Here is a 56359-nt window from a genome sequence, read left to right as displayed (position 1 = left end):
CGGGGTGCCATTGCACACCTAAAGCAAAAGCCTTGCCTTCTGGCACCGAAATAGCCTCGATCAGGCCATCGGGGGCCACCGCTTCGGCCCGCAACCCAGGTGCCAGGCGCTCGATGCCCTGGCTGTGGATCGAGTTGACCTCTATTAGCTGGGGCAGCCCCAGCCCTGCCAGTACACCGCCAGGCTGGATATGCACGGCGTGGGCAGGGCCGTATTGAACATCCACCGCTTGAGTATCGTCTTCACGATGATCAATGAACGTTCCGACTTCATGAACTTTCTGATGCAGGCTGCCGCCAAAGGCTACGTTCATCTCCTGGAAACCACGGCAAATGCCCAGCACCGGGATGCCCGCCTCGACAGCGGCGCGGATCAGCGGCAAGGTGGTGGCGTCCCGTGCAGGATCATGAGCAGTGCCTGGCGCACTGGGCGGGCCCTGGTAATGAAAAGGTTCTACATTGGAAGGAGAGCCGGTAAAGAGAATGCCGTCCAGAGCGTCCAGAATATCGGACGGTGGGAGCAGATCCGCCAGGGACGGGAGCAGCACGGGCAGGCCCTTGGCGGCTGTCGCGACAGCCCGGGAATATTTATCGCCACTGATGTGATAAGCATGCAGACCAATCTGCCTGGAGCAGGTGGTGACGCCGATTAACGGCAGGCGAGACATGAAGCACCCCGGTATTATTGCTGTTATGGGTTTGAATCGAGCTTAGCCTTGTTCATTTTTTTACACAACACCCCCGTAAAAAATACAACACGGCCCGCTCAAGCCCGCGGGCGCCAAGACCCTTAAAGGGAAAAAAACGCCCTAAATTGCCTCAAAAAAGCCCTGAAGGTGCTTTTTTAGGGCAAAAAAGGCCCTGCTTGACTTCGGCATGCCGTTCGGGTTGACTGGCTTTCGAAGAGATCAATGATTGATATTTTTAACAACAAAGGTGTTGCATCATGTCGGTACCCCCGCGTGCCGTTCAGCTTAACGAAGCGAACGCGTTCCTTAAGGAACATCCTGAGGTTCTGTACGTTGACCTTCTGATTGCGGATATGAATGGTGTGGTGCGCGGCAAGCGCATAGAACGCACCAGCCTCCACAAGGTTTACGAGAAAGGCATCAACCTGCCGGCCTCTTTATTTGCCCTGGATATCAACGGCTCTACGGTGGAAAGCACCGGCCTGGGTCTGGACATCGGCGATGCCGACCGGATCTGCTATCCAATCCCTGACACCCTGTGCAACGAACCTTGGCAGAAGCGCCCCACTGCGCAACTGTTGATGACCATGCACGAACTCGAAGGCGAGCCTTTCTTCGCCGACCCGCGTGAAGTCCTGCGCCAAGTCGTGACCAAGTTCGATGAACTGGGCCTGACCATCTGCGCCGCATTCGAGCTGGAGTTCTACCTGATCGACCAGGAGAACGTGAATGGACGCCCACAACCGCCCCGCTCGCCGATCTCCGGCAAACGCCCGCACTCGACCCAGGTCTACCTGATCGATGACCTCGACGAATACGTCGATTGCCTCCAGGACATTCTGGAAGGGGCCAAGGAGCAAGGCATTCCCGCCGACGCCATCGTCAAGGAAAGTGCCCCGGCGCAGTTCGAAGTGAACCTGCACCACGTGGCCGACCCGATCAAGGCCTGCGACTATGCGGTCCTGCTCAAGCGTCTGATCAAGAACATCGCCTACGACCATGAAATGGACACCACCTTCATGGCCAAGCCTTATCCGGGCCAGGCGGGTAATGGTCTGCACGTCCACATCTCGATTCTTGATAAAGATGGCAAGAATATTTTTGCCAGCGAGGATCCCGAGCAGAACGCCGCACTGCGTCACGCGATCGGCGGTGTGCTCGAGACCCTGCCCGCGCAGATGGCTTTCCTCTGCCCGAACGTCAACTCCTACCGTCGTTTCGGCGCACAGTTCTACGTGCCGAACTCGCCGACCTGGGGCCTGGACAACCGCACAGTGGCTTTGCGCGTCCCTACCGGTTCGGCCGATGCCGTGCGCCTGGAACACCGCGTCGCCGGCGCCGATGCCAACCCCTATCTGCTGATGGCCGCCGTGCTGGCGGGCGTACACCATGGCCTGACCAACAAGATCGAGCCCGGTGCGCCGGTGGAAGGCAACAGCTACGAGCAGAACGAGCAAAGCCTGCCGAACAACTTGCGCGATGCCCTGCGCGAGCTGGACGACAGCGAAGTCATGGCCAAGTACATCGACCCGAAATACATCGATATCTTCGTAGCCTGCAAGGAGAGCGAGCTGGAAGAGTTCGAACACTCCATCTCCGACCTCGAGTACAACTGGTACCTGCATACCGTGTAAGCGGGTTGCAGTAAAAAAATAACGCCGCGGCCCTTAAAGGGGTGCGGCGTTTTTTATGGATGCTGGTTGGATGGCCGCCTTCGGCGGATCGCGAGCAAGCTCAGCTCCCACATTGGATCTGTGGTAACCACCTGAGCCAGGTTCATCACAGTTCCCTGTGGGAGCAAGGCTTGCCCGCGATGACGACCTGGCAGACAACACAGGACCCGACTCGTACAATGCCCGGCAGCCCCGCAGGAGACGTCCATGACGCGCATCGCCACCCCCCGCAAACCCCGCGCACGCAGCCAGGCCCGGATCGACACCATTCTTGATGCCGCCCGTACACTGCTTGCCGCCGAAGGCGTGGCCAGCCTGTCGATCTACAGCGTCGCCGAACGTGCCGGGATCCCGCCTTCTTCCGTGTACCACTTCTTCGCCAGTGTCCCGGCCCTGCTCGAAGCCCTGACCGCCGACGTCCACGCCGCCTTTCGCGCCTGCCTGCAAGCACCGATCGATCATGCGGCGTTGAACCACTGGCACGATCTGTCACGGCTGGTGGAACAGCGCATGCTCACCATCTATAGCCAGGACGCCGCCGCCCGCCAACTGATCCTGGCCCAGCACGGCCTGACCGAAGTCACCCAGGCCGACCGCCAGCACGACCTCGAGCTGGGCGACCTGATGCATAAGGTGTTCAACCACCATTTCGAACTGCCGACCTTGCCCAGCGACGTCGACGTGTTCGCCCTGGCCATGGAACTGGGCGACCGCGTCTACGCCCGCTCGGTACAACAACACGGCCAGATCACCCCGCGCATGGCCGAGGAAGGCATGCGGGTGTTCGATGCGTACCTGGGGCTGTATCTGCCACCGTATCTGCCCAAGCGCTCCGCTTGATCGTTCCCACGCCTAGTGTTGATCGTTCCCACGCTCTGCGTGGGCATGCAGCCAGGGACGCTCCGCGTCCCCAAGAGCCGAACGCGGTGTGTCCGTAGAGGCATTCCCACGCAGAGCGTGGGAACGATAAGCCCCGAAGGGCTCACGCCGTCCGGGGCTGTGGGTCAAGCATCGCTCACAACTTGGCGATAGACACCTCGGTGGATTTGACGAAGGCGATCACTTCGCTGCCGATCGCCAGTTCCAGCTCCTTGACCGAGCGGGTGGTGATGACCGAAGTGACGATGCCCGACGCGGTCTGCACGTCGATTTCCGACAACACGTCGCCTTCGACGATTTCCTTGATGGTGCCTTTGAACTGGTTGCGTACGTTGATGGCTTTGATAGTCATGGTGTCGATTCCTGTCTGGATGAGGTTATTGCGCCCAACGCAATTGCGTGGGCAAGGGTGAAACGGGTTCCGGTTCCGGCGGTTGGCCGGGCAAGGACAGCACACGGTTGAGGACTTCGGTTTCCAGGCTCGCCAGGCGATGAGAGCCGCGAGCCCGTGGGCGTGGCAGGTCGATGGACAGGTCAAGGCCGATCTGGCCGTCCTCGATCAGGATCACCCGATCGGCAATCGCTACCGCCTCGCTGACGTCGTGGGTCACCAGCAACACCGTGAAGCCGTGCTGCTGCCAGAGGTTTTCGATCAGTTGCTGCATCTCGATGCGGGTCAGTGCGTCCAGCGCCCCCAAGGGTTCGTCGAGCAGCAGCAGGCGTGGCTGATGAATCAGCGCGCGGGCCAGGGCCACTCGTTGTTTCTGCCCGCCGGACAACGCCGCCGGCCACTCCTGGGCGCGGTCGGCCAAGCCGACGGCTTCCAGTGCCTGCAACGCCTGCGAGCGCCAGTTGCCTTTTAGTCCAAGGCCGACGTTGTCGATGACTTTTTTCCAGGGCAGCAAACGCGCTTCCTGGAACATCAACCGCGTGTCCTGTTGCGCGGCACTCAACGCTGCCGAGCCCGCCAACAGTTGCCCATCGGTAGGCTGATCGAGACCGGCCAGCAACCGCAGCAACGTACTTTTTCCACAGCCACTGCGACCGACCACGGCTACGAACTGCCCGGCCGGGATATGCAGGTCGATGTCGCGCAACACCTGGCGCGTGCCGAAGGTTTTTTGCAGCTTGCGCACTGCCAGCGGGATGCCACGCAGCAGGCGCGGAGGTTGTTGGGCGGTCATGCGGCACCTCCCTTGTTCACTTGGTAGGCCGGGTGCCAGCGCAGCCAGACCCGCTCAAGCCCACGGGCGGCAAGGTCGGCCAATTTGCCCAGCACGGCGTACAGGAGAATCGCCAGCACCACCACATCGGTCTGCAGGAACTCCCGGGCATTCATTGCCAGATAACCGATGCCGGAGCTGGCCGAGATAGTTTCCGCCACGATCAGCGTCAGCCACATGAACCCCAGGGCAAAGCGCACGCCCACCAGGATCGAAGGCAAGGCGCCCGGCAGGATCACCTGGCGAAACAGGCGCAAGCCAGACAAACCGTAGCTGCGGGACATTTCCACCAGCGCCGGATCGACGTTGCGAATGCCGTGGTAGGTGTTGAGGTAGATCGGGAACAACGTGCCCAGCGCCACCAGGAAAATCTTCGCCGACTCATCGATGCCAAACCACAGGATCACCAACGGAATCAGCGCCAGGTGCGGGATGTTCCGGAGCATTTGCACGGAACTGTCCAACAGGCGTTCGCCCCACTTCGACAAGCCGGTGATGAAGCCCAGGGCCAGGCCGATGCCACCGCCGATCAGAAAGCCCACCGCTGCGCGCCAACCGCTGATCGCCAGGTGCGTCCAGATCTCGCCGCTGCGCACCAGATTGACCCCGGCCTCGATCACGGCCACGGGTGCCGGCAGGATCCGCGTGGATAACCAACCGGCCGATACCGACAGTTGCCATACCGCCAGCAACAGCAGCGGCACCGCCCAGGGCGTGAGGTTGTGGATGATTTTCTTCATGGCCGCCTCAACTCTGGGACGCGGCTTTGGGAAGAATATCGTTGGCGACCATTTCACCGAACGGGCTCACATAGCCCTGGCTCCTGGGCAACTCCGGACGCTCCACGTCCAGGTGGGGGAACAACAGTTCCGCCACGCGATAGGACTCTTCCAGGTGTGGATAACCGGAGAAGATAAAGGTGTCGATGCCAAGATCGGCGTACTCCTTGACCCGCGCCGCCACGGTCGGGCCATCGCCCACCAGCGCCGTACCGGCACCGCCGCGAACCAGGCCGACGCCGGCCCAGAGGTTGGGGCTGACTTCCAGCTTGTCGCGACGGCCACCGTGCAGGGCGGCCATGCGTTGCTGACCCACCGAGTCGAAGCGCGCCAGGGACGCCTGGGCACGGGCAATGGTGTCGTCGTCCAGGTGGGAAATTAGCCGGTCGGCCGCTTGCCAGGCTTCGGCGTTGGTTTCCCGCACGATCACATGCAGGCGGATGCCGAAACGTACCGTGCGCCCCAATTTCGCAGCCTTGGCCCGTACTTGTTCGATCTTTTCCGCCACGGCTGCGGGCGGCTCGCCCCAGGTCAGCACCATTTCCACCTGCTCGGCTGCCAAGTCCTGGGCGGCTTGCGACGAGCCACCGAAATACAGCGGCGGACGCGGTTGCTGGATCGGTGGATAGAGCAGCTTGGCGCCCTTCACACTGATGTGCTCACCATCGTAATCCACGGTTTCGCCTTCCAGCACCCGGCGCCAGATGCGGGTGAATTCCACCGACGCCTGGTAGCGTTGCTCGTGGTCGAGGAACAGGCCATCGCCGGCCAACTCATCCGGGTCGCCACCGGTCACCAGGTTGAACAACGCACGTCCGCCGGACAACCGGTCGAGGGTCGCAGCCTGGCGCGCCGCCACCGTCGGAGAAATGATCCCGGGGCGCAGGGCAACGAGGAATTTCAGGCGCTGGGTCACCGGAATCAACGAAGCGGCCACCAGCCAGGAGTCTTCGCAGGAACGCCCGGTGGGGATAAGCACACCGCCGAAACCCAGTCGATCCGCCGCCTGGGCGACTTGTTGCAGGTAACCGTGATCGACGGCGCGGGCGCCTTCGGCAGTGCCAAGGTAATGGCCGTCGCCGTGGGTAGGCAGGAACCAGAAAATATTGAGGCTCATGGAGTGGTCTCCTAAGGAATCGAATTACTGCGCTTTCGCAACGGCCGCCGGCGGCGTCCAGATCACGTCCTTGATGCTCAAGGGTTTGGGAATCAATTTGAGCTGATAGAAGCTGTCGGCGATTTTCTGCTGCGCCGCCACCACCTCCGGCGTGAGGAACAACGCCCCATAGCCTTGGCGTTTCACCGACGTCAGGGTGATGTCCGCCGGCAGGCCGAGCAGCGGCGATACCTGCTTGGTCACGTCGTCAGGATTGGCCCTGGACCACTCCCCCACTGCGCGCACCTCTTCCACCAGCGTCGTGATGACCTGGGGATTTTTTTGCGCATAGGGTTTGGTGGCCAGGTAGAACTGGTGGTTGTCGACGATGCCTTTGCCGTCACGCAGGGTGCGTGCCTGCAACTGCTGTTCGGCGGCAGCCTGGTACGGATCCCAGATCACCCAGGCGTCGACGCTGCCACGCTCGAACGCGGCGCGGGCGTCGGCCGGTGGCAGGAAAACGGTCTGGATGTCGGAATACTTCAGGCCGGCATCTTCCAGCGCTCGCACCAGCAGGTAGTGAACGTTGGAGCCTTTGTTCAGCGCGACTTTCTTGCCCTTGAGGTCTTGCACCGATTGGATGGCCGAGCCTTTGGGCACCAGGATCGCCTCGCTGGTGGGCGCCGGTGGCTCGTAAGCGACGTAGAGCAGATCGGCGCCTGCGGCCTGGGCAAACACCGGCGGGGTTTCACCGGTCACGCCAAAGTCGATGGAACCGACGTTCAAGCCCTCAAGCAGCTGCGGGCCACCGGGGAACTCGGTCCATTGCACGTCCACGCCTTGGGCGGCGAGACGTTTTTCCAATGTTCCCTTGGCTTTGAGCAGCACCAGGGTGCCGTATTTCTGGTAACCGATCCGCAAGGTCTCGGCTTGAGCTTGAGTAATGACGCCGAGGGACACAGCCGCAGCAAACAGAGCGACCAGCCCGCGACGCAAAATGACAGTGCGCATGGCGCCTCTCCTTTTTGCTGTGGGGTTTTGGCTGCACCTGCTGGGCCGTTGACGGCTGAGTAAGGTGAGTTGAATCAGGGTGTTCGGGGTTCAAATGCTCCAGCGAGCACTCAACAAACGTTCGTTCAATACATTTGGGTCCAACGGCCTGGGCCGACGGGCCATGGCGCTGAAAAACTGTTCCAGCGCCTCGTCCAGGCGCTGTTGCAGGGCCGGTACCAATTGCGCCTGGGCGCTGCCTTCGCCATAAGCGATCTGGCTATCTTCAGCAAAGATCCCATGGAGCATTTCCTGGGCCTTGAGCGCAGACAACACCGGCTTGAGGGCGTAGTCCACTGCCAGCATGTGGGCGATGCTGCCGCCGGTTGCCATCGGCAACACCACTTTATGAGCCAGGGCCCGTTCAGGCAGCAGGTCCAGCACGGTCTTCAGCGCACCGGAAAAAGACGCCTTGTACACCGGCGTGGCAATCAACAGGCCGTCGGCATTTTCGATCTGCTGGAGCAGGTCGATCACCTTCGGGCTGTCGAAACGGGCATGGAGCAGATCTTCGGCCGGAAAATCGCGCACCTGATAGCTCACCACTTCCACACCTTGCTGCTGCAACCAGCGTTGCGACCGCTCCAGCAGCACCCCGGAGCGGGAGCGTTGGCTGGGACTGCCACCGAGTGAGACGACCAACATGCCTGCTATTCCTTAACTGTCACGTGCGATTCGCGGTGGGCGATCTCGCTGTATGGGTCAAACCATAACAGGGGATCAATATATCTTTAAATCATATTTATTCATTTGGTTATGCAATTAAGATATATGTAATTCGCTTTCCTTAAGCAATAAAAAAAGGCCGTCGAAACGGCCAAAACCCTTGGTGCACAGAAATCCCCTGTGGGAGCGAGCTTGCTCGCGATAGCGGTGTATCAGTCGACATCGACGTTGGCAGATCCGACGCCATCGCGAGCAAGCTCGCTCCCACAGCTTCAGAGTCAGGTTCAGGGGTTGCGTCAGCGGTTGGGCTGCGGGGTCAGGCGCAGGTAAGGCTTCACGGCGCGGTAACCCTTGGGAAAACGCTGCTTGAGTTCCTCTTCATCCTTGAGCGACGGCACGATCACCACTTCATCGCCGTCCTGCCAGTTGGCCGGGGTGGCGACTTTGTAGTTGTCGGTCAATTGGAGCGAGTCGATCACCCGCAGGATCTCATTGAAATTGCGCCCGGTACTGGCCGGGTAGGTAATGGTCAGGCGGATCTTCTTGTTCGGGTCGATCACGAACAAGGAACGCACAGTCAAAGTGTCGCTGGCGTTGGGATGGATCAGGTCGTACAGGTCCGAGACCTTGCGGTCGGCATCGGCCAGGATCGGAAAATTGACCACGGCGTTCTGGGTCTCGTTGATGTCCTCGATCCACTTGTGGTGCGAGTCCACCGGGTCGACCGAAAGGGCAATGGCCTTGACCCCGCGCTGGGCGAATTCGTCCTTGAGCTTGGCGGTCAGGCCCAACTCGGTGGTGCACACCGGGGTGAAGTCCGCCGGGTGGGAAAACAGCACGCCCCAGCTGTCGCCGAGCCATTCGTGGAAGCGAATCTTGCCGGCGCTGGAATCCTGTTCGAAGTCGGGGGCGATGTCGCCGAGTCTGAGGCTCATGGTGCGGCTCCTGGATGAGGTTGTTGTGAGCCCAACTTTGCACCGGTTTCGTTTGCTTTAAAAAGAATAAATATCCATTTATCTAGATCGATAGTGAATATAAAAAACTGTTCACTGGCGCCATCCCGCATACCGGCACAAGATCGCCAGCGAGGTTCGAGAAGGCCTCGAGTTGCTGAAAAGAGGAGAAGTTTCGAGGAGGGCTACAGGGGTGGGCCTGACTCGAAAACGCAAAAGCCCCACCCGGCGTGTAGCCGGGTGGGGCTTTTTTTGTTTTGTGTTCACATTACGGAAATTATTGACGCGATTTCAGGACGAGCGGCTAGGATAGGCAACATGAACACTCAAGCCTTGTTGACTCATCTGCAAAACCACCTCCCTGGACTGCTGGCGGTTTACCTGTTCGGTAGCCATGCACAGGGAACCGCCGGGCCTGGCAGTGATGTCGATATAGCTGTGCTCTGGACCGGTCAGGTCGACCCCGTGTTGTTATGGCAGCTTTCCGGGGACTTGGCGGATATAGCCGGATGCCCAGTGGATCTGCTTGATTTACGTGCGGCAACGACGGTGATGCAGTATCAGATCCTGACCCGTGGTCAGAGGCTCTGGGCTAGAGACGTACAGGCGGGGTTGTTCGAATGTTTTATCCTCAGCGAAAAAACCGCTCTCGACGAAGCTCGGGCAGGCCTGTTCAAGGACATTCACGAAAAAGGCATCGTGTACGGTCGATGATGTACTGATTCAATAAAGCGGCGTGTATTGAGCGTTGCATCCCCCGGATACGGGAGGAATACAAGACGGATCCCACTACCTGACCCAAAACGCAAAAGCCCCGCCCGGCGTGCTGCCGGGCGGGGCTTTTTTTACTTCGCTACGTCTTACATGAAGTTGTAAGTGTAGTTGAAGATCAGGCGGGTCTGATCCTGGCTGGCGATACCAGTGCCGCTGCCACGGTAGGTACCGTGACGCAGGGTGGTGCCGAAGCCCTTCAGAGGACCTTGCTGGACAACGTAGTCCAGGCGCATGTCACGTTCCCACTCGGACGAGTCGCTGCCGCCGGTAGCCGACTTGATGTCGTCACCGTGCAGGTAGGCAACCGCAGCCTTCAGGCCTGGAGCACCCAAGGCCGTGAAATCATAGGAGTATTGGCCGAAGGTGGTGTTTTCACCGGCACGGACAAACGGGTTGATCATGCTGTCGGTGAACAGATAGAAGCTCGAGCCACCCGCGCCTTCGTTACGACCGGCGTCATTGAGCAGGCTGCCCTGGTTAAGGTAGACAAAGCCGCCATCATCACCGACTTGCTGGTGACCCAACAGGAATGCGCTGCCGCCCAAGGTGTAAGTGAACATGGCGCTCCAGGTCTTGTTGTCGACCTCGCCCGCGTTCTTGGCATAGCCACCGTTGTTGTTGAAGCGATAGCCCGCATCACCGTTGCGGCCATCCGAACTGCTGTCGAAGTAACGCAGGTCTGTCTTGAACGACTGGCCTTCGCTGATCGGGAAAACGTGTACTGCGCCCAGGAAGTGCTGCTTGTAGTAATCCTGCAGGTTGGCGTAGTAGTACTGCAGCGTCAGGTCCTTAGTGACCTTCCAGTCGGCGCCGCCGTAACGGAACTGGTTGCTGTCTTCAGTACCGCCGTTTACCGACATGCCAGTGCTGTTGGTGCCGGCACGACCCACAACGTGTTCCAGCTGACCGGCGTTGAACGTCACATTGTCGATTTCCTTGGAGGTGATGGTGCCACCTTCAAAGGTTTGCGGCAGCAGACGACCGTCGCTGGCGACCAGGATCGGCAGGTTAGGCGCCAGGGCGCCACCCAGGTGGGCCTCGGTCTTGGAGAACAGCGCCTTGACGTTACCAGACAGACGGCTCCAATCGTGTACGGCGGAGCCATCGGTATCGCTTGGAACGAAGGAGTTGTTATCCGGGTGATGGCCTCTGCCGCCATCGAGGTGGATACCGACCAGTGCCTGGGCATCGATACCGAAACCAACGACGCCTTGAGTGAAGCCGGACTTGTAGTCGAACTTCAGGCCAGTGGCCGTCTCACGCTGGTCATTGCCGCCTTCGCGGTTATCGTTATCAAAGTACAGCGTACGAGAACTTACAGACGCCTTGCTGTCCTCGATAAAACCAGCGGCGCCTGCCTGCTGCGCCAGAACCCCAACAGCCACGGCCAGGGCCAAGGTGGATTTGTTCATGCTTCGCTCCTCTCGTTTTCTAATTCTTGTGTGTCTTTGGTTCCGGATCGAACGCCCGGATCCCGCGGATGCGCGATTAGCGCCAGACCGTGACTGACAAGTCAATCGTAACCATTTATGACTACGACTATGGTCTAACCCCTCTGCACCGGCCCGCAGGATAATGGATTCTTTATAATTCCAAAAAGAATTGTTTCAACAGTTTTCAGCTCGTTTCGACATATGAGTGCCATCACAGCACCATCAGGCCGTGACATGACTTATCGGCGACGCAGGAAATTACTGAACGATGATTCGTCGGGGATTTACGAGACCCGCGAATTCTTGGCGACGAGCTATGTTTGCGCGCCTCCTGCGCCTTCGATTCCTGTTCTCGACCGCTCGCGCATGCCGCGATCTTGACGCGTTCCAGACTAGCTGCTCATTGTCTGAAATCAAGAAGATCGCGGCAGGGCAAGTTTTCCGACGGACGCTTACAAGGATTTTTCGAAGATCTTCGAATTGCGCTGGTAGTTGTAGAGCGAAGCCCGCGCCGCCGGCAGGCGCTCGACACTGCTGGGTTCAAAGCCACGTTCACGGAACCAGTGGGCAGTCCGGGTCGTCAGCACGAACAGCGTCTTGAGCCCCTGGGCGCGGGCCCGGGTTTCGATCCGCTCCAGCAGTTCATCGCCACGGCCACCGTGGCGGTACTCCGGGTTCACGGCCAGGCAGGCCAGCTCCCCGGCGTCCGAATCGGCAATCTGGTACAACGCCGCGCAGGCGATGATCATGCCCTCGCGCTCGACCACGCTGAACTGCTCGATCTCGCGCTCCAGCACTTCGCGGGAGCGACGCACCAGGATCCCCTGCTCTTCCAGCGGACTGATCAGGTCCAGCAGGCCGCCAACATCCTCAATGGCCGCTTCGCGTACCACCTCGAATTGCTCCTGGGCCACCAACGTACCGCTGCCATCGCGGGTGAACAGTTCGGTCAGCAGCGCACCGTTCTCGGCATAGCTGACGATATGGCTGCGCGCCACCCCGCCACGACAGGCCTGGGCCGCCGCGTCCAGCAGTTCGGCCTGATAGTCGCTGCCCAGGCGTTGCATATGGCCCGGAACCTGTTGCGGGCGCAATTCGCGAACCAGCCGCCCGTCCTCACCGATAAGCCCCTGCTCGGCACCGAACAACAGCAGCTTGTCGGCTGCCAGGTCGATGGCTGCCCGGGTGGCAACGTCTTCACAGGCGAGGTTGAAGATCTCGCCGGTGGGCGAATAACCCAACGGCGACAGCAGCACGATGGAGCGTTCGTCCAGCAGGCGATTGATACCCTTGCGATCGACCCGGCGCACTTCACCGGTGTGGTGATAATCCACGCCCTCGAGCACACCGATGGGACGCGCGGTGACCAGATTGCCGCTGGCGACCCGCAGCCGCGAGCCCTGCATGGGCGAGGACGCCATGTCCATGGACAGGCGGGCCTCGATGGCGATGCGCAACTGGCCGACCGCATCGATCACACACTCCAGGGTCGCGGCATCGGTGATGCGCATGCCGTGGTGGTAATGGGGAGTGAGGCCCCGTGCAGCGAGGCGGGTCTCGATTTGCGGGCGCGAACCATGGACCAGCACCAGGCGCACGCCGAGGCTGTGCAACAGCACCAGGTCGTGGACGATGTTGCCGAAATTAGGGTGTTCCACCCCGTCGCCGGGCAGCATGACGATGAAGGTGCAATCGCGGTGGGCGTTGATGTAGGGCGAAGCGTGACGAAGCCAATTGACGTATTCGGGCATGAACCTGGACCTGTAATAAATAACAGCCAAAACAAAGACGAAACAGAACGCACAACGGGGCTGGTGGTTATCGTCGGAACAGGCTTGGCGACACGCGCGCTCTCCTCATGTGATGAATACGGCCCCGCAAGGGGGCAATTTAACCGACCGTGGCCGGCGTCAGGCAGTAATGGCCGATCAACTGCCGCAACAACTGTACGGTAGGTTGCAAACGTGACATTTCAAGGTACTCGCCCGGCTGGTGGGCGCAGGCGATATCGCCAGGACCGAGCACCAGGGTTTCGCAGCCAAGGCGCTGAAGATAAGGCGCTTCGGTGCCAAACGCCACTGCTTCGGCACGATGGCCGGTAAGTCGCTCGGCCACCCGTACCAGCTCGCAGTCTTCGGCCTGCTCGAAGGGTGGCACTTCGGGGAACAGCGGTGCGTAGTCGATCTTGACTTGATGGCGTTCGGCGATGGGGTTCAGCTTCTGTTGGATCGCCGCCCGCAGCACTTGCGGGTCCATGCCCGGCAACGGGCGCAGGTCGAATTCCATGGAGCATTGGCCGCAGATGCGGTTGGGATTGTCGCCGCCATGGATGCAGCCGAAGTTCAGGGTCGGTTGTGGCACGGTGAACTGCGGGTTACGGAACTCACGTTGCCATTGCAGGCGCAGTCCGCGCAGTTCGCCCATGGCATCGTGCATGGCTTCCAGCGCGCTGTGGCCCAGGCTCGGATCGGAGGAATGGCCGCTGCGCCCGAGAATGTCGATGCGCTCCATCATCACGCCTTTGTGCAGGCGAATCGGCCGCAGGCCGGTCGGCTCACCGATCACCGCCGCGCGCCCCAGTGGTCGCCCGGCATCGGCCAGGGCCCGGGCGCCGGACATGGAGCTTTCTTCGTCGCAGGTCGCGAGGATCAGCAGCGGTTGCTTGAACGGTTGGTCCAGCAGCGGCGTGACCGCTTCGATGGCCAAGGCGAAAAAACCCTTCATGTCACAACTGCCCAGGCCCACCCAGCGGCCATCGACCTCGGTGAGCTTCAGCGGATCGGTCTGCCACAACGCGCCGTCGAACGGCACCGTGTCGCTGTGGCCAGCCAGCACCAGGCCGCCGGGACCGCTGCCAAAACTGGCCAGCAGGTTGAATTTGCCGGGGTTGACCTGCTGGATATCACAGCAGAACCCCAGCTCAGTGAGCCAGCCTGCCAGCAGCTCGATCACGGCACTGTTGGACTGGTCCAGCCCAGGCTGGGTACAACTGACCGAAGGTGCGGCGATCAGGGCAGCGAATTGATCTTTCATGGACGGCAAAGGCATCGCTGACTCCGGGCTTACAGATTGACGTTCATCATAGAACCATCTGGACCCAGGAATAAACCTAGGGCGAGTGAGTCCTGTACACTGCACGGCCTTGGCAGCCACACCTTCCCCCGGCTGCACACCCGATCCCTGGATTTTCCGGCCATGCAGAAAGAAACCGAAATCAAACTCCGCGTCAGCCGCGAGACCCTGGCAGCCTTGCGCGAGCATCCGCTGCTGAAAAAACGCAACAAGAGTGGCTGGGAACGCCACGAACTGATGAACCAGTATTTCGACACGCCGGAGCGTGACCTGGCCCAGGCCAAGGTCGCCCTGCGCCTGCGTCGTGACGGCGAAGAGGTGATCCAGACCCTCAAGACCCGCGGCCAGAGCGTCGCCGGCCTGTCCGAGCGCAACGAGTACGATTGGCACCTGCCCAAGGCCAAGCTCGACCTGAAGAAGCTCGACGGCGAATGCTGGCCCGAGGCCTTGGCCGAACTGGACAAGAAAACCCTCAAGGCCATCTTCACCACCGATTTCGTTCGCGAACGCGCTGAAATCGCCTGGGGCCGTGGCAAAAGCAAGGTGGTCATCGAAGCCGCCCTGGACCTGGGCCATGTGGTGGTCGGCAAGCAGAAGGAAGAAATCTGCGAACTGGAGCTGGAACTGCGCGAAGGCGAACCCGCCGCCCTGCTGGAACTGGCCGCCGAGCTGGCCGCAACCCTGCCCTTGATGCCTTGCGACATCAGCAAGGCCGAACGTGGCTATCGCCTGTATGACGCGGGCAGCTACGCCCTGAGCCTGCCGGCCCCGCAACTGACCGCCGAAACGCCGCTGGATGACGCCTTCGCCGCGCTGAGCTGGCATCTGCTCGGCAGCAGCCAACGCCTGGCCGAGCAATACCGTTTCAACGGCCACTGGCGCTTGCTGCAGGACTGGGTGGAAAACCTCGCCGAACTGCGCGCCCTGCTCAGCAGCCTCGGCCAGGCCGCGCCGCGCCAATCGACCCACGACTTGCGCCTGGCCCTGGACGCGTTGCTGGAAGACTGGCGCCCACTGGTCCAGGCCGGCCTGGATGACGAAGACGTGCGCAAGGCGGCACCGGAACAGTTCCTTGAAGAGCTGCAAGACCCGCGCTGGGGCCTGTTTTCCCTCAACACTTCCCGCTGGCTGCTGGCACGCAGCTGGGCCGCCGAGCGCAACACCCGTGGCAATCGCCAGGGCGCGGCGCAACTGGGCAGCTGGCTGCCGCGCCTGCTGGGCGAAGAATCCTCGTCCCTGCAATTGCAACGCTATCAGCAACAGCCGGAAGACCTGGCCGAGCAACTGCCGCGCATCGAACGCATCCAGGCCTGGCTGCACCACGCCCGCCATGTACTGGAGATCCCGGAAATGGATCGCCTCTATGGTGAACTGAACAAACTGGCGCAACTGGCCAACCAACCGATCACCGACGAAACGCTGGATGCGCGCAAGCAGCAGGCGATTGCGGTTTACCAGAATCGGGCCTGGAAGACTTTACTGCGTCTGTGATGCCGCCATCGCGAGCAAGCTCGCTCCCACAGAGGTTCAGTGTTGTACACACATGTTGTGGCCACTGAAGATCAACTGTGGGAGCGAGCTCGCTCGCGATGAGGCCAGCAAAAACACCGCAGAAACAAGCTCAACGCACCACAGGCAAACTCGTCGTCGACTTGATCTCCGACAGCGCCACGATCGAGTTCACTTCCTGGATCCCCGGCACCATCGACAGCTTTTCGAAAAAGAATCGCTCATACGCCTCGATATCGGCGGTGACGATGCGCAGCAGAAAATCCACCGCCCCCATCAGCACGTAACACTCCAGCACTTCGGGGAAGCCGCGGATCGCCTCGGTGAATTCGGTGAAGTTCGAACGACCGTGGGCGTTGAGTTTGATTTCGGCGAAGATCTGCGTGTTAAGGCCGATTTTCTTGCGATCCAGCAGAGTCACCTGGCCGCGAATGATGCCCTCCTCCTTCATCCGCTGGATCCGCCGCCAGCATGGCGATTGAGACAAGCCGACCTGTTCGGCGATCTGCGCACTGGACAGCGAGGCATCCTCCTGCAACAGCGCCAGTATCCTGCGGTCGTAGCTATCCAATTCGCTGTGCATGATCAAACCCGAAATGATTGATTTAGAGAATCAAGCGATTCAAAACATCGCCATAATCACTCATCTTAGATAAGAAATACCGCAGCTCGCATGTAAATATTTCTCCCGCCACCAAGGAGACCGAACATGCCCCCACTCGAAGCCGTTGCCATAGCCCCGACCCGCGCCGACGTCTGGCACGCCGCCAATACCCATTGCCGGGTGCAGTACCAGATATTGGCCGAAGCCGAGCCGGACTTGCTGTGCCGGGCGTTGAACCTGTTTGCCTTGCAGGGCCTGACGCCGCAGCAGGTTCATGTCGAGCGCCTTGGCGATGTGCTGGCGCTGGACATCGTCATGGATGGGCTGAGCTGGCACCGTGCCCAGGTCATCGCTGAAAAATTACGTAACCTGATCAGCGTCTGTTCGGTGGACCTGCAAGACGCTGATATTGCGCACGTTGGGCCGGCCCAAGCCGTCTGTTGAACGCCCATGGGCAAGAACTGGTAACGCATTGGTCGGGTAGTGGCCCAACGGTCTACGGGGTCGGGACTATTCTTTTGCAGACCGAGCGAGGACGCCGAAGCGTCTGTATCGCGGCTTTGCTGCAATTGTCCAATAGGAACCCGCATGTCCACCAAACACGCCACTCAGGACCGCTGGCTGGACCTCAACGATCTGCTGCGCCAACTGGTCACCCAGGGCCTCATCAGCCAGGATTCAGCCGAAACCGCGCTGAACGCCCGCCGACGCCACAGCGCCAATAGCCAGTTGCATCCGCTGGAGTTCATCGCCAACCAGCATCTGGACGACCTCAGCCGGCCCGGCAAGCGCCTGGACCTGGAGAACCTGACCCTGTGGCTGTCCCAGCAGGCCGACCAGCCCTACATGCGCATCGACCCGTTGAAAATCAACGTCGCGGCCGTGACGCCCTTGATGTCCTATGCCTTTGCCCAGCGCCACAAGATCCTTGCGGTGGCGGTCGATCGAGACGCCGTCACCGTCGCCAGCGCACAGCCCTACGTCAACAGCTGGGAAGCCGACCTGACCCACGTGCTCAAGCTGCCGATCAAGCGGGTGATCGCCAACCCGGTGGACATCCAGCGCTTGAGCGTGGAGTTCTATCGCCTGGCCAAATCGGTCAGCGGCGCCACCGCGGTCGATCAGCAGCCGAGCAACCTGAGCAATTTCGAACAGTTGCTCAACCTGGGGGCCAGCGACCAGGAGCCGGACGCCAACGACGCCCACATCGTCAACATTGTCGACTGGCTGTTCCAGTACGCCTTCCAGCAGCGCGCCAGTGATATCCACATCGAACCGCGCCGCGAGCAGGGCACCGTGCGGTTTCGCATCGACGGGGTGCTGCACACCGTCTATCAGTTCCCACCGCAGGTCACGATGGCGATCGTCAGCCGTCTCAAGAGCCTGGGGCGGATGAACGTCGCGGAAAAACGCAAACCCCAGGACGGCCGGGTCAAGACCAAGACCCCGGACGGTGGCGAAGTGGAGTTGCGCCTGTCGACCTTGCCCACCGCGTTCGGCGAAAAAATGGTCATGCGGATCTTCGACCCGGAAGTGTTGCTCAAGGACTTCGACCAACTCGGCTTCTCCGCCGACGACCTGCGTCGCTGGCAGGACATGACCCGCCAGCCCAACGGCATCATCCTGGTGACCGGGCCCACCGGTTCCGGCAAGACCACCACCCTCTACACCACCCTCAAGAAACTGGCGACGCCGGAAGTGAACCTCTGCACCATCGAGGACCCGATTGAAATGGTCGAGGCCTCCTTCAACCAGATGCAGGTCCAGCACAACATCGACCTGTCCTTCGCCGCCGGGGTGCGGGCGCTGATGCGGCAAGACCCGGACATCATCATGATCGGTGAGATCCGCGACCTGGAGACTGCCGAGATGGCGATCCAGGCGGCGCTCACCGGGCACCTTGTGCTGTCGACGCTGCACACCAACGACGCACCGAGCGCCATCAGTCGCCTGCTGGAGCTGGGTGTGCCCCATTACCTGATCAAGGCCACCGTGCTCGGGGTCATGGCCCAGCGGCTGGTCCGCACGCTGTGCCCTCAATGCAAGGCCCCCCTGACCCTGGATGAAGACGACTGGCAAACCCTGACGCGGCCCTGGCAGGCGCCGCTGCCGAGCAATGCCCAACAGGCCGTCGGTTGCCTGGAGTGCCGCGACACCGGTTACCGCGGCCGCGCCGGCGTCTACGAAATCATGCAACTGACCGACAGCGTCAAGGCCTTGATCCACCCCGACACCGACCTGCTGGCAGTACGCCGCCAGGCATTCAAGGAAGGCATGCGCAGCCTGCGCTTGTCGGGGGCGCAAAAGGTGGCGGCGGGCTTGACCACGGTCGAGGAAGTGCTGCGGGTGACGCCGCAGAGCGAGCAGAAGTAGTTGTGGCGGCACCTGTGGCGAGAGGTTCTGGGAGCAAGGCTTGCCCGCGATGAAAATGACGCGGTCTCCCGGGGAAGCAAGGCGCCTGCATCGCGAGCAAGCTTTGCTCCCACATAGCGAAGATACTGGCCGCGTGCCCTACACTCAGGGCTCGCAGGTCCATCTCAATTCGCACAGGGAACCGTCATGCAGATCGGTAGTGTACTTTTACTTTTCATCGGCCTCGTGGTCGCCATCCTGTTCATGGGGTTCAAGGTCGTGCCCCAAGGCTACCAATGGACCGTCGAGCGGTTCGGCCGCTACACCAACACGCTCAAACCCGGCCTGAATATCATCATCCCGGTGATGGATCGCATCGGGCGCAAGATCAATGTCATGGAAAGCGTACTGGACATCCCGCCCCAGGAAGTCATTACCGCCGACAACGCCACGGTGCAGATCGACGCCGTGTGCTTCTTCCAGGTGGTCAACACCGCCCAGGCTGCCTATGAGGTCAACAATCTCGAGCACGCCATTCGCAACCTGCTGCAAACCAATATCCGTACCGTGCTGGGGTCCATGGAGCTGGACGCGATGCTGAGCCAGCGCGACGGTATCAACGAAAAACTGCTGCGCACCGTCGATGAAGCCACAGCGCCGTGGGGCATCAAGATCACCCGGATCGAGATCAAGGACATCAGCCCGCCGGCCGACCTGATGGCCGCCATGTCGGGGCAGATGAAAGCCGAACGCATCAAGCGCGCCCAGATCCTCGAAGCCGAAGGCCTGCGAGCGTCGGCGATTCTCACCGCCGAAGGCAAGAAGCAGGCGCAAATCCTCGAGGCCGAGGGCAGCCGCCAGGCCGCGTTCCTGGAGTCCGAGGCCCGCGAGCGCCAGGCACAAGCCGAAGCGCTGGCCACCCAGGTGGTGTCCCAGGCGATTGCCGACGGTAACGTCCAGGCGGTGAACTACTTCGTCGCGCAGAAATACATCGATGCGCTGGGCAAACTGGCTTCGGCCAACAACAGCAAGGTAATCCTGATGCCACTGGAAGCCAGCCAGGTCATCGGTGCGGTCGGCGGCATTGGCGAGATCGTCAAGGCCACCTTCGACAGCAAGAAAGCCTGAGGCGCGCGTATGTGGATGTTCCTGCAACACATGTCGTACTGGGACTGGCTGGCGCTGGGCGTCATCCTGCTGATCCTCGAAGTGTTCGGCGCCGGCGGCTACTTGCTGTGGATCGGCATGGCCGCCGCGGCAGTCGGCGTGCTCACGTTCATCCTGCCGCAGATGCCGTGGGAGCTGCAGTTCCTGTTGTTCGGCCTGTTCGCCATCGCGACGGCACTGTACTGGTGGCGACGCCAGCGCAGCGCGGTGCGCCAAAGCGATCAACCGCACCTGAACCTGCGCGGGCAAGAGCTGATCGGCAAGGTCTTCCAGGTTCATGAAGCGATTGTCGATGGCCGCGGCAAGATCAAGGTGGCTGACAGCGTCTGGCTGGCCAAGGGACCCGAGTCGTCCGTGGGCACGCGGGTCAGGGTGGTGGCGCAGGAAGGCGCGGTGCTGCAGGTGGAGCGGGCTGACTGAGAGGTCATGGAACTGAATAGAGGCGCCGGTAATCCAACGTCATAGTTAACCCAGTGGAGTCACCTATCATGCGTCTCAAACTTGCTGTCGCTACCCTAGCCTTGCTGTCTCTTCCTGTTGGCTCGGCAATGGCCGACACGTTTTGGCGTAACGTCATCTCATCCGGTGCGACCACCGGTTCCACCTACCTGACCTTCAAGGATCACAAGCTGATCGTCGCCGCCCAGGATGATGCCGGCAGCTTCGTCGCCAGTGACGGCGGTATTCGTGGCCCTTACCTGGAAGCGGCGATGCAGAAAGTGCGCGCCGACAACCCAGGCCTGCAAGCCACCGACATGGAACTGGCCAACGCTATCCTGGCGAAAAACGCCGTCGCCCAGGACTGATGCCCGGCCAATAAAAAATGCCGCTCGATCGAGCGGCATTTTTTTTGCCGGTGAACACCCCAAGGCTGTCCCAACACTTGTGGGAGCGAGCTTGCTCGCTCCCACAAGTGCAGTCGTCCTTATTCGCCAATAGCAGCCTTGTAGCCTGCCGCATCAAGCAACTTGCCCACCTCGGCCTTGTCGCTTGGCTTGAGCTTGAAGATCCAGGCGCCATACGGATCGGAATTCAGCAGCTCCGGCGAACCGCTCAGCTCTTCATTGACCGCAATCACTTCACCTGCAACCGGCGAGTAGATATCGGAAGCCGCTTTGACCGACTCGACCACACCCGCCGGGTCATTGGCGGAAAAAACCGTACCGACTTCTGTCAGCTCGACAAATACCACATCGCCCAAGGCTTCCTGCGCATGATCACTGATGCCCACGGTGACGGTACCGTCAGCTTCCAGGCGTGCCCACTCATGGCTTTCGGCAAAACGCAGTTCGGCAGGGATATCACTCATATTCTGTGTCCTCAAGAGAAGTGTCAGCGGCCAGCGGCCCGCCGCAAAAGGTTAGATCAGGGTTTTGCCATGGCGGACGAAGGTCGGTTTGACCACCCGTACCGGATACCACTTGCCGCGAATTTCTACCTCGGCACGGTCGGCGGTAGCCATCGGAACACGTGCCAGGGCGATCGACTTGCTAAGCGTAGGAGAAAAACTACCACTGGTGATCTCCCCTTCGCCAACATTGGCGATGCGGACCACCTGATGGGCGCGCAAGACACCCCGTTCTTCCAGCACCAGCCCGACCAATTTGTGCTGCACACCGCTGGCAAGCTCGGCTTGCAGCGCACTGCGCCCGATGAACTGACGGCTCGCCGGTTCCCAGGCGATGCTCCAGGCCATGTTCGAGGCCAGGGGCGAAACATCCTGATTGATGTCCTGGCCGTAGAGGTTCATGCCGGCCTCCAGGCGCAAGGTATCGCGGGCGCCGAGGCCAATCGGCGAAATACCGGCCCCTACCAGGTCGTTGAAGAAACTCGGGGCTTCCTGGGCGGGCAGGACGATTTCCAGGCCATCTTCGCCGGTGTAGCCGGTCCGGGCGATGAACCATTCGCCGTCGGCGCGACCTTCGAAAGGCTTGAGTTGCTGGATGATCTGCCCACGCGGTTGCGTCACCAGTTCGGCAATCTTCTGCCGGGCCTGGGGGCCCTGGATCGCCAGCATCGCCAGTTCGGGGCGCTCATGCAACTGCACGTCGTAGCCACCGAGCTGTGCCTGCATCCAGGCCAGATCCTGATCGCGGGTCGAGGCGTTGAAGACCAACCGATAACCGTCCTCGACACGATAGATGATCATGTCGTCGACGATGCCGCCGCGCTCGTTGAGCATCGCGCTGTACAAGGCACTGCCTGTGTCCTGCAAACGATCGACGTCATTGGCCAGCAAACGCTGCAACCAAACCTTGGCCTGGGGGCCGGCGACATCGATCACGGTCATGTGGGATACATCGAACACTCCGCAGTCGCGACGCACCTGATGGTGTTCTTCGACTTGCGAGCCGTAGTGCAAAGGCATATCCCAACCGCCAAAATCGACCATCTTCGCGCCAAGGGCGAGATGAAGGTCATACAGAGGCGTACGCTGTCCCATGGGTTTCTCCTTCCGGGCTTGGCGAAGGTGCGGACGGGCACTGCATAACGCGAACGTCTGAAAAAAGGAGTTTTCTGACGTTCTCAGTTGCCCGGTCCGACAGACGGACCGCACCGAATGCCGCGCATTGTAGCCGCATGAGGTGGGACTGACACCTAGCTGTTTCGATGGGCCGAACGTCGTATCAATCCGATGACTGGCAACAACCCCACCAGTACCAACGTCAGCGCCGGCAGCGCGGCCCGGGCCCACTCCCCTTCGCTGGTCATCTCGAAGATCCGCACCGCCAGCGTATCCCAGCCGAACGGGCGCATCAGCAGGGTCGCGGGCATTTCCTTGAGCACGTCGACGAACACCAGCAACGCCGCGCTCAAGGTGCCGGGCAACAGCAAGGGCAGATACACTTTGAAAAACAGTCGTGGCCCACTGACCCCAAGGCTGCGTGCAGCCTCGGGCAAGGACGGACGAATTCGCGCCAGGCTGCTCTCCAACGGACCGTAGGCCACGGCCAGGAAGCGCACCAGATACGCCAGCAACAGCGCCGACAGGCTACCCAGCAACAACGGTTTGCCTGCCCCACCGAGCCAGGTCGACAGCGGGATGACCAGCTCACGGTCCAGGTAGCTGAATGCAAGCATGATCGATACCGCGAGCACCGAACCGGGCAAGGCATAGCCCAGGTTCGCCAGGCCGACGCCGGCACGAATCGGGCGGGTTGGCGCCAGCCGTCGGGCGAACGCCAGCAGCAAGGCCACGCAAACGGTGATCAGCGCGGCCAGGCCGCCCAGGTAGAGGGTGTGGACGATCAGCCCGGCATAACGTTCGTCCAGGTCGAAACGACCGCGTTGCCAGAACCACACCACCAACTGCAGCACCGGAATGACAAAGGCACAGGCGAACACCAGGAAACACCAACTGCTGGCTGCCACGGCCTTGAGACCGCGCAACGTATACAAAGCCTTGGCTCGGGGACGCTCGTTGCTGGCTCGGTGGGCACCGCGGGCCCGGCGTTCGCCATAGAGCACCAGCATCACCGCCAGTAACAGCAGGCTGGCCAGTTGGGCTGCGCTGGAGAGGCTGAAGAAGCCGTACCAGGTCTTGTAGATCGCGGTGGTAAAGGTGTCGAAGTTGAACACCGATACCGCGCCGAAATCCGCCAGGGTCTCCATCAGCGCCAACGCCACGCCCGCACCGATGGCCGGCCGGGCCATCGGCAGCGCCACGCGCCAGAACGCCTGCCACGGCGACTGCCCGAGCACCCGTGCGGCTTCCATCAAGCCCTTGCCCTGGGCCAGGAATGCACTGCGCGCCAGCAGATAGACGTAAGGGTAAAAGACCAGCACCAGCACCAGGATCACCCCACCGGTGGAACGGACCCGGGGCAGGCGCAGGCCGCTGCCGAACCATTCACGCATGAGTGTCTGCACGGGGCCTGCAAAGTCCAGCAGGCCAACGAAGACAAACGCCAACACGTAGGCCGGAATCGCAAACGGCAGCATCAACGCCCAGTCGAGCCAGCGTCGCCCGGGGAATTCACACAGGCTGGTGAGCCAGGCGAGACTGACACCCAGCAACGTCACCCCGACACCCACGCCAAGGATCAACGTGAGGGTGTTGCCCAGCAAGCGCGGCATTTGCGTGTCCCACAAGTGGGACCAGATCTGTTGGTCGATGCTCTGCCAGGACAGCAGCAAGACGCTCAAGGGCAACAGGACCAGCGCGGCAATGGCAAAGACCAGGGGGTACCAACGGCGTTGGGCGGGGTGGGCCAAGGGGTGCTCTCGTTTAAATGATGATGCCCGCGCATTCGCGCGGGCACCTATCTTACAACCGCCACAGGGAGCCGTGCCTGAGTTGGATTAATTCCAGCCAGCGCGATCCATCATGCGTATGGCTTCGGCCTGGCGTTTACCCGCGACTTCCACCGGCAGGGTATCGGCCTTGAACTTGCCCCAGGCCGCCACTTCCTTGGACGGCTCGACTTTCGGGTTGGCCGGGAATTCCTGGTTCACGTCGGCGAAGATGCTTTGCGCTTCTGGCGTGGTCATCCACTCCACCAGCTTCTTCGCAGCGTCCGGATGCGGAGCATGCTTGGTCAAGCCAATCCCCGAGAGGTTGATGTGCACGCCACGGTCGGCCTGGTTCGGCCAGAACAGCTTCACCTTCAGGTCCGGCTTCTGCTGGTGCAGGCGGCCGTAGTAGTAGGTATTGACGATGCCGACGTCGCACTGCCCGGCGTTGATCGCCTCAAGCAGCGCGGTGTCATCGGAGAAGACGTCGGTGGACAGGTTCCGGACCCAACCCTTGAGGATCTCCTCGGTTTTTTCCGCACCGTGGGTTTCGATCAGGGTGGCGGTCAGCGACTGGTTATAGACCTTCTTCGACGTGCGCAGGCACAGGCGGCCCTCCCACTCGTCACCCGCCAAGGCCTCGTAGGTGCTCAGCTCACTGGGTTTGACCCGATCAGTGGAGTAGACGATGGTCCGCGCCCGCAGGCTCAAGCCGGTCCAGGCGTGGGAAGAGGCGCGATATTGGGACGGGATGTTGGCGTCGATCACCGGCGAGGTGAACGGTTGGAGGATGTCCATCTGCTCGGCCTGCCAGAGGTTGCCGGCGTCGACGGTGAGCAGCAGGTCGGCGGTGGCGTTCTCACCCTCGGCCTTGATCCGCTGCATCAACGGCGCTTCCTTGTCGGTGATGAACTTCACCGACACGCCGGTCTTCCTGGTGTAGGCATCGAAGACCGGTTTGATCAGTTCGTCGATGCGCGAAGAGTAGACCACCACCTCATCGGCGGCCTGGGCGGCAGTGGTGCCGATCAGGGTCAAGGCGAGGGCGGACAGCAGGCGCTTGGGTGCCGACATGGTAGCGGTCTCTGGATTGTGAACGAAGCGCAAATGATAAGGACTCACATTTGGCATCTCAATCGAACAATGGCTGGACACATTTCCAAATGTTGCAACTTTGAGATGCGCAGTGTTTTTGCGTCCGCCATCGCGGGCAAGCCTTGCTCCCACAAAAGCTCGTCCCACATTGCACACCTGTGGGAGCAAGGCTTGCCCGCGATGAGGCCATAAGCCCCAACCCACACTCAGGCCTTGGCCAGATCCGGCAAATCCCCAATCAACCCCAGCGCCTCGCGCACGAACAACGCCTTGGCCTCGGGCATGCGGTCCACCAGCTTCAACCCGGTATTACGCAACCAGCGCACCGGCAATGGATCGGCCTGGAACAAGCGCTCGAAACCTTCCATCGCCGCCATCAATGCCAGGTTATGGGGCATGCGTCGCCGCTCGTAGCGGCTCAGCACCTTCACGTCTGCCAGTCGTTCGCCACGCCCGGCCGCCTGCAACAGCACTTCGGCCAGCACGGCGGCGTCGAGGAAGCCCAGGTTCACGCCCTGCCCGGCCAACGGATGAATGGTATGGGCCGCGTCGCCGATCAACGCCAGCCCTTCGGCCACATAGCGCTTGGCATGTCGTTGGCGCAGCGGCACGCACAACCGCGGGTCGGCACTCATTACCGTGCCAAGCTGGCCTTCGAAGGCCCGTTCCAGTTCGCTGCAGAATTGAGTTTCATCGAGCGCCATCAAGCGCTGCGCTTCACCGGGGGTGGTGGACCAGACGATCGAGCACCAGTCGTGCTGGCCGTCACGCTCAAGTGGCAGGAACGCCAGCGGACCGTTGTCGGTAAACCGTTGCCAGGCCGTCATTCGATGCGACCGGGCGCTGCGCACGCTGGTGACGATGGCGTGGTGCAGGTAATCCCATTCCCGCGTGGCAACGCCGGTCAGGCGACGCACGGCGGAATTCGCGCCGTCAGCCGCGATGACCAGGGGCGCGCGCAACGTGCGGCCATCGGCCAGGGTCAGCAGCCAGTCATCACCGGAACGACGCATCTGTTCCAGCCGGGCATTGGCCAGCAGGCCCAGGTCGCAGTCATGCAGTCGATCCAGCAAGGCGTCCTGCACAACGCGGTTTTCAACGATGTGCCCAAGCGCCTCGGCGTGCAGGCTGGCGGCCGAGAAATGGATCTGCCCGGTGCCGCTGCCGTCCCAGACGTGCATGTCGGTATAGGGGCTGGCGCGCCGGGCGGTGATGCCGTCCCAGACACCCAGGCGATCGAGGATCCGCTGGCTGGCCGTCGACAAGGCACTGACTCGGGGCTCGAACGCGGCCTGGGGATCGAAGGGTTTGACGCTCATCGGGCTGCCGTCGAGCAACAGCACTTGCAGGCCACTGCCCTGCAACGCCAGCGCCAGGGCGCTGCCGACCATACCGGCGCCGACAATCAGCAGATCTGCACGCAATTCCATGCTCTAAGCCTGTTTTGCTGGCGACATCGGTCGCCCATGAAAAGAAATGACAGCCCCGGCCTCAAGCATCGGGACGCGTCCCCAGCCCCATGGCCTGACGGGCGAACCAGCGCTTGGCCGGCGGCAGCAAGTCGAGGCCCAACAGGCCGAGGTTACGGCCCAGGGACACCAATGGCAGGTTGCTGGCGAACAGGCGCGTGACCTGGTCGGAGAAGCCCACGGTCAGGACCTGATCCATTCGCTGGCGCTCGCGATAGGCTTGCAACACGGCAAAATCCCCAGGCTCGCTTTCGCTGTCGAGCAGGGCATCGGCCAGGGCCTGGGCGTCGCGCAGGGACAGATTGAACCCCTGCCCGGCAATCGGGTGCAGGCTGTGGGCGGCGTTGCCCAGGATCGCCAGGTGCGGACGGACCTGTTCTTCGGCCTCCACCAGCGCCAGCGGGTACAGATGTCGTATGCCCACCTGTTTCAGGGTGCCCAGGCGATAGCCGAACACGCCCTGCAATTCACTGAGGAAACTGCGCTCGTCGAGGGCCGCCAGCCGTTGTGCGTCCATGCCCTGGCGGGTCCAGACCAGCGCGCAACGATTCTCCGGCAGTGGCAACAAGGCCATCGGGCCGTCATCGGTGAAACGCTCGAAGGCCATGCCGTTGTGGGCTTCGCTGGGGGTGATGTTGGCGATCAAGGCGCTCTGGTCGTAGGGTCGACTGCGCACGCCGATACCCAACTGCTCGCGCAGGCTGGAGCGGCCGCCATCAGCCAGTACGGCAAGGTCGCATTCCAGAGTGGTTTCGTCGTCCAGGGTCAAGCGATAACCGCCGACCAGCGGCTCCATGCGGGTGACCTGCGCCGGGCAGCGCCAACTGACCACCTCCGGGTCCAGGCCTTGCCACAGGCACTGGCCGAGCCAGGCATTTTCCACCACGTAGCCCAGCGCCGGCACGCCCTCTTCCATGGCCGACAGCCGCGCCGTGGAAAACCGCCCGCGGTCGGACACATGGATCTGTTTGATCGGTTCGGCGCGGCGGGAAATCTCCTGCCAGACACCCAGGCGTTGATAAATCTGCCGGGCACCGTAGGACAATGCCGAAGACCGAGCGTCGTAGCTTGGCTGCCAGGCATCGCCGGGGGCGAAGGGCTCGATCAGCATGATCTTCCAGCCACGGGCCTTGGCACCGGCCTGCAGGGCCAGCGCCAGGCTCGCGCCGACCAGGCCGCCGCCGACGATCGCCAGATTGACCCGGCTCATGCCACTTGCGTCCGGGCAGCGGCCATCAGGGCCTCGATGTCGGCGACCGTCTTCGGTACGCCGTGGCTCAGGATTTCACAACCGGTTTTGGTCACTACCACGTCATCCTCGATGCGCACGCCAATGCCGCGCCATTTTTTCGCTACGCTGCGGTTGTTCGGGCCGATGTAGATGCCCGGCTCCACCGTCAGCGTCATGCCGACCTCAAGTACCCGCCACTCGCCGCCGACCCGATATTCGCCCACGTCATGCACGTCCATGCCCAGCCAGTGGCCAGCGCGGTGCATGTAGAACGCCCGGTAGGCCTCGCTGGCGATCAACGCGTCCACCTCACCCTCCAGCAGGCCAAGGCGCACCAATCCTTCGGTAATCACCCGCACCGTCGCTTCGTGAGCCTGGTTCCAGTGTTTGTCCGGCGCAATCTGGGCGAACGCGGCTTCCTGGGCAGCCAGCACCACTTCGTAGATCGCCTTCTGCTCGGGTGAGAACTTGCCACTGACCGGCCAGGTACGGGTGATATCGCTGGCGTAGCAGTCGATTTCACAGCCTGCGTCGATCAGTACCAGGTCGCCGTCCTTGAGCAGCGCGTCATTCTGCTGGTAGTGCAGGATGCAGCTGTTGCGCCCCGCCGCGACGATCGAACCATAGGCCGGCATCTTCGCCCCGCCCTTGCGGAACTCATAGTCCAGCTCGGCTTCCAGGCTGAACTCATGCAGCCCCGGACGCGCCGCCTGCATCGCCCGAATGTGCGCCTGGGCGGAAATCCGCGCCGCTTCGCGCATCACTTTCACTTCTGCCGCCGATTTATACAGGCGCATGTCATGCAGCAGATGATCCAGGGCAACGAATTCGTTCGGCGGCTGGGCGCCGAGGTGGGCCTTGGAGCGAATCACGTTGATCCACTCCATCAGGTGCCGGTCGAATTCCGGGTTGCTGCCCATGGCCGAATACACCCGGTCGCGGCCTTCGATCAGGCCCGGCAGGATGTCGTCGATGTCGGTGATGGGAAACGCGTCGTCGGCGGCGTAGTGACGGATCGCCCCTTCCTGGCCGGCGCGCAGGCCATCCCACAACTCACGTTCGGCGTTGCGTTCGCGGCAAAAGAGGATGTATTCGCCATGGGCGCGGCCCGGCATCAGCACCAGCACCGCCTGCGGCTCGGGAAAGCCGCTGAGGTACTGGAAGTCGCTGTCCTGGCGATAGACGTGCTCGACGTCGCGGTTGCGGATCGCAACGGCGGCGGCGGGCAGGATTGCGATACTGTTGGGTTCCATCTGCGCCATCAGGGCCTTGCGGCGACGGCTGTATTCCGATTTCGGGATATGAATCATGGGCAGACGGTGTTCCCTCTAAAAATTAATGCAAGGACGGCTTGGGGGCCGCTGCATCGGTTTTCTTGGTCTCGGTGAACAGCAGCAATGGCGCGACCCGCAGGTACTCCATCACTTCCATGTAGTCGCTTTCGCCGTCATCGGACTCTTCCAGGGCATCCTGGACCTGGGAGATCGCGGCCAAGTCCTGCAACACTTCCTTGGCCTCTTCGCTCAAGGCGTATTCGCGACGGGTCAGGCCGAAGCCGGCGAGGAAGCCTTGGCACCATTGGCCCAGCGCAGCGGCGCGGTCGGCCAAGGGGGCGTCGTCAGTGGGCAGCAGCAGGACGACGGTCATGTCGTCGCTGGTCAGCTCGCCCTTGACCATTTCCTGCAGGCCGATGAGCGCGTTGCGGACGTTGTCCGCCGGCTCGCCTTCCAGCAGTTCGGCGGCGTCGGCCAACCAGCCGTCGGCATCGAAGCCGGCGCCGGCGCAGCTGCGACCGAGCAGCAGGCCATGCAGTTCGGCAGGCGAGACAGGATGACCGCTGGTGCTCAGCAGGGTGGCGAATGCTTGATACGGGGAATTCTGAATGGGCATGGGCAGCTAGGCGCCAGACGGCGCTATGTCTAGAATGGAGGCCTTGTATCCTACATCGACAGACTCGCCAAGACTATCAGAGGCTGTGCGACCCATACCCTCCATCAGACACAATCTTCAGTGGACACAATGGAAGACACCGACCTGCAAGCGCTGATGGCCAGACTCGAACTGCTAATTGACCGGGTCGAGCAACTTAAGAGCCAAAACGGACTCCTATTAGCTCAGGAAAAAACCTGGCGCGAGGAACGCGCGCACCTCATTGAAAAAAACGAAATCGCCCGGCGTAAGGTCGAATCGATGATTTCGCGCCTCAAGGCCCTGGAGCAAGACTCATGAGTTCAAGCAATAGCGTTACCGTGCAGATCCTCGACAAAGAATATTCGATCATCTGCCCCCAGGAAGAGCGTAGCAACCTGGTGAGCGCCGCCCGTTACCTGGATGGCAAGATGCGCGAGATCCGCAGCAGCGGCAAAGTCATCGGTGCCGACCGCATCGCCGTGATGGCCGCCTTGAACATCACCCACGACCTGCTGCATCGCCAGGATACACCGGACCTGCAGGTCAGCGGCTCGACCCGTGAACAGGTGCGCGACCTGCTCGATCGGGTGGATCTGGTGCTCGCCACCGATCCAGACGTCAGCAAGGGCTGATTCGCGAGGCTGCCTGGGGTATACTCGCATCACTCCCTGGGGTGCTTGCCAGTTGGTGATGTCCCTGAGCCGATACGCACAACCACGGGGGTTGCACGTTGGGGCCGGTGTGCATGTCCGCTTGACGGAAAGCCTTAACGCCCCCTGCAACTTCCACCTTGAACTTTCGGGTTCAAGGGCTAAGCCGACAGCGGTTCATCCGGGGAGCCTGATTCCAGACAATGCCAGTCCATGCGGACTGGCATTGTCGTTTCTGGCGCCGGCATTTCTGGGCAGCCTGTTTTGCGGTTACGCTGTGGCATCGCCACTGCGTGAAGCACTGATATGACCGAACCTGCGCTGCTGCCCCGCCCGCAACTTCGACGCCTGCTGCGCCAGGCCCGTCGCGCCCTGACACCCGCCCAGCAACGGCAAGCCGCCCGCGGGCTGTACAAGCAACTGGCCCAGCATCCGCTGTTTCGCCGTGCGCGGCACATCGCCCTGTACCTGCCCAACGACGGCGAGATCGATCCGCGCCTGCTGCTGCGCGCAGCCCAACGCCGGGGCAAGGCTACTTACCTGCCGGTGCTCAGCCCGTGGCCGCAGACCAAGATGGTGTTCCAGCGCATCCACCCCGGCGAAAAAATGCAGCCCAACCGGTTTCGTATTCCTGAACCGCGCAAGAACCTCGCCCGGCAACGCAAGGTCTGGACGCTGGACCTGGTGCTGTTGCCACTGGTGGGGTTTGACGATGCGGGAGGTCGATTGGGCATGGGCGGCGGCTTTTATGACCGCAGCCTGGCGTATCTGGCGCGACGCAAGCAGTGGCGCAAGCCGACGCTATTGGGGCTGGCCCATGAATGCCAGAAAGTCGAACGATTGGCGCAGGCAAGCTGGGACGTGCCGCTGCAGGGAACGGTCAGCGACAGGCAATGGTATATCGCGGGGTAGACGCCGCGGTCATCAGCGGCGCCAGGAAAGCGGGTTCAGCGTTTGAACGATGACGCGGGCTGGGTGATTTCCATCGGCGCGTCGGTCTTGTTGGCCCACAGGCTTTGAGCGTAACCCGTGGTCACGACACCTAGACCGAACAGAATGACCAAGATCCACAACAAATCCGGTTTGCGTTTCATCGATTGCCCCCCTCAAGGCATATCACACACGATGACAGCAGCGGTTTTCTTATTGGCCGTGCAGCAGCGTCAAGCTTGGAAGGCCGGCATTTTGCGGCAACCGGCCCCGACACGCAAACTCTGGCGTCAACCGACTGTCGGTTTGTCATAAAATCGCTGAACTATTTTTTTCAACACCGCCAAGGAGTAGCAATCATGGCCTATTGGCTGATGAAGTCCGAGCCCGACGAATTATCCATCCAAGGCTTGGAAAAGCTCGGCCAGGCACGCTGGGACGGGGTTCGCAACTACCAGGCGCGTAATTTCCTGCGGACCATGGCGGTGGGCGACGCGTTCTTTTTCTACCACTCCAGTTGCCCCGAGCCAGGCATTGCCGGGATCGGCCGGATCGTCCGCGCGGCCTACCCCGATCCGACAGCGCTGGAACCCGATAGCCATTACTTCGACCCCAAGGCCGGCCCGGACAAAAACCCCTGGACCGCGATCGACGTAGCCCACGTCGAAACGTTTCCCCACGTGCTGAAGCTCGACTACCTCAAGCAACAGACCGCGCTGGCTGAAATGCCACTGGTGCAGAAAGGCTCGCGACTGTCGGTGATGCCTGTCACGGCCGAACAGTGGGCCGCAGTGATTGCCCTGCGCTGATCGCCGATGAGTTGATGGATATCAAGCTGGATCGGTCATTGATCCCGCAGACTTCGATGCTATAGCCGCAGGATGCCGGACATGTCGACGAACCATCGTACCTCGCGTTTTTTTGCCTTTGCCTTGATGACCGTGTTGCTGGCCGCCGGCGGTTTCGGCTACTGGAAGTCACGCCACGATCGCCTGCCGGAAGGCTTGAGCATGGGCAACGGCCGCCTGGAGGCCACCGAGGTCCAGATCGCCAGCAAGACGCCCGGACGCCTGGCCGAAGTTCATGTCGACGAAGGCGACAACGTCATCAAGGGCCAAGTGCTGGCGCGCATGGACACCCGCACCCTGGAGGCCCAGCGCAATCAGGCCGAGGCCGAAGTCGTGCGTGCCCGACAGAACCTTGCCGCCACCGAAGCCAACGTACAGTTGCGCCAGAGCGAACAATTGCTCGCTCACCAGGAACTCAAGCGGACCCAGGAACTGTTCAAGCGCGGTTACGCCAGCGGCCAGGTCATCGACCAGCAACAAGCCCGCGTCGACACCGCCAACGCTGCGGTCAACGCCGCTCGGGCCCAGGTATCGGCGGCGAATGCGGCCATCGGCGCGACCCTGGCCCAAGTGGCCCAGCTCACCAGTGAAATAGATGACAGTACGTTGCGGGCGCCACTCGACGGCGTGATCCAGTTGCGCCTGGCCGAGCCGGGTGAAGTGCTGGGCGCCGGCGGCCGGGTGTTGCTGATGATCGATCCGAACGATCAATACATGAACCTCTACCTGCCGGCCTCGGTGGCCGGAAAACTGGCGGTGGGCAATGAAGCGCGCCTGCTGCTCGACGCCCTGCCCGAGCGACCGCTGCCGGCCAAGGTCAGCTTCGTCGCGGCCAAATCCCAGTTCACCCCGAAAGAAGTCGAGACCCGTGATGAACGCCAGAAACTGGTGTTCCGCGTCAAAGTACACCTGACCCAACCCGGCGAAGTGCCCCAGGCCAAACCCGGCATGCCCGGTGCCGGCTATGTACGCACCGCCCCCATCGACTGGCCGGCCAACCTGCAATGAGCACCGTCCTCGACGAGGCATTGCACGCCTCGGGCATCGAGCATCGCTACGGCCAGCAGGTGGCATTGAGCGATATCGCCTTCAGCCTGCCCGTCGGCACTCGCTGCGGCCTGATCGGCCCGGACGGCGCCGGCAAGTCGAGCCTGCTGGGGCTGATTGCCGGAGTGAAGAAACTCCAGCACGGCCAACTGGACGTGCTCGGCGCCTCGATCGACGACCGACGCCATCGCAACACCCTCTACCGACGCATTGCCTTCATGCCCCAAGGGCTTGGGGGCAACCTTTACCCGGACCTGTCGATACGCGAGAACATTCGCTTCTTCGGCACGCTGTTCGGGTTATCGCGGGCAGACTGCGAACAACGCATGGGCACTTTGCTGCTGGCCACCGATCTGCAGCGTTTTGCCGATCGTCCGGCGGGCAAGCTGTCCGGCGGCATGAAACAGAAGCTCGGCCTGTGTTGCGCGCTGATCCATGAACCGGACCTGCTGATTCTCGACGAACCCACCACCGGCGTGGACCCGCTGTCCCGGCGGCGCTTCTGGGAACTGATAGAAGACGTGCGCCGACAACGCCCGCAACTGACCCTGCTGGTCGCCACCGCGTACATGGAAGAGGCCGAACAGTTCGAGCATTGCCTGATGCTCGACAACGGTCGCTTGATCGCCAAGGGCCTGAGTGCGGAGCTGGCCAAGGTCACCCCGGACGGCAAGCTCGATTCGGCCTTCACCCATTTCCAGGGCGACAGCGGCCGCGATGCCGAGCCGCTGGTGATCCCCCCCAGGAGCGCCAACACCATCGACATTGCCATCGAAGCCCACGACCTCACTTTGCGCTTCGGTGATTTCACCGCCGTCGACAACGTCAGCTTCGCGATTGGTCGCGGCGAGATCTTTGGGTTCCTGGGTTCCAACGGTTGCGGCAAGACCACCACCATGAAGGTGCTGACCGGGCTGATCCCTGCCAGCGAAGGCAGTGCCCGGCTGCTGGGCAACCCGGTCAACGCCAAGGACCTCGCCACCCGCAAGCGGGTGGGTTTCATGTCCCAGAGTTTTTCGCTGTACGGCGAACTGAGCGTGCGCCAAAACCTGGAGCTGCACGCCAAGCTCTTCGACCTGCCCACGACGGACAGTCGCCAGCGCATCGACGAACTGATCCAGCGCTTCAATCTCCAGGCGCTGGCGGACCAGCCTTCCGGCTCGCTGCCACTGGGCCTGCGCCAACGTTTGTCCCTGGCGGTGGCAGTGTTGCATCGCCCGGAAGTGCTGATCCTCGATGAGCCGACCTCGGGTGTCGATCCGGCTGCGCGGGATGATTTCTGGCGGCTGTTGATCGAGTTGTCTCGCGAACAGGGCGTGACAATTTTCCTTTCCACCCATTTCATGAACGAGGCCCAGCGCTGCGATCGCATTTCGCTGATGCACGCCGGCAAGGTCCTGGCTTGTGACACGCCGGCGGCCTTGCAGGCGCAGTTCAACGGCCAGACGCTGGAAGCCGCGTTCGTCACCTGCCTGGAGAAAGCCCAGGGCGAGACGCAACAAGACGCCGCTCCCGTGACCCTCGACAGTGCCGACGCCCCCCGGGACCGGCGCGGCCTGAGCCTCGGTCGCCTGTGGGCCGTTGCCAGCCGGGAGGGCAAGGAGCTGCTGCGCGACAAGGTGCGGATGGCATTCGCCTTGCTGGGCGCCTTGTTCATGATGGTGGTCTTCGGCTTCGGTATTTCCCTCGATGTGGAGAAACTGGCCTTCGCCGTGTATGACCAGGATCAGAGCCCGCAAAGCCGTGCCTACCTGGAAGCGTTCCGCAGCTCGCGCTACTTCGAGGAGCAGCCGATCATCCGCGACGCGAAGGAGCTGCATCGACGTTTGCAGCGCTCGGAGATCAAGCTGGCCCTGGAAATCCCCCCTGGGTTTGGACGTGACCTTTACGCTGGCCGCCAGCCGACAGTGGGCGCCTGGCTGGACGGCGGCATACCGTTTCGGGCCGAGACCAGTCGCAACTACGTCCAGGCCGTGCACCAGGCCAACCTTGAGCAACTGGCCGAACTCAGCAGCCGCGCACCGAACCGGCAACCCGGCGCGACGCTGGAGACGCGCTTTCGCTACAACCAGGACGTGGTCAGCGTCAACGCCATCGGCCCTGGGGTCATGGCGCTGATCCTGGCGTTCATTCCGGCCATGTTGACGGCGCTGGGCATCGTGCGGGAGAAGGAGCTGGGTTCGATCACCAATTTCTACGCCACGCCGCTGACCCGCCTGGAGTTCCTGCTGGGCAAACAAGTGCCCTACCTGGCGGTCAGCCTGATCAACCTGGCCCTGCTGACAGCGATGAACCGCTGGCTGTTCGGTGTGCCGTTCAAGGGCAGCGGCCTGACGCTGGCGGTGGGCGGCCTCCTCTATGTACTGGCGACCACCAGCATGGGGCTGCTGATCTCGGCGTTCACCCGCACCCAGATCGCGGCGATCCTCGGCACCATGATCATCACCAGCCTGCCGACCATCCAGTTCTCGGGGCTGATCGTGCCGCGTTCGTCCCTGGACGGCGCGGCCTCGGTGATGGGCCAGTTGTTTCCCGCCGGTTATTTCCTCGATATAGCCGTCGGCACCTTCACCAAGGCCCTGGATCTGCGCCAGCTATGGCCGCAATGCCTGGCGCTGGGCGGGTTTTTCCTGGGTTTCACCGGGCTCAGCCTGATCATGCTGAAAAAGCAGGAGGCCTGATGCACACGCTTTCACATATCTGGCGTCTGGGGCTCAAGGAACTGACCAGCCTGCGGTACGACTCCGTCCTGCTGCTGTTTTTGGGCTACGCCTTCACGGTGGCGATCTACATGCCGGCCGCCGGTTCGGTAATCGGCGTCCACAACGCCAGTGTCGCAATAGTGGACGAAGACCAGAGCCATCTCTCGCGCCAATTGGCCCAGGTCCTGCAACCGCCGGAGTTCCAGAACCCGGTGGCCCTGCCCTATGCCGAACTGGACAAAGTCATGGACAGTGGCCGCTACACCTTTGTCATTAATGTGCCCGCCAACTTCCAGGCCGACCTGCTCGCAGGACGCGAACCGACGCTGCAACTCAACGTCGACGCCACGGCCATGAGCCAGGCGTTCATGGGCGCCGGCTATATAGGACGGATTTTCCAACAGGAACTGACGACCTACGCCGGCCAGGCACAAACGAGCGAAGCAACACCCGTGAGGCTGACCACGCGTTCGCTGTTCAATACCAACCTGGAAGGTGGCTGGTTCCTGGCGGTGATCCAGATCGTCAACAACATCACGATCCTGGCCATCATCCTGACGGGGACCGCGCTGCTGCGCGAGCGCGAGCACGGCACCCTCGACCACTTGCTGGTGCTGCCGCTGACGGCATTGGAAATCATGCTGGCGAAAATCTGGAGCAACCTGCTGGTGGTGGTACTGTGCACATGGGCGTCGCTGGAAATCATCGTCAAGTTCGCCTTGGGGGTTCCACTCGCCGGCTCCATGGTGCTCTTCCTGCTGGTGACCGCACTCTACCTGTTCGCCAGCACCTCACTGGGCATCTTCCTCGCCACCCTCGCTCGTTCGACGCCGCAGTTCGGTTTGCTGGCGATCCCGGTCATCATCCCGATGCTGCTGTTGTCGGGCGGCAGCACACCGCTGGACAGCATGCCGCAATGGTTGCAATGGGTGATGCAAGGCTCGCCCTCGACGCATTTCGTCAGCCTCAGCGCGGCGATCCTGTTCCGTGATGCCGGCCCTGGCGTGATCTGGCCGGACCTGCTGGCGCTGGCGGCCATCGGGCTTTTGTTCTTTGCAATCGCCCTGGCCCGGTTTCGGAAAAGCCTGGCGTCTTGACGAAAAAAAGCAGCCTTGGGCAGCGCCAGGAGATCCGGGCACTGCCAAAGGCTGCGATCGAGCCGGTTTACTGAATGATCAGGTTGTTGAACAACAGGTCATCGACCATCGGCTTGCCGGTTTCGTCGTTCATCACCTGCTGGGTCTGCTTCAACGCTTCCTGGCGCAGCTTTTCCTTGGCTTCCAGGTTATTCATGGCCTCGGTGGTCTGCTGGGCGAACAGCGCCACCAACTGGTTGCGAATCAACGGTTCATTGGCCTTGACCGCCGCCGCAGCAGCATCTCCCGTCACACGCAGGGCCACATCGGCCTTGTAGACCCTCAGCTTCGCCGAACCGTCGAGCCCATAGTTGCCGACAAAGGGTGGGCTGAGGGTGATGTAGCTGACCTTCGGCGCCTCACCTTCCTTCGCTTCCTTGCCCTCTTCGGCCATCGCTGCCACAGGCAACGACAGGGCCAGCATCAACATGATCCACGCTTTCACAATTGATTCCTCATCCGGTTTGCGGCCCAGCATACCGCCCCGCCGTTCAAGCACAAGCTTATAGCCGGCTATCAGGGCAGGGCATGCTCGTTGACCCGTTGTCTCTCACACCTACACTTATCGGCCATCACTCCCAAAGGAATAGCCCTGATGAAAGCCGTGCTGTGCAAAGAATTCGGCCCCGCCGATTCGCTGGTGCTGGAAGACGTCGCCAGCCCCGTCGCCAAGAAGAACGAAGTGCTGCTGGAGGTGCATGCCGCCGGGGTGAACTTCCCTGACACGCTGATCATCGAGGGCAAATACCAATTCAAGCCACCCTTCCCGTTTTCCCCAGGAGGCGAAGCCGCCGGCGTGGTCAGCGAAGTGGGAGAGAAAGTCAGCCACTTGAAGGTTGGCGACCGGGTGATGGCGCTGACCGGCTGGGGCAGCTTTGCCGAACAGGTGGCGGTACCTGGCTACAACGTGTTGCCGATTCCTGCGTCCATGGATTTCAACACCGCCGCCGCCTTCAGCATGACGTACGGCACCTCGATGCACGCCCTCAAGCAACGGGCCAACCTGCAACCCGGCGAAACCCTGCTGGTGCTCGGCGCATCCGGTGGTGTCGGCCTGGCGGCGGTGGAGATCGGCAAAGCCATGGGCGCCCGGGTGATCGCTGCCGCCAGCAGCGCAGAGAAACTCGCCGTGGCGAAGGCTGCTGGCGCCGACGAATTGATCAACTACAACGAAACCAGCCTGAAGGATGAAATCAAGCGTCTCACCGACGGCCAGGGTGCCGATGTGATCTACGATCCGGTGGGTGGCGACCTGTTCGACCAGGCCATCCGCGCCATCGCCTGGAACGGCCGGTTGCTGGTGGTCGGCTTCGCCAGCGGACGCATCCCCGAACTGCCGGTGAACCTGGCCCTGCTCAAGGGCGCCGCCGTGGTGGGTGTGTTCTGGGGCTCCTTCGCCCAGCGCCAGCCTCAGGACAACGCCGCCAACTTCCAGCAATTGTTCGGCTGGTTTGCCGAGGGCAAGCTCAAGCCGCTGGTGTCGCAGGTGTACCCGCTGAGCAATGCGGCACAAGCCATCAATGATCTTGGCCAACGCAAGGCGGTCGGAAAAGTGGTGATTCAGGTTCGCTGATTGCTTACCTGAATTGTTTTATACCGGGCCGTAACCCTACGACCCGGTTTCGCCATTCCCACACCGCCCTTCAGTTATACCTGAGCGACATGTTCATAAAAGAACACAACATCTCCAACATTCCTGCTTTTTTGTTGATGCGAACCGATGCTATTTTCGGTAACGAAACTGTAACATTCGCATCCGCAGTCAAAACAAGAAATTTGGAGCTCTTGAATGTTTGCTTTCTTTCGCCCTGCCGCACATCAGGCTCCATTGCCTGAAGAAAAAATAGACAGCACCTATCGACGCCTTCGCTGGCAGATTTTCGCCGGGATTTTCATTGGGTATGCGGGTTACTACCTGCTACGCAAGAACTTCACCCTGGCATTTCCGGATCTGATCGCCCAAGGCTATACAAAAGGCCAACTGGGGGTGGCGATGTCGGCGATCGCGATCGCCTACGGCCTTTCCAAGTTTTTGATGGGCATCGTGTCCGACCGCTCCAACCCTCGTTACTTCCTGCCCTTTGGCCTGATCGTGTCCGCCGGCGTCATGTTCGTTTTCGGTTTCGCACCGTGGGCAACCTCCAGCGTGACCATGATGTTCATCCTGTTGTTCATCAACGGTTGGGCCCAAGGCATGGGTTGGCCACCTAGCGGGCGCACCATGGTCCACTGGTGGTCGCAGAAAGAACGCGGCGGTGTGGTTTCGGTATGGAACACCGCCCACAACGTCGGCGGCGGCCTGATCGGTCCACTGGCGATACTTGGCATGGGCTGGTTCAACGACTGGCACAGCAAGTTCTACGTACCGGCAGCCGTGGCGCTGCTGGTCGCTGTATTTGCCTTCATTGTCATGCGCGACACGCCGCAATCGACGGGCTTGCCACCCATCGAGAAGTACAAGAACGATTACCCGGAAGGCTACGATGCCAGCCATGAAGAAGAATTCAGCGCCAAGGACATCTTCGTCAAATACGTGCTGCGCAACAAAATGCTCTGGTTCATCGCGCTGGCCAACGTCTTCGTCTACTTGTTGCGCTACGGCATCCTGGATTGGGCGCCGACCTACCTTAAAGAGGTCAAGCACTTCAACTTCGACAAGACGTCCTGGGCTTACTTCCTGTACGAGTGGGCCGGTATTCCCGGCACGCTGCTGTGCGGGTGGATGTCGGACAAGATCTTCCGGGGCAACCGTGGCCTGACGGGCATGGTGTTCATGGCATTGGTGACCGTTGCGACGATCGTTTACTGGCTGAATCCGCCGGGCAACCCGATGGTCGACATGATCTCGCTGTTCGCGATCGGCTTTCTGATCTACGGTCCGGTCATGCTGGTAGGCCTGCAGGCGCTGGAGCTGGTGCCCAAGAAAGCGGCGGGCACGGCTGCCGGCTTTACCGGTCTGTTTGGTTATCTCGGTGGTTCGGTCGCGGCCAGTGCCATGATGGGCTACACGGTGGACTATTTCGGCTGGGATGGCGGTTTCATCCTACTGGTTGTCGCCTGCCTGCTGGCGATGGCCTTCCTCGCGCCAACCCTGTGGCACAAGCAGATCGCCAGTCAGAGCCGCGAAGCGGTCGCCTGATCCAGCGCTGATTTGCAGCGCTTGAGCCGCGCCTCCAGATTCCGGTCTGGCATGGCGTGGCTGCGCAGGGCGTGGATGGTCTGCTCGACATAATCGCGAGTGGTGCCGTAACGCCCACAGGCGCTTTCAAATACCTGGCTCAGCACATGGTCCGGCAGGTTGCCGGCATAGCTGGGCAGGTGTCGCTCCAGCACGAACCCCAAGGCTTGCACCCGGCTGCCATCCTCGAGACGGCAACTGAGCCAGTGCGGGCGATAGGACGGGACCGGCATCTCGCGTTGCCACAAGGCAAACAGCGAGTCCTCGAGATTCTCCTCCGGCAATCGGTAGGCGAAACCGCTGCACGAGCCGCCGCGATCCAGCCCGAACACCAGCCCCGGCAACTCCGGTGTACCGCGATGCTCGTGGGACCACAGGTACAAACCGCGATGATAACCATGGACCCGGCCGCGCATCCGCTCCACCGCCGTGCATTCGGGCCGCCAGATCAATGAACCGTATGCGAACAGCCAGACCGGACCGCCCTGGTGGAGGCTCATGGTCAATTGCATCGAGGCGAGCAGTTGCTCACGGGTCAATTGCGGCCCCAGCTCGAGTCGTGGCGGGTACAAGGCACAGCTAATGGCGGATTCGATAGCGGTCATGGCCGGTAGCGTTTGGCTCCTCGCGGGTCAAAGAGTTCGGTCGCGCGCCGTCATGATGCTGGCGCACATAGAGATCAAGGCAAGTTGGATGCCACTCCTGCCTATGATGTTGGCATATACCTTAACGACATCTAGTGCGCACGCTAAATATCGAATAGATATATCGTCAGGCCTATAACCCTGTGGGATCAAGGCTTACCCGCGATGAGAGTGATGCGGTCTTTCAGAGACCAAGTTGCCTGTTTCGCGGGCAAGCCTTGCTCCCACAAAGTGGAAATTCCCTCGCCACAAAAGCAGACCTCAGGCAAATTTCAAGAGTGGCTCAAGCCCGCGGCGCATACGCAAACACGTCGGCGCGCATTTGATGGGCGTCCATGCCGGCTTCCACCAGCGCATCGAGCGTGGCGTAGATCATGGCCGGCGAGCCGCTGGCGTAGACGTGCACGCCGGAAAGATCGCTGATGTCCTCGCACACGGCTTCGTGGAGCATGCCGCAGCGCCCTTCCCAGCCGCACAAGTCGCTGACGACTTTATGCAGGAACAGGTTCGGCAGTTTTTTCCATTCGTCCCAATGCTCGATTTCATAGAAATCTTCCGGCCGCCGCACACCCCAATACAGGTGCACCGGGTGCTTGAAACCCGCTGCCCGGCAATGCTCGATCAGGCTGTGCATCTGCGCCATGCCGGTTCCGGCGGCGATCAACACCAACGGTCCGTCCGGCAGTTCGGACAAATGCGTGTCGCCAAAAGGCATCTCGATACGCACGCTGGGGTTGCGTCGCAGTTGCTCCAGCAGGGCTTGTGCACTGCTTTCGCGCACCAATACGTGTAATTGCAGCTCGCGCCCCGAATGTGGTGCCGAGGCCAGGGAGAAGGCCGATTTTTCGCCGTTTTCCCGTTCGATCATCAGGTACTGCCCGGCGTGATAGCGCGGCGGCTTGCCGGCCGGCGCACGCAGGTGCACGCGCCAGACATCGCCCCCCACGTCGGCGCACTCGACCACCTGGCACGCCAGGTTGCGTACCGGTAGCTCACCCGGCGACAGCACGCCATCCCACAACACCACGCAGTCCTCCAGCGGCTCGGCGATGCACGTGAAGATCTCACCATGATCGCGCACCTCGCCCGCCTGCTCCACGCGGCCTTCCACCAACAACGCGCCACAGACATGGCAGTTGCCGTTACGGCAGCTTTGCGGGCATTCATAGCCCAGGCGCCGCGCGCCATCGAGAATCCGCTCGGCGGGCCGGATCTCCAGCACCGCCCCGGAAGGCTGCAAGGTTACACGCATCAATCTATTCCTAACTGATTCCAGATGGCATCGATCCGTTGGGTAACGGCCTCATCCTTGACGATAACCCGGCCCCACTCACGGGTGGTTTCACCGGGCCATTTATGCGTGGCATCGAGCCCCATCTTCGACCCCAGGCCGGACACCGGCGAGGCGAAGTCGAGGTAGTCGATCGGCGTATTCTCGATCATCACCGTGTCGCGCTTGGGGTCCATGCGCGTGGTGATGGCCCAGATCACGTCGTTCCAGTCCCGTGCGTTGATATCGTCGTCGGTGACGATAACGAACTTGGTGTACATGAACTGTCGCAAAAACGACCAGACACCGAGCATCACCCGCTTGGCATGCCCGGGATACGACTTCTTCATGGTCACCACGGCCATGCGATACGAACAGCCTTCCGGCGGCAAATAGAAATCGGTGATTTCCGGAAACTGCTTCTGCAGGATCGGCACGAACACTTCGTTCAACGCCACCCCCAGAATAGCCGGCTCATCGGGCGGACGACCGGTGTAGGTGCTGTGGTAAATCGGCTTGATCCGATGGGTGATGCGCTCGACGGTGAACACCGGGAAGCTGTCAACTTCGTTGTAGTAACCGGTGTGGTCGCCGTACGGACCTTCATCAGCCATTTCACCAGGATGGATCACCCCTTCGAGGATGATCTCGGCGGTGGCCGGCACTTGCAGGTCGTTGCCGCGGCATTTCACCAGTTCGGTGCGGTTGCCTCGCAACAGGCCGGCGAACGCATATTCGGAGAGGCTGTCAGGCACCGGCGTGACGGCACCGAGGATGGTCGCCGGGTCCGCGCCCAGGGCCACCGACACCGGGAATGGCTGGCCGGGGTGTTTTTCACACCACTCACGGTAGTCCAGTGCGCCGCCGCGATGGCTCAGCCAGCGCATGATGACCTTGTTGCGAGCAATCACCTGCTGACGATAGATGCCCAGGTTCTGGCGATCCTTGTTCGGGCCTTTGGTAACGGTCAGGCCCCAGGTGATCAGTGGCCCTACATCAGCCGGCCAGCAGGTCTGCACCGGGAGCATGGACAGGTCGACATCTTCGCCCTCGATCACCACTTCCTGGCAGATCGCGTCCTTGACGACTTTCGGCGCCATGGAAATGATCTTGCGGAAAATCGGCAGCTTGGACCAAGCGTCCTTCAGGCCTTTGGGCGGCTCGGGCTCCTTGAGGAACGCCAGCAGCTTACCGATTTCGCGCAGTTCGCTGACGGCTTCGGCACCCATGCCCAGGGCCACGCGTTCCGGCGTGCCGAACAGGTTGCCCAAGACCGGAATGTCGTAGCCCGTCGGGTTTTCGAACAACAGCGCCGGGCCTTTTGCACGCAGGGTGCGGTCGCAGACCTCGGTCATTTCCAGGACGGGGGACACCGGCACCTGGATGCGCTTGAGTTCGCCGCGCTGTTCCAGCCCGCTGATAAAGTCGCGCAAGTCGCGATACTGCATGCAAAAGCCTCATGGTGGCCGTGGCGTTCGGGGGCCCGAGTTTAACGCCGCCCGTCCAGAATAGTGAATGCACAGATAGCAAAAAGCCGGGTTTCCCCGGCTCTTGCTGGCCTGTCTTGTCGAGTTACTTGCGTTTCATCGACAGGAAGAACTCGTCGTTGGTCTTGGTCGTCTTCAGCTTGTCGACCAGGAACTCGATGGCGGCGACTTCATCCATCGGATGCAGCAGCTTGCGCAGGATCCACATGCGCTGCAACTCGTCATCGGCGGTCAGCAACTCTTCGCGGCGTGTGCCGGAACGGTTGATGTTGATGGCCGGGAATACACGCTTCTCGGCGATACGGCGATCCAGAGGCAGCTCCATGTTGCCGGTGCCCTTGAATTCCTCGTAGATCACTTCGTCCATCTTCGAACCGGTTTCAACCAGCGCGGTGGCGATGATGGTCAGCGAACCGCCTTCCTCGATGTTCCGCGCGGCGCCGAAGAAACGCTTCGGTTTTTCCAGCGCGTGGGCATCGACACCACCGGTCAGCACCTTGCCGGAGCTCGGGATCACGGTGTTGTAGGCACGGGCCAGACGGGTGATGGAGTCCAGCAGGATCACCACGTCCTTCTTGTGCTCGACCAGGCGCTTGGCCTTCTCGATCACCATTTCGGCAACCTGCACGTGGCGGGTCGGCGGCTCGTCGAACGTCGAGGCGACCACTTCGCCGCGCACGGTGCGCTGCATCTCGGTCACTTCTTCCGGACGTTCGTCGATCAGCAGCACGATCAGGTGAACTTCAGGGTTGTTACGGGCGATGTTGGCCGCGATGTTCTGCAGCATGATCGTCTTGCCCGCTTTCGGCGGCGCCACGATCAGGCCACGCTGACCCTTGCCGATGGGTGCGCACAGGTCGATGACACGACCGGTGAGGTCTTCGGTGGAACCGTTGCCGGCTTCCATCTTCATGCGCACGGTCGGGAACAGCGGGGTCAGGTTCTCGAAGAGAATCTTGTTTTTCGCGTTTTCCGGACGGTCGAAGTTGATCGTGTCGACCTTGAGCAGGGCGAAGTAACGCTCGCCTTCCTTCGGAGGGCGGATCTTGCCAACGATGGTGTCACCGGTGCGCAAGTTGAAGCGACGGATCTGGCTCGGCGAGACGTAGATATCGTCTGGGCCGGCGAGATAGGAAGCGTCTGCGGAGCGAAGGAAGCCGAAGCCGTCCTGGAGAATCTCCAGCACGCCATCACCGGAGATTTCCTCGCCGCTTTTCGCGTGCTTCTTGAGCAGGGAGAAAATCACGTCCTGCTTGCGCGAACGGGCCATATTTTCTATGCCCATCTGTTCGGCCAATTCGAGCAGTTCGGTAATCGGCTTTTGCTTGAGTTCAGTCAGATTCATATAGGAATGACGTAATCATTTATGGAGGGGGGAAATTAAGCTTTTGGCTTAATGAGGCCGCGCCGCGGAGAAGGCGACAGGATCGCGTACTTATTCGAAAGGAGAGCGTCGGCGACGGCTTGCAGGGGGCAATGGAGAAACCAGTGCGGGGCCGAATGTACCACCTGGGTTTGCAAGCGTCTAGCCCCGAATAACGAAAAAGCCCCGCGATTTGCGGGGCTTTTCCAGTGGCATTCGGCGCTTAGATGTTGGCGTCGAGGAAAGCAGCCAGTTGCGACTTCGACAGCGCACCCACTTTGGTGGCTTCGACGTTGCCGTTCTTGAACAGCATCAGGGTCGGGATACCACGTACGCCGTGCTTGGCCGGAGTCTCCTGGTTTTCGTCGATGTTCAGCTTGGCAACGGTCAGCTTGCCTTTGTAGGTCTCGGCAATCTCGTCCAGGACCGGGGCAATCATTTTGCAGGGACCGCACCACTCAGCCCAATAGTCGACCAGTACCGCGCCTTCGGCCTTGAGTACGTCAGCCTCGAAGCTAGCGTCGCTAACGTGTTTGATCAGATCGCTGCTCATGGAAATCTCCGGGGTTGTCAGCAAAAAAACGTGGCCCATCATAGCGGCCCTTCCCGGGTTCAGGAAGCCGCAGTTGATTGAGTCTCGCTATGGCGGTCGATGGCTTTGGGTATGGCCGACGTCACGAAGCCGCGGGGGCGACGAAGGAAATCCCGGTACGCAGTGCGGCGTTACGTACATGTTCCTGCATGGCTTTTTGCGCAGCGCCTGAAGCCCGACGGGCCAGGGCGCGAAGGATCTTGCGGTGCTCCTGCCAGGTTTCCATTGCCCGCTCCGCCCTGATGAACGGTAGTTTCTGGCTTTCCAGGAAGATGTCGGCGCTGGCGGTGAGGATGCTCAGCATCGCCTGGTTGCCGCTGGCCAACAGGATTCGCCGATGAAATTCGAAATCCAGCCGCGCGGCGGCGTCGAAATCGCCGATCTTCAGTTCCCGGCGCATGGCTTCGACATTGTCTTGCAGCGTGTCCAGCTCATCGGCGCTGAGGGTCACCGCCGCCAACCCTGCCGCGAAACCCTCCAGGGCGTAGCGCAACTGGAAGATATCCACTGGCGAGGCCTGGGCCGCGAACGGCCAGCCCGGCGCCGATTCGCTGCGCGGGGCCTCTACCGGGGCCTGCACGAACACCCCCTTGCCCGGCTGCACGCTAATCATGCCCAGGGCACTGAGGGATGACAGCGCTTCGCGCAACGATGCCCGACTCACCCCCAATTGCAGCGCCAGGTCCCGTTGCGACGGCAACGCATCGCCCGGGCCGAAGCCTTCATCGACAATCAGTTTGCGGATGGCTTGCAGGGCCACTTCAGGAACGGCGCGAGCGATGGAATTCATGATTTTCAAGACGAACCGGGCCAGTGAGCGGCTAGTTGTAAAGCTATTCGCCACGCCCGGCAAGTCGTGCCCCAGCAGGGTTCGGCGACAAATACCGACGCCCGATAACGGTGCGAAAAATGCCACGACTGTTCAGACCAGTAAGACCGCGCCCCACCAGCAAAACCGTGGCTTGGCCCGCTGAAAAGTCGCCTTGGCATGGCCTGTGCTCTGTCCGAACGCAGAAATCACATCACCGATTGCGGAGATTCGCCATGATTCAGCGTTGCAGCGCCCTGCTCACAGCCCTGTTTGCCAGCCTGATGCTCTGTCAGCTACCCGCCCACGCCGATGGCCTGGAAGACGTGGTCAAGCGTGGCACCCTCAAGGTTGCCGTGCCCCAGGACTTCCCTCCATTCGGTTCGGTAGGCCCGGACATGAAACCCCGCGGCCTGGACATCGACACTGCAAAACTGCTGGCCGACCAGCTCAAGGTCAAGCTTGAACTGACGCCGGTCAACAGCACCAACCGCATCCCCTTCCTGACCACCGGCAAGGTCGACCTGGTGATTTCCAGCCTGGGCAAGAACCCGGAGCGGGAAAAGGTCATCGACTTCTCCAGCGCCTATGCGCCGTTCTACCTGGCCGTGTTCGGCCCGCCTGACGCCGCCATCAACAACCTGGACGACCTCAAGGGCAAGACCATCAGCGTCACCCGTGGCGCCATCGAAGACATCGAGCTGACCAAGGTCGCCCCCGAAGGCACCACCATCAAGCGCTTCGAAGACAACAACTCGACCATCGCCGCCTACCTGGCCGGTCAAGTGGACTTGATCGCCAGCGGCAACGTGGTGATGGTCGCCATCAGCGAACGCAACCCCAAGCGTGTTCCAGCGCTGAAGGTAAAACTCAAGGACTCGCCGGTGTACGTAGGCGTGAACAAGAACGAGCCGGCGCTATTGGACAAGGTCAACCAGATCCTCGCCACCGCCAAGACCGATGGCAGCCTGGAGAAAAACTCCCAGACCTGGCTCAAGCAGCCGCTGCCGGCCGATCTCTGATCGTCGCTTGAGAGGCTGAGCATGGCTTATCAGTTCGATTTTCTGCCGGTGGTGCAAAACACCGAGCTGCTGTTGCGCGGCGCGCTGTTCACCCTGGAACTGACGGCCATCGGTACGTTGCTCGGGGTCAGCCTGGGCATCGTCGGGGCCGTGGTGCGGGCGTGGAACATTCGTCCGTTCGCGGCGATCTTCGGCGTGTACGTGGAGTTGATCCGCAACACACCGTTCCTGGTGCAGCTGTTTTTCATCTTCTTCGGCTTGCCGTCCCTGGGCCTGCAGATTTCCGAATGGCAGGCGGCGGTATTGGCGATGGTGATCAACCTCGGCGCCTACTCCACCGAGATCATTCGCGCCGGCATCCAGGCGATCCCGCGGGGGCAACTGGAAGCCGCCGCGGCCCTGGCGATGAGCCGTTTCGAGGCCTTCCGCCACGTGGTGCTGCTGCCGGCACTGGGCAAGGTCTGGCCGGCCCTGAGCAGCCAGATCATCATCGTGATGCTCGGCTCGGCGGTCTGTTCGCAGATCGCCACCGAAGAGTTGAGCTTTGCCGCCAACTTCATCCAGTCGCGCAACTTCCGCGCCTTCGAAACCTATGCGCTGACCACGCTCATCTACTTGTGCATGGCGCTGTTGATCCGCCAGTTCCTGAATTGGGTGGGTCGCCGCTGCCTGTACAAGAGCAGCAACGGGAGCGGCCGATGAGCGATTTCACTTTCTGGGACGTGGTGCGCAACCTGCTCACCGGCCTGCAATGGACCCTGGCGCTGTCGCTGGTGGCGTTTATCGGTGGCGGCGTGATCGGCTTGCTGATCATGGTGTTGCGCATCTCCAAGAGCGCCCTGCCCCGCAATATCGCCCGTACCTACATTGAGCTGTTCCAAGGCACACCGCTGTTGATGCAACTGTTCCTGGTGTTCTTCGGCGTGGCCCTGGCCGGGGTGGAGATTTCCCCCTGGATGGCGGCGGCGATTGCCTTGACGCTGTTTACTAGCGCCTACCTGGCGGAGATCTGGCGCGGTTGTGTCGACTCGATTTCCCATGGCCAGTGGGAAGCCTCGGCGAGCCTGGCCCTCAACCCGCTGGAGCAGTTGCGCTACGTGATCCTGCCCCAGGCCCTGCGCATCGCCGTGGCGCCGACCGTGGGCTTTTCGGTGCAAGTGGTCAAGGGCACGGCCGTGACCTCGATCATTGGCTTTACCGAACTGACCAAGACCGGCGGCATGCTCGCCAACGCCACGTTCGAGCCGTTCATGGTCTATGGCCTGGTCGCCCTCGGCTATTTCCTGCTCTGCTACCCCTTGTCCCTCAGTGCGCGCTACCTGGAAAGGAGACTGCATGCCTCTGCTTAGAATTACCGCCCTGCATAAATACTACGGCGATCATCACGTGCTCAAAGGCATCGACCTGAGTGTCGAGGAAGGCCAGGTGGTGGCGATCATCGGCCGCAGCGGCTCGGGCAAATCCACCTTGCTGCGCACCCTCAATGGATTGGAATCGATCAACGACGGCGTGATCGAAGTCGACGGCGAATACCTCGATGCGGCCCGCGCCGACCTGCGCAGCCTGCGGCAGAAAGTCGGAATGGTGTTCCAGCAGTTCAACCTGTTCCCGCACCTGACGGTGGGCGAGAACGTCATGCTCGCACCGCAAGTTGTGCAAAAAGTGCCCAAGGCCAAGGCGGCCGTGCTGGCGCGGCAGATGCTGGAACGGGTCGGGCTTGGCGAGAAATTCGATGCCTTCCCGGACCGCTTGTCTGGTGGCCAGCAACAACGGGTCGCGATTGCCCGGGCGCTGGCGATGTCGCCGAAGGTGCTGCTGTGCGACGAAATCACCTCGGCCCTGGACCCGGAGCTGGTCAATGAAGTGCTCAGCGTGGTGCGCCAATTGGCCAAGGAAGGCATGACGCTGATCATGGTCACCCATGAAATGCGTTTTGCCCGGGAAGTCGGCGACAAGCTGGTATTCATGCACCAGGGCAAGGTGCATGAGGTGGGCGATCCCAAGGTGCTGTTCGCCAATCCGCAGACGGCGGAGCTGGCGAATTTTATCGGGATGGTCGAGCCGGCAGCCTGAGAATCTGCGTTACCGGCTCTGGCCTCATCGCGAGCAAGCTCGCTCCCACAGGATTATCGGTTGCCTGCGATTGTGCACACGACGCAGAACCCATGTGGGAGCGAGCTTGCTCGCGATTGACCGCAAAGCGGTCGCCTTTGCGTTGGCGTAAGCGGTCGATCGTGGCAGGATGGCGAGGTTATCGACCGAGACTTTTTGACCATGCCGCCATCCCAAGCCAAGAATCTGTCCCTGATCGCTGCCATAGACCTGGGCTCCAACAGCTTCCACATGGTCGTCGCCAAGGCCCAGAACGGGGAAATCCGCATTCTTGAGCGGCTCGGCGAGAAGGTCCAATTGGCCGCCGGTATCGACGAAGAGCGCAAGCTGAGCGAAGAATCCATCCAGCGCGGGCTCGATTGCCTCAAGCGGTTTGCCCAACTGATCAACGGCATGCCCCTGGGCGCGGTGCGGATCGTGGGCACCAACGCCCTGCGCGAGGCGCGCAACCGTGGCGAGTTCATCCGCCGCGCCGAAGAAATCCTCGGGCATCCGGTAGAAGTCATTTCCGGCCGTGAAGAAGCCCGCCTGATCTATCTGGGCGTCTCCCACACATTGGCCGACACCCCGGGCAAGCGCCTGGTGGCGGACATCGGTGGCGGCAGTACCGAATTCATCATCGGCCAGCGCTTCGAACCGCTGCTGCGCGAAAGCCTGCAGATGGGCTGCGTCAGCTACACCCAGCGCTATTTCCGCGACGGCAAGATCACCCCGGCCCGCTACGCCCAGGCCTACACGGCAGCGCGCCTGGAAATCATGAGCATCGAACACGCCCTGCACCGCCTGACCTGGGACGAAGCCATCGGCTCCTCAGGGACCATTCGGGCCATAGGCCTGGCTCTCAAGGCCGGCGGTCACGGCACTGGCGAGGTCAACGCCGAGGGCCTGGCCTGGCTCAAGCGCAGGGTGTTCAAGCTCGGCGAAGCGGACAAGATCGATTTCGAAGGCATCAAGCCTGATCGCCGGGCGATTTTCCCCGCGGGCCTGGCCATCCTCGAGGCGATTTTCGACGCCCTCGAACTGCAACGCATGGACCACTGTGAAGGCGCCCTGCGCGAAGGCGTGCTGTATGACCTGCTGGGGCGTCATCATCACGAAGACGTGCGCGAGCGCACCCTGGGCTCGCTCATGGAGCGTTATCACGTCGACCTGGAACAGGCCGTACGGGTCGAACGCAAGGCGCTGCACGCCTTCGACCAGGTGGCCGACGATTGGGACTTGAACGACGGGGTCTGGCGCGAGTTGCTGGGCTGGGCCGCCAAGGTCCATGAAGTAGGCCTGGACATCGCCCACTATCACTACCACAAGCATGGCGCCTACCTGATCGAGCATTCGGACCTGGCGGGGTTTTCCCGGGAAGACCAGCAAATGCTCGCGCTGTTGGTGCGCGGCCATCGGCGCAACATTCCCAAGGATAAATTTGCCGAGTTCGGCGATGACGGCATCAAGCTGATTCGCCTGTGCGTGCTGCTGCGCTTTGCGATCCTGTTCCATCACATCCGTGGCACCCAGGAAATGCCCCAGGTGGTCCTGCACGCCAATGGCGATCAGTTGGATGTGCTGTTTCCCGAAAATTGGCTGGAAGAGAACCAACTGACCCAGGCCGACTTCGCCCAGGAAGCGGAATGGCTGACCCGGGTCGGGATTGTGCTGAACATTCACTGATTGCTTGCTGGAGTCCCTTGTGGCCCAGCTGCAACCCCTGTGGCGAGGGGATTTATCCCCTCGCCACAAAAGCTAAGCCTGCCCCCCAACCTTCAAGCGCTTAACGAACCGCCAACACCGGGCTGCTCAAGCGCTCGAGCAAGGTCGCCTGGGCGCTGCGCGGGTTCTGGTTGCCGGTCGGCGTGTTGCGGATGTAACGGCCATCCGACTGCAAGCTCCAGCTGTGGGTGTTGTCGGTAAGGTAGCTTTCCAGCTCTTTCTTGACCCGCAGGATCAGCTTCTTGCCTTCCACCGGGAAGCAGGTCTCGACCCGCTTGTCGAGGTTGCGCTCCATCCAGTCGGCGCTGGACAGAAACATCTGCTCCTCTCCGCCGTTGAGGAAGTAGAACACCCGCGTATGTTCCAGGAAGCGCCCGATGATCGAGCGTACGTGGATGTTGTGGGACACCCCCGGAATGCCCGGTCGCAGGCAGCACATGCCACGCACCACCAGGTCGATGCGCACGCCCGACTGGCTGGCCTTGTACAACGCACGAATGATCTTCGGGTCGGTCAGCGAGTTGAACTTGGCAATGATGTGGGCCGGCTTGCCGTCCAGGGCGAACTGCGTCTCCCGGGCGATCATGTCGAGCATGCCCTTTTTCAGGGTGAACGGCGCATGCAGCAGTTTCTTCATGCGCAGGGTCTTGCCCATGCCGATCAACTGGCTGAACAGCTTGCCGACGTCTTCGCACAAGGCATCGTCAGAGGTCAGCAGGCTGTAGTCGGTGTACAGGCGGGCGTTGGCAGCGTGGTAGTTGCCGGTGCCCAAGTGGGCGTAACGCACGATCTCACCGGCTTCACGGCGCAGGATGAGCATCATCTTGGCGTGGGTCTTGAAGCCGACCACGCCGTAGATCACCACCGCACCGGCCGCTTGCAGGCGGCTGGCCAGTTGCAGGTTGGATTCCTCGTCGAAGCGCGCACGCAATTCGATCACTGCCGTGACTTCCTTGCCGTTACGCGCCGCATCCACCAGGGCATCGACGATTTCCGAGTTGGCGCCGCTGCGGTACAGGGTCTGGCGCACCGCCAGGACGTGGGGGTCCTTGGCGGCCTGGCGCAGCAGGTCGACCACCGGCGTGAACGACTCGAACGGGTGCAGCAGCAGGATGTCCTGCTTGCTGACCACGCTGAAAATGTTCTCGCTGTTCTGCAGCAGTTTCGGGATCTGCGGCGTGAACGGCAGGTATTGCAGTTCCGGATGGCTGTCCAGGCCGGTGATGCTGAACAGTCGAGTCAGGTTGACCGGGCCGTTGACCTGATACAGCTCGGTCTCATGCAGGTTGAACTGCTTGAGCAGGTAGTCGGACAGGTGTTTCGGACAGGTGTCGGCCACCTCCAGGCGCACCGCATCGCCGTAGCGACGGGAGAACAGCTCGCCGCGCAGGGCGCGGGCCAGGTCTTCGACGTCCTCGGTGTCCACCGACAGGTCGGCGTTACGCGTCAGGCGGAACTGGTAGCAACCCTTCACCTTCATGCCCTGGAACAGGTCATCGGCGTGGGCGTGGATCATCGACGACAGGAACACATAATTGTCGCCAGGGCCGCCAACGTCTTCCGGCACGCGGATGATACGCGGCAGCAGGCGTGGCGCCGGAATGATCGCCAGGCCGGAATCGCGACCGAAGGCGTCGATGCCTTCCAGTTCGACGATGAAGTTCAGGCTCTTGTTGACCAGCAGCGGGAACGGGTGCGTCGGATCGAGGCCGATCGGGGTGATGATCGGCGCGATCTCGTCGCGGAAATAGCGGCGCACCCAAGTCTTGAGCTTGGTGGTCCAGTAGCGGCGACGGATGAAGCGCACCTGGTGCTTTTCCAACTCCGGCAACAGGATGTCGTTGAGGATCGCGTATTGCCGGTCAACGTGGCCGTGGACCAGCTCGCTGATGCGCGCCAGGGCCTGGTGCGGTTGCAGGCCGTCGGCACCGGCCTGTTCACGGGCGAAGGTGATCTGCTTCTTCAGCCCGGCGACGCGAATCTCGAAAAACTCATCCAGGTTGCTGGAAAAGATCAGCAGGAACTTCAACCGCTCCAGCAGCGGGTAGGACTCGTCCAGCGCCTGCTCCAGCACGCGGATGTTGAACTGCAGTTGCGACAGCTCCCGATGGATGTACAGGCTGCTGTCATCCAGGTTGGGAATCACAATCGCCGGGGCCGGCGCGGGCTCGACGACCGCCGGGGCAGCAGGCTCCAGCGTCGGCGGTGTCTCGGCAATCTGCTCGACCACGGGCTGAGCATCTTTTACGGCAACTTCGGAGAGTCCTTCGGTATTCATCGCAAGTTCCTGGGAGGCTATTTCTGCTCTCGTAACAATTGGGCGGCGCGCACAGCAAAGTAAGTCAGGATGCCATCAGCACCTGCGCGCTTGAAAGCGGTCAAGGACTCCAGGATCACCCCTTCGCCCAACCAGCCGTTCTGGATCGCGGCCATGTGCATCGCGTACTCGCCGCTGACCTGATAAACAAAGGTCGGCACTTTGAATTCGTCTTTGACCCGGCAAAGAATGTCGAGGTAGGGCATGCCAGGCTTGACCATGACCATGTCTGCCCCTTCTGACAAGTCAGCCGCCACTTCGTGCAAGGCTTCCTGACTGTTGGCCGGGTCCATCTGATAAGAGGCCTTGTTGGCCTTGCCCAGGTTCAGGGCCGAGCCGACCGCATCGCGGAACGGGCCGTAATAGGCGCTGGCGTACTTGGCCGAGTAGGCCATGATCCGCACGTTGACGTGACCGGCCACCTCGAGGGCTTCGCGGATCGCCTGGATGCGCCCGTCCATCATGTCCGACGGCGCCACCACCTGGGCACCGGCCTCGGCGTGGGACAGGGCCTGCCTGACCAGTGCATCGACGGTAATGTCGTTCTGCACGTAGCCTTCTTCATCGAGGATACCGTCCTGCCCGTGGGTGGTGAACGGGTCCAGCGCCACGTCGGTGATCACCCCCAGCTCCGGGAAGCGCGCGCGCAGGGCACGGGTCGCGCGTTGGGCGATGCCTTGCGGGTTCCAGGCTTCAGCGGCGTCCAGGGACTTGAGGGTCGGCGGCGTGACCGGGAACAGCGCCAGCGCCGGAATGCCCAGCTCGACCCAGTGGGCGGCTTCTTCGAGCAGCAGGTCGATGGTCAGGCGTTCCACCCCGGGCATCGACGCCACCGCTTCGCGACGGTTCTCACCGTCCAGCACGAATACCGGCAGGATCAGGTCATTGGTGGTCAGCACGTTTTCACGCACCAGCCGACGAGAGAACTCATCACGACGGTTGCGACGCAGGCGGGTAGCAGGGAACAGACGATTGGCGGGGGTAAAGCTCACGGCAGACTCCTGAGCCCGTGCTGACGGGCGAGCGTGACAGTTATAAGCGCCCATTATGACGAAGACATTACAGTTGTGTGCACCTGCGTCCTGTCGTCGCAGTTATTGTCATTGTAGGAATTGTTCACGTCGAGACACATTTCGATACTTTCCTGAATGTGCCTGAAGGGTTAGGCTGCGCGTTCATTTCGCCAGCACCCAGACAATGCTCCAACAATTTCTGCATGACTTCGGCTACTTGGCCTTGTTTATCGGCACGTTCTTCGAAGGCGAAACTATCCTCGTGCTCGCAGGTTTCCTGGCGTTCCGTGGCTACATGGACATCAATCTGGTGGTCGTCGTGGCGTTCTGCGGCAGCTACGCGGGCGATCAGCTGTGGTATTTCCTGGGACGCAAGCACGGGCGCAAGCTCCTGGCGCGCAAGCCGCGCTGGCAGTTGATGGGGGATCGGGCGCTGGAGCACATTCGCCGGCATCCGGACATCTGGGTCCTGAGCTTCCGCTTCGTCTATGGCCTGCGCACGGTGATGCCGGTGGCGATCGGCCTGTCAGGCTATCCGCCGGGTCGCTACCTGTTGCTCAACGGCATCGGTGCGGCGGTCTGGGCCACGGCGTTGGCCGCAGCCGCGTACCACTTTGGCGCGGTGCTCGAAGGCATGCTGGGCAGCATCAAGAAGTATGAGTTGTGGGTCCTCGGCGCATTGCTGGTGCTGGGCCTGGTCTTGTGGCTGCGCCGACGCATCAAGAATGCGCGCCTGGCCAGGAAAGTCCTCGAAGCCGAGCGCCTGGAGCAAGCCAGGTCTGGCGAACCTACGACGCCAACCGAGTAAACCGAGTGCGGCAGCAATACAGCCCGATGCCGCTGAGCAGGCTGTAGCTGAGCAGCCCGGCCCAGGCCCCATGGCTCATCACAGCGCTGGCCGGCCACAACCCGGCCAAGGGCGCCAGCCATACCAGCGGCAGGTTCGAGGCCAGCCGCAACAGCTCCAGCCGCAACGCCCACGGGCGATTCTCCAGGGCCACGCCCAACACGAACAGACCGAACGCCACCGCGCCCCAACCCAGCACCAGGGCGGCGACCGACAGGCTGGTTTCAAGGTTCATCAGATAACTGCCCAAGGCAATGTAGGCGCAGAACTGCAGCCCCACGTACCACTGCTGACGTGCATCCAGCGGCACCTCGAATTTGCGGAACTGGCTCAAGTCCGGCTTGTTCAGCGGGTACTTGGCCGCGACGTCCGCCGGTCGCCAACCGGTGGGCATGAGCCAGATCCGCAGCTTGTCCCACCAACGCCCCGCCCGCCGCGCATCGGCCCATAGCTGCGCATAGAACTGCAGGTTGGCCCACAACGGATTCCAGCTCGCCAGCGGCGTGGTCACGCCGAAAATCACCGGTTCGTTGACGTCTTCTTCCTGGAAGGTGCCAAACAGACGGTCCCAAATAATGAACACCCCGCCGTAGTTGCGATCCATGTAGAGAGGGTTCTGTGCATGGTGGGCACGATGATTGGACGGCGTGACGAAACACCACTCCAGCCAGCCGAGCTTGGGAATGTGCTGGGTGTGGACCCAGAACTGGTACAGCAGATTCAACGCCGCGACGCTGACGAAGACCACCAGCGGCACGCCCAGTACGGCGAGCGGGAGGTAGAAGATCCAGCTCAGCAGGAACCCGGTACTGGTCTGGCGCAGCGCCGTGGA

At 61.6% G+C, this 56359-nt stretch carries 55 protein-coding genes and 1 other RNA gene (2 of these 56 running past the window's edge); 25 read left to right on the top strand and 31 right to left on the bottom strand.

Annotated elements, in window-relative coordinates:
- A protein-coding gene (locus KGA89_RS17120) for a gamma-glutamyl-gamma-aminobutyrate hydrolase family protein (protein ID WP_223472096.1) crosses the window boundary here: on the bottom strand, positions 1-667 show its 5' portion. It extends 110 nt beyond the left edge of the window; only the first 667 of its 777 coding nucleotides appear in the window; it begins with the start codon at positions 665-667; the stop codon falls past the left edge of the window.
- A 278-nt stretch (positions 668-945) separates the two neighbouring features.
- Here KGA89_RS17120 and KGA89_RS17115 point away from each other — a divergent pair, with 278 nt between their 5' ends.
- Together KGA89_RS17115 and KGA89_RS17110 are read left to right on the top strand one after the other, a co-directional pair.
- Positions 946-2322, top strand: coding sequence for a glutamine synthetase family protein (locus tag KGA89_RS17115; RefSeq protein WP_003177396.1), 1377 nt, complete (start codon positions 946-948; stop codon positions 2320-2322).
- 246 nt (positions 2323-2568) lie between these two features.
- Positions 2569-3201 (top strand): TetR/AcrR family transcriptional regulator, encoded by a 633-nt coding sequence (locus KGA89_RS17110; protein ID WP_003206643.1) that lies wholly within the window; start codon positions 2569-2571, stop codon positions 3199-3201.
- Between the two features lie 175 nt (positions 3202-3376).
- On the opposite strand, the gene KGA89_RS17105 is transcribed toward KGA89_RS17110, so the two are convergent.
- From KGA89_RS17105 to KGA89_RS17075, 7 genes are all read right to left on the bottom strand, one after another.
- Positions 3377-3592: a molybdopterin-binding protein gene (locus KGA89_RS17105; RefSeq protein WP_003177394.1), complete on the bottom strand. Its 216-nt coding sequence runs from the start codon at positions 3590-3592 to the stop codon at positions 3377-3379.
- 25 nt (positions 3593-3617) lie between these two features.
- Positions 3618-4424, bottom strand: a complete 807-nt coding sequence (ssuB, locus tag KGA89_RS17100) for an aliphatic sulfonates ABC transporter ATP-binding protein (protein ID WP_223472095.1) — start codon at positions 4422-4424, stop codon at positions 3618-3620.
- The gene (ssuC, locus tag KGA89_RS17095; RefSeq protein ID WP_223472094.1) at positions 4421-5203 is read right to left on the bottom strand and encodes an aliphatic sulfonate ABC transporter permease SsuC; all 783 of its coding nucleotides are present in this window, start codon (positions 5201-5203) and stop codon (positions 4421-4423) included. Before ssuC ends, ssuB begins: the two co-directional genes overlap by 4 nt.
- A gap of 7 nt (positions 5204-5210) precedes the next feature.
- Positions 5211-6359 carry an FMNH2-dependent alkanesulfonate monooxygenase gene (gene ssuD, locus KGA89_RS17090; protein WP_223472093.1) on the bottom strand — a complete coding sequence of 383 codons (1149 nt, stop codon included), beginning with the start codon at positions 6357-6359 and terminating at the stop codon, positions 5211-5213.
- A 24-nt stretch (positions 6360-6383) separates the two neighbouring features.
- Positions 6384-7349: a sulfonate ABC transporter substrate-binding protein gene (locus tag KGA89_RS17085; protein ID WP_223472092.1), complete on the bottom strand. Its 966-nt coding sequence runs from the start codon at positions 7347-7349 to the stop codon at positions 6384-6386.
- A 90-nt stretch (positions 7350-7439) separates the two neighbouring features.
- The gene (ssuE, locus tag KGA89_RS17080) at positions 7440-8033 is read right to left on the bottom strand and encodes an NADPH-dependent FMN reductase (protein WP_223472091.1); all 594 of its coding nucleotides are present in this window, start codon (positions 8031-8033) and stop codon (positions 7440-7442) included.
- 317 nt (positions 8034-8350) lie between these two features.
- Entirely contained in the window at positions 8351-8989 is a 639-nt protein-coding gene (locus tag KGA89_RS17075) for a peroxiredoxin (RefSeq protein WP_024617266.1), read from the bottom strand.
- Between the two features lie 336 nt (positions 8990-9325).
- On the opposite strand from KGA89_RS17075, the gene mntA reads away from it, so the two are divergent.
- Positions 9326-9721 carry a type VII toxin-antitoxin system MntA family adenylyltransferase antitoxin gene (gene mntA / locus KGA89_RS17070; RefSeq protein WP_223472090.1) on the top strand — a complete coding sequence of 132 codons (396 nt, stop codon included), beginning with the start codon at positions 9326-9328 and terminating at the stop codon, positions 9719-9721.
- A gap of 146 nt (positions 9722-9867) precedes the next feature.
- On the opposite strand, the gene KGA89_RS17065 is transcribed toward mntA, so the two are convergent.
- The 3 genes from KGA89_RS17065 to argE all read right to left on the bottom strand — a co-directional run bounded on the left by KGA89_RS17065 (position 9868) and on the right by argE (position 14262).
- A complete protein-coding gene (locus KGA89_RS17065; RefSeq protein ID WP_027912764.1) occupies positions 9868-11193 on the bottom strand; it encodes an OprD family porin in 1326 nt (441 codons plus the stop codon).
- A gap of 473 nt (positions 11194-11666) precedes the next feature.
- Positions 11667-12965, bottom strand: a complete 1299-nt coding sequence (gene argA, locus KGA89_RS17060; protein WP_028237445.1) for an amino-acid N-acetyltransferase — start codon at positions 12963-12965, stop codon at positions 11667-11669.
- A gap of 139 nt (positions 12966-13104) precedes the next feature.
- The gene (gene argE / locus KGA89_RS17055) at positions 13105-14262 is read right to left on the bottom strand and encodes an acetylornithine deacetylase (RefSeq protein ID WP_223472089.1); all 1158 of its coding nucleotides are present in this window, start codon (positions 14260-14262) and stop codon (positions 13105-13107) included.
- 147 nt (positions 14263-14409) lie between these two features.
- Between argE and KGA89_RS17050 the strand changes: the two genes are divergently transcribed.
- On the top strand, positions 14410-15777 hold the full coding sequence (locus KGA89_RS17050) for an inorganic triphosphatase (RefSeq protein ID WP_013694509.1): 1368 nt from the start codon (positions 14410-14412) through the stop codon (positions 15775-15777).
- A 130-nt stretch (positions 15778-15907) separates the two neighbouring features.
- Here the strand turns inward: KGA89_RS17050 and KGA89_RS17045 are convergent, their stop codons facing one another.
- Positions 15908-16378: an Lrp/AsnC family transcriptional regulator gene (locus KGA89_RS17045; RefSeq protein ID WP_223472088.1), complete on the bottom strand. Its 471-nt coding sequence runs from the start codon at positions 16376-16378 to the stop codon at positions 15908-15910.
- 126 nt (positions 16379-16504) lie between these two features.
- Here KGA89_RS17045 and KGA89_RS17040 point away from each other — a divergent pair, with 126 nt between their 5' ends.
- The 5 genes from KGA89_RS17040 (at position 16505) to KGA89_RS17020 (ending at position 20724) form a co-directional block, all read left to right on the top strand.
- Positions 16505-16843, top strand: a complete 339-nt coding sequence (locus KGA89_RS17040; RefSeq protein ID WP_223472087.1) for a hypothetical protein — start codon at positions 16505-16507, stop codon at positions 16841-16843.
- 144 nt (positions 16844-16987) lie between these two features.
- A complete protein-coding gene (locus tag KGA89_RS17035) occupies positions 16988-18772 on the top strand; it encodes a GspE/PulE family protein (RefSeq protein WP_003206666.1) in 1785 nt (594 codons plus the stop codon).
- 186 nt (positions 18773-18958) lie between these two features.
- The gene (locus KGA89_RS17030) at positions 18959-19879 is read left to right on the top strand and encodes an SPFH domain-containing protein (RefSeq protein WP_003206668.1); all 921 of its coding nucleotides are present in this window, start codon (positions 18959-18961) and stop codon (positions 19877-19879) included.
- A gap of 9 nt (positions 19880-19888) precedes the next feature.
- Entirely contained in the window at positions 19889-20338 is a 450-nt protein-coding gene (locus KGA89_RS17025; RefSeq protein WP_003206671.1) for an NfeD family protein, read from the top strand.
- A 65-nt stretch (positions 20339-20403) separates the two neighbouring features.
- Complete coding sequence (locus KGA89_RS17020) at positions 20404-20724, top strand: DUF2388 domain-containing protein (RefSeq protein WP_170846005.1); 321 nt, start codon at positions 20404-20406, stop codon at positions 20722-20724.
- Between the two features lie 119 nt (positions 20725-20843).
- Here KGA89_RS17020 and gcvH read toward each other — a convergent pair whose 3' ends face one another.
- The 8 genes from gcvH to KGA89_RS16980 all read right to left on the bottom strand — a co-directional run bounded on the left by gcvH (position 20844) and on the right by KGA89_RS16980 (position 29836).
- Positions 20844-21227 (bottom strand): glycine cleavage system protein GcvH, encoded by a 384-nt coding sequence (gene gcvH, locus KGA89_RS17015; protein WP_223472086.1) that lies wholly within the window; start codon positions 21225-21227, stop codon positions 20844-20846.
- A 51-nt stretch (positions 21228-21278) separates the two neighbouring features.
- The gene (gene gcvT, locus KGA89_RS17010; protein WP_003206676.1) at positions 21279-22361 is read right to left on the bottom strand and encodes a glycine cleavage system aminomethyltransferase GcvT; all 1083 of its coding nucleotides are present in this window, start codon (positions 22359-22361) and stop codon (positions 21279-21281) included.
- A gap of 155 nt (positions 22362-22516) precedes the next feature.
- On the bottom strand, positions 22517-24133 hold the full coding sequence (locus KGA89_RS17005; RefSeq protein WP_223472085.1) for an ABC transporter permease: 1617 nt from the start codon (positions 24131-24133) through the stop codon (positions 22517-22519).
- Between the two features lie 87 nt (positions 24134-24220).
- A complete protein-coding gene (locus tag KGA89_RS17000) occupies positions 24221-25225 on the bottom strand; it encodes an extracellular solute-binding protein (RefSeq protein WP_223472084.1) in 1005 nt (334 codons plus the stop codon).
- Between the two features lie 227 nt (positions 25226-25452).
- Entirely contained in the window at positions 25453-26670 is a 1218-nt protein-coding gene (locus tag KGA89_RS16995; protein WP_223472186.1) for a 2-octaprenyl-3-methyl-6-methoxy-1,4-benzoquinol hydroxylase, read from the bottom strand.
- Between the two features lie 67 nt (positions 26671-26737).
- Positions 26738-27925, bottom strand: a complete 1188-nt coding sequence (ubiH, locus tag KGA89_RS16990; RefSeq protein WP_223472083.1) for a 2-octaprenyl-6-methoxyphenyl hydroxylase — start codon at positions 27923-27925, stop codon at positions 26738-26740.
- Positions 27922-29256 (bottom strand): Xaa-Pro aminopeptidase, encoded by a 1335-nt coding sequence (gene pepP / locus KGA89_RS16985; RefSeq protein ID WP_223472082.1) that lies wholly within the window; start codon positions 29254-29256, stop codon positions 27922-27924. The genes ubiH and pepP overlap by 4 nt, the downstream gene beginning before the upstream one ends.
- 25 nt (positions 29257-29281) lie before the next feature.
- Entirely contained in the window at positions 29282-29836 is a 555-nt protein-coding gene (locus KGA89_RS16980) for a YecA family protein (RefSeq protein ID WP_003206685.1), read from the bottom strand.
- Between the two features lie 129 nt (positions 29837-29965).
- Here KGA89_RS16980 and KGA89_RS16975 point away from each other — a divergent pair, with 129 nt between their 5' ends.
- The 4 genes from KGA89_RS16975 to KGA89_RS16960 all read left to right on the top strand — a co-directional run bounded on the left by KGA89_RS16975 (position 29966) and on the right by KGA89_RS16960 (position 31419).
- A complete protein-coding gene (locus KGA89_RS16975; protein ID WP_003177365.1) occupies positions 29966-30175 on the top strand; it encodes a TIGR02449 family protein in 210 nt (69 codons plus the stop codon).
- Positions 30172-30489 carry a cell division protein ZapA gene (locus tag KGA89_RS16970; protein ID WP_003177364.1) on the top strand — a complete coding sequence of 106 codons (318 nt, stop codon included), beginning with the start codon at positions 30172-30174 and terminating at the stop codon, positions 30487-30489. Before KGA89_RS16975 ends, KGA89_RS16970 begins: the two co-directional genes overlap by 4 nt.
- 30 nt (positions 30490-30519) lie before the next feature.
- A non-coding RNA gene (gene ssrS, locus KGA89_RS16965) (6S RNA) lies at positions 30520-30699 on the top strand.
- 114 nt (positions 30700-30813) lie between these two features.
- Positions 30814-31419 (top strand): 5-formyltetrahydrofolate cyclo-ligase, encoded by a 606-nt coding sequence (locus KGA89_RS16960; RefSeq protein WP_013694517.1) that lies wholly within the window; start codon positions 30814-30816, stop codon positions 31417-31419.
- Between the two features lie 35 nt (positions 31420-31454).
- Here KGA89_RS16960 and KGA89_RS16955 read toward each other — a convergent pair whose 3' ends face one another.
- A complete protein-coding gene (locus KGA89_RS16955; RefSeq protein WP_223472081.1) occupies positions 31455-31601 on the bottom strand; it encodes a hypothetical protein in 147 nt (48 codons plus the stop codon).
- Between the two features lie 195 nt (positions 31602-31796).
- Between KGA89_RS16955 and KGA89_RS16950 the strand changes: the two genes are divergently transcribed.
- The 4 genes from KGA89_RS16950 to KGA89_RS16935 all read left to right on the top strand — a co-directional run bounded on the left by KGA89_RS16950 (position 31797) and on the right by KGA89_RS16935 (position 37131).
- The gene (locus tag KGA89_RS16950; protein ID WP_003206690.1) at positions 31797-32246 is read left to right on the top strand and encodes an EVE domain-containing protein; all 450 of its coding nucleotides are present in this window, start codon (positions 31797-31799) and stop codon (positions 32244-32246) included.
- Between the two features lie 81 nt (positions 32247-32327).
- Entirely contained in the window at positions 32328-33293 is a 966-nt protein-coding gene (locus KGA89_RS16945; RefSeq protein WP_223472080.1) for an HlyD family secretion protein, read from the top strand.
- Positions 33290-36013, top strand: coding sequence for a ribosome-associated ATPase/putative transporter RbbA (gene rbbA / locus KGA89_RS16940; RefSeq protein ID WP_223472079.1), 2724 nt, complete (start codon positions 33290-33292; stop codon positions 36011-36013). Before KGA89_RS16945 ends, rbbA begins: the two co-directional genes overlap by 4 nt.
- Positions 36013-37131 carry an ABC transporter permease gene (locus KGA89_RS16935; protein WP_013694520.1) on the top strand — a complete coding sequence of 373 codons (1119 nt, stop codon included), beginning with the start codon at positions 36013-36015 and terminating at the stop codon, positions 37129-37131. The genes rbbA and KGA89_RS16935 overlap by 1 nt, the downstream gene beginning before the upstream one ends.
- A gap of 67 nt (positions 37132-37198) precedes the next feature.
- On the opposite strand, the gene KGA89_RS16930 is transcribed toward KGA89_RS16935, so the two are convergent.
- Entirely contained in the window at positions 37199-37615 is a 417-nt protein-coding gene (locus KGA89_RS16930) for a flagellar basal body-associated protein FliL (RefSeq protein ID WP_003206698.1), read from the bottom strand.
- Positions 37616-37765: 150 nt separating this feature from the next.
- Between KGA89_RS16930 and KGA89_RS16925 the strand changes: the two genes are divergently transcribed.
- Positions 37766-38743 (top strand): NADPH:quinone oxidoreductase family protein, encoded by a 978-nt coding sequence (locus KGA89_RS16925; protein WP_013694521.1) that lies wholly within the window; start codon positions 37766-37768, stop codon positions 38741-38743.
- A 216-nt stretch (positions 38744-38959) separates the two neighbouring features.
- Entirely contained in the window at positions 38960-40309 is a 1350-nt protein-coding gene (gene glpT / locus KGA89_RS16920; RefSeq protein WP_003206703.1) for a glycerol-3-phosphate transporter, read from the top strand.
- Here glpT and KGA89_RS16915 read toward each other — a convergent pair.
- The 6 genes from KGA89_RS16915 to KGA89_RS16890 all read right to left on the bottom strand — a co-directional run bounded on the left by KGA89_RS16915 (position 40285) and on the right by KGA89_RS16890 (position 46494).
- Positions 40285-40953: a gamma-glutamylcyclotransferase gene (locus tag KGA89_RS16915; protein ID WP_003206704.1), complete on the bottom strand. Its 669-nt coding sequence runs from the start codon at positions 40951-40953 to the stop codon at positions 40285-40287. The two genes, glpT and KGA89_RS16915, sit on opposite strands and share 25 nt — an antisense overlap.
- A 322-nt stretch (positions 40954-41275) precedes the next feature.
- Positions 41276-42244, bottom strand: coding sequence for a CDP-6-deoxy-delta-3,4-glucoseen reductase (locus KGA89_RS16910; RefSeq protein ID WP_003206708.1), 969 nt, complete (start codon positions 42242-42244; stop codon positions 41276-41278).
- Positions 42244-43710, bottom strand: a complete 1467-nt coding sequence (gene ubiD, locus KGA89_RS16905) for a 4-hydroxy-3-polyprenylbenzoate decarboxylase (protein WP_223472078.1) — start codon at positions 43708-43710, stop codon at positions 42244-42246. The genes KGA89_RS16910 and ubiD overlap by 1 nt, the downstream gene beginning before the upstream one ends.
- 124 nt (positions 43711-43834) lie before the next feature.
- Positions 43835-45094 carry a transcription termination factor Rho gene (rho, locus tag KGA89_RS16900; protein ID WP_003206716.1) on the bottom strand — a complete coding sequence of 420 codons (1260 nt, stop codon included), beginning with the start codon at positions 45092-45094 and terminating at the stop codon, positions 43835-43837.
- A 241-nt stretch (positions 45095-45335) separates the two neighbouring features.
- Positions 45336-45665 carry a thioredoxin TrxA gene (trxA, locus tag KGA89_RS16895; RefSeq protein WP_003206727.1) on the bottom strand — a complete coding sequence of 110 codons (330 nt, stop codon included), beginning with the start codon at positions 45663-45665 and terminating at the stop codon, positions 45336-45338.
- Positions 45666-45786: 121 nt separating this feature from the next.
- Entirely contained in the window at positions 45787-46494 is a 708-nt protein-coding gene (locus tag KGA89_RS16890; RefSeq protein WP_003206729.1) for a FadR/GntR family transcriptional regulator, read from the bottom strand.
- 254 nt (positions 46495-46748) lie between these two features.
- On the opposite strand from KGA89_RS16890, the gene KGA89_RS16885 reads away from it, so the two are divergent.
- The 5 genes from KGA89_RS16885 (at position 46749) to ppx (ending at position 51311) form a co-directional block, all read left to right on the top strand.
- On the top strand, positions 46749-47534 hold the full coding sequence (locus KGA89_RS16885) for a transporter substrate-binding domain-containing protein (protein WP_014340791.1): 786 nt from the start codon (positions 46749-46751) through the stop codon (positions 47532-47534).
- 21 nt (positions 47535-47555) lie between these two features.
- Positions 47556-48236, top strand: coding sequence for an amino acid ABC transporter permease (locus KGA89_RS16880; RefSeq protein WP_003206733.1), 681 nt, complete (start codon positions 47556-47558; stop codon positions 48234-48236).
- Positions 48233-48883: an amino acid ABC transporter permease gene (locus KGA89_RS16875; RefSeq protein WP_003206735.1), complete on the top strand. Its 651-nt coding sequence runs from the start codon at positions 48233-48235 to the stop codon at positions 48881-48883. The genes KGA89_RS16880 and KGA89_RS16875 overlap by 4 nt, the downstream gene beginning before the upstream one ends.
- The gene (locus KGA89_RS16870; RefSeq protein ID WP_003206736.1) at positions 48870-49607 is read left to right on the top strand and encodes an amino acid ABC transporter ATP-binding protein; all 738 of its coding nucleotides are present in this window, start codon (positions 48870-48872) and stop codon (positions 49605-49607) included. The genes KGA89_RS16875 and KGA89_RS16870 overlap by 14 nt, the downstream gene beginning before the upstream one ends.
- A 201-nt stretch (positions 49608-49808) precedes the next feature.
- Positions 49809-51311: an exopolyphosphatase gene (ppx, locus tag KGA89_RS16865; protein ID WP_003206738.1), complete on the top strand. Its 1503-nt coding sequence runs from the start codon at positions 49809-49811 to the stop codon at positions 51309-51311.
- A 100-nt stretch (positions 51312-51411) separates the two neighbouring features.
- Here ppx and ppk1 read toward each other — a convergent pair whose 3' ends face one another.
- Entirely contained in the window at positions 51412-53628 is a 2217-nt protein-coding gene (gene ppk1, locus KGA89_RS16860; protein WP_003206739.1) for a polyphosphate kinase 1, read from the bottom strand.
- Positions 53629-53645: 17 nt separating this feature from the next.
- On the bottom strand, positions 53646-54659 hold the full coding sequence (gene hemB, locus KGA89_RS16855; RefSeq protein ID WP_003206741.1) for a porphobilinogen synthase: 1014 nt from the start codon (positions 54657-54659) through the stop codon (positions 53646-53648).
- A 205-nt stretch (positions 54660-54864) separates the two neighbouring features.
- On the opposite strand from hemB, the gene KGA89_RS16850 reads away from it, so the two are divergent.
- Positions 54865-55488 carry a DedA family protein gene (locus tag KGA89_RS16850; RefSeq protein WP_057449464.1) on the top strand — a complete coding sequence of 208 codons (624 nt, stop codon included), beginning with the start codon at positions 54865-54867 and terminating at the stop codon, positions 55486-55488.
- On the opposite strand, the gene KGA89_RS16845 is transcribed toward KGA89_RS16850, so the two are convergent.
- Positions 55469-56359, bottom strand: the 3' portion of a protein-coding gene (locus tag KGA89_RS16845) for a sterol desaturase family protein (protein WP_223472077.1). 357 nt of this gene lie beyond the right edge of the window; only the last 891 of its 1248 coding nucleotides appear in the window; its start codon lies off the right edge, out of view; the stop codon is at positions 55469-55471. The two genes, KGA89_RS16850 and KGA89_RS16845, sit on opposite strands and share 20 nt — an antisense overlap.

The organism is Pseudomonas sp. A-RE-22 (genome assembly GCF_019956035.1).
Taxonomy (GTDB): domain Bacteria; phylum Pseudomonadota; class Gammaproteobacteria; order Pseudomonadales; family Pseudomonadaceae; genus Aquipseudomonas; species Aquipseudomonas brassicacearum.
This window is presented reverse-complemented; position numbering and strand designations above follow the sequence as displayed.

Coding starts and splice junctions, on each gene's coding strand:
- KGA89_RS17110 (WP_003206643.1), top strand. CDS start 2,569: ATGACGCGCATCGCCACCCCCCGCAAACCCCGCGCACGCAGCCAGGCC.
- KGA89_RS16915 (WP_003206704.1), bottom strand. CDS start 40,953: ATGACCGCTATCGAATCCGCCATTAGCTGTGCCTTGTACCCGCCACGA.
- gcvH (WP_223472086.1), bottom strand. CDS start 21,227: ATGAGTGATATCCCTGCCGAACTGCGTTTTGCCGAAAGCCATGAGTGG.
- KGA89_RS17105 (WP_003177394.1), bottom strand. CDS start 3,592: ATGACTATCAAAGCCATCAACGTACGCAACCAGTTCAAAGGCACCATC.
- KGA89_RS17115 (WP_003177396.1), top strand. CDS start 946: ATGTCGGTACCCCCGCGTGCCGTTCAGCTTAACGAAGCGAACGCGTTC.
- KGA89_RS17065 (WP_027912764.1), bottom strand. CDS start 11,193: ATGAACAAATCCACCTTGGCCCTGGCCGTGGCTGTTGGGGTTCTGGCG.
- ssuC (WP_223472094.1), bottom strand. CDS start 5,203: ATGAAGAAAATCATCCACAACCTCACGCCCTGGGCGGTGCCGCTGCTG.
- KGA89_RS17035 (WP_003206666.1), top strand. CDS start 16,988: ATGTCCACCAAACACGCCACTCAGGACCGCTGGCTGGACCTCAACGAT.
- KGA89_RS17040 (WP_223472087.1), top strand. CDS start 16,505: ATGCCCCCACTCGAAGCCGTTGCCATAGCCCCGACCCGCGCCGACGTC.
- KGA89_RS16960 (WP_013694517.1), top strand. CDS start 30,814: ATGACCGAACCTGCGCTGCTGCCCCGCCCGCAACTTCGACGCCTGCTG.
- glpT (WP_003206703.1), top strand. CDS start 38,960: ATGTTTGCTTTCTTTCGCCCTGCCGCACATCAGGCTCCATTGCCTGAA.
- KGA89_RS17085 (WP_223472092.1), bottom strand. CDS start 7,349: ATGCGCACTGTCATTTTGCGTCGCGGGCTGGTCGCTCTGTTTGCTGCG.
- KGA89_RS17045 (WP_223472088.1), bottom strand. CDS start 16,378: ATGCACAGCGAATTGGATAGCTACGACCGCAGGATACTGGCGCTGTTG.
- KGA89_RS17075 (WP_024617266.1), bottom strand. CDS start 8,989: ATGAGCCTCAGACTCGGCGACATCGCCCCCGACTTCGAACAGGATTCC.
- pepP (WP_223472082.1), bottom strand. CDS start 29,256: ATGATTCATATCCCGAAATCGGAATACAGCCGTCGCCGCAAGGCCCTG.
- KGA89_RS17000 (WP_223472084.1), bottom strand. CDS start 25,225: ATGTCGGCACCCAAGCGCCTGCTGTCCGCCCTCGCCTTGACCCTGATC.
- KGA89_RS16910 (WP_003206708.1), bottom strand. CDS start 42,244: ATGCGTGTAACCTTGCAGCCTTCCGGGGCGGTGCTGGAGATCCGGCCC.
- rho (WP_003206716.1), bottom strand. CDS start 45,094: ATGAATCTGACTGAACTCAAGCAAAAGCCGATTACCGAACTGCTCGAA.
- ssuD (WP_223472093.1), bottom strand. CDS start 6,359: ATGAGCCTCAATATTTTCTGGTTCCTGCCTACCCACGGCGACGGCCAT.
- KGA89_RS16880 (WP_003206733.1), top strand. CDS start 47,556: ATGGCTTATCAGTTCGATTTTCTGCCGGTGGTGCAAAACACCGAGCTG.
- KGA89_RS17025 (WP_003206671.1), top strand. CDS start 19,889: ATGTGGATGTTCCTGCAACACATGTCGTACTGGGACTGGCTGGCGCTG.
- trxA (WP_003206727.1), bottom strand. CDS start 45,665: ATGAGCAGCGATCTGATCAAACACGTTAGCGACGCTAGCTTCGAGGCT.
- KGA89_RS16885 (WP_014340791.1), top strand. CDS start 46,749: ATGATTCAGCGTTGCAGCGCCCTGCTCACAGCCCTGTTTGCCAGCCTG.
- KGA89_RS16945 (WP_223472080.1), top strand. CDS start 32,328: ATGTCGACGAACCATCGTACCTCGCGTTTTTTTGCCTTTGCCTTGATG.
- mntA (WP_223472090.1), top strand. CDS start 9,326: ATGAACACTCAAGCCTTGTTGACTCATCTGCAAAACCACCTCCCTGGA.
- KGA89_RS16980 (WP_003206685.1), bottom strand. CDS start 29,836: ATGCCCATTCAGAATTCCCCGTATCAAGCATTCGCCACCCTGCTGAGC.
- argE (WP_223472089.1), bottom strand. CDS start 14,262: ATGCCTTTGCCGTCCATGAAAGATCAATTCGCTGCCCTGATCGCCGCA.
- KGA89_RS17030 (WP_003206668.1), top strand. CDS start 18,959: ATGCAGATCGGTAGTGTACTTTTACTTTTCATCGGCCTCGTGGTCGCC.
- ppk1 (WP_003206739.1), bottom strand. CDS start 53,628: ATGAATACCGAAGGACTCTCCGAAGTTGCCGTAAAAGATGCTCAGCCC.
- KGA89_RS16925 (WP_013694521.1), top strand. CDS start 37,766: ATGAAAGCCGTGCTGTGCAAAGAATTCGGCCCCGCCGATTCGCTGGTG.
- rbbA (WP_223472079.1), top strand. CDS start 33,290: ATGAGCACCGTCCTCGACGAGGCATTGCACGCCTCGGGCATCGAGCAT.
- ubiH (WP_223472083.1), bottom strand. CDS start 27,925: ATGAGCCGGGTCAATCTGGCGATCGTCGGCGGCGGCCTGGTCGGCGCG.
- KGA89_RS16875 (WP_003206735.1), top strand. CDS start 48,233: ATGAGCGATTTCACTTTCTGGGACGTGGTGCGCAACCTGCTCACCGGC.
- gcvT (WP_003206676.1), bottom strand. CDS start 22,361: ATGGGACAGCGTACGCCTCTGTATGACCTTCATCTCGCCCTTGGCGCG.
- KGA89_RS16955 (WP_223472081.1), bottom strand. CDS start 31,601: ATGAAACGCAAACCGGATTTGTTGTGGATCTTGGTCATTCTGTTCGGT.
- KGA89_RS16975 (WP_003177365.1), top strand. CDS start 29,966: ATGGAAGACACCGACCTGCAAGCGCTGATGGCCAGACTCGAACTGCTA.
- ssuB (WP_223472095.1), bottom strand. CDS start 4,424: ATGACCGCCCAACAACCTCCGCGCCTGCTGCGTGGCATCCCGCTGGCA.
- KGA89_RS16950 (WP_003206690.1), top strand. CDS start 31,797: ATGGCCTATTGGCTGATGAAGTCCGAGCCCGACGAATTATCCATCCAA.
- KGA89_RS16870 (WP_003206736.1), top strand. CDS start 48,870: ATGCCTCTGCTTAGAATTACCGCCCTGCATAAATACTACGGCGATCAT.
- ssuE (WP_223472091.1), bottom strand. CDS start 8,033: ATGTTGGTCGTCTCACTCGGTGGCAGTCCCAGCCAACGCTCCCGCTCC.
- KGA89_RS16970 (WP_003177364.1), top strand. CDS start 30,172: ATGAGTTCAAGCAATAGCGTTACCGTGCAGATCCTCGACAAAGAATAT.
- KGA89_RS16935 (WP_013694520.1), top strand. CDS start 36,013: ATGCACACGCTTTCACATATCTGGCGTCTGGGGCTCAAGGAACTGACC.
- KGA89_RS16890 (WP_003206729.1), bottom strand. CDS start 46,494: ATGAATTCCATCGCTCGCGCCGTTCCTGAAGTGGCCCTGCAAGCCATC.
- KGA89_RS16850 (WP_057449464.1), top strand. CDS start 54,865: ATGCTCCAACAATTTCTGCATGACTTCGGCTACTTGGCCTTGTTTATC.
- ppx (WP_003206738.1), top strand. CDS start 49,809: ATGCCGCCATCCCAAGCCAAGAATCTGTCCCTGATCGCTGCCATAGAC.
- KGA89_RS17050 (WP_013694509.1), top strand. CDS start 14,410: ATGCAGAAAGAAACCGAAATCAAACTCCGCGTCAGCCGCGAGACCCTG.
- ubiD (WP_223472078.1), bottom strand. CDS start 43,710: ATGCAGTATCGCGACTTGCGCGACTTTATCAGCGGGCTGGAACAGCGC.
- argA (WP_028237445.1), bottom strand. CDS start 12,965: ATGCCCGAATACGTCAATTGGCTTCGTCACGCTTCGCCCTACATCAAC.